The sequence below is a fragment of the Nostoc sp. EspVER01 genome (genome assembly GCF_034530635.1).
Taxonomy (GTDB): domain Bacteria; phylum Cyanobacteriota; class Cyanobacteriia; order Cyanobacteriales; family Nostocaceae; genus Nostoc.
On sequence record NZ_JAVRCS010000023.1, the window covers coordinates 1 to 57671 of the forward strand.

General features: G+C 42.1%; 50 protein-coding genes and 2 pseudogenes. 30 read left to right on the forward strand and 22 right to left on the reverse strand.

All coding sequences use genetic code 11. The features are described from left to right. Positions 1–115: 115 nt before the first annotated feature. The gene (locus RMX69_RS18980; protein ID WP_322638381.1) at positions 116–1171 is read right to left on the reverse strand and encodes a LysR substrate-binding domain-containing protein; all 1056 of its coding nucleotides are present in this window, start codon (positions 1169–1171) and stop codon (positions 116–118) included. Positions 1172–1363: 192 nt separating this feature from the next. Here RMX69_RS18980 and RMX69_RS18985 point away from each other — a divergent pair, with 192 nt between their 5' ends. The 3 genes from RMX69_RS18985 (at position 1364) to RMX69_RS18995 (ending at position 3612) form a co-directional block, all read left to right on the forward strand. Then, complete coding sequence (locus RMX69_RS18985; protein ID WP_322638382.1) at positions 1364–2074, forward strand: cadmium resistance transporter; 711 nt, start codon at positions 1364–1366, stop codon at positions 2072–2074. Positions 2075–2153: 79 nt separating this feature from the next. Beyond that, complete coding sequence (locus RMX69_RS18990) at positions 2154–2816, forward strand: hypothetical protein (RefSeq protein ID WP_289798038.1); 663 nt, start codon at positions 2154–2156, stop codon at positions 2814–2816. 238 nt (positions 2817–3054) lie between these two features. Then, a complete protein-coding gene (locus tag RMX69_RS18995; protein WP_322638384.1) occupies positions 3055–3612 on the forward strand; it encodes a DUF202 domain-containing protein in 558 nt (185 codons plus the stop codon). An 8-nt stretch (positions 3613–3620) separates the two neighbouring features. Here RMX69_RS18995 and RMX69_RS19000 read toward each other — a convergent pair whose 3' ends face one another. The 5 genes from RMX69_RS19000 to RMX69_RS19020 all read right to left on the reverse strand — a co-directional run bounded on the left by RMX69_RS19000 (position 3621) and on the right by RMX69_RS19020 (position 8300). Further along, complete coding sequence (locus RMX69_RS19000) at positions 3621–4343, reverse strand: class I SAM-dependent methyltransferase (RefSeq protein ID WP_289800052.1); 723 nt, start codon at positions 4341–4343, stop codon at positions 3621–3623. 155 nt (positions 4344–4498) lie between these two features. Further along, positions 4499–5203 carry a mobilization protein gene (locus RMX69_RS19005; protein ID WP_322638385.1) on the reverse strand — a complete coding sequence of 235 codons (705 nt, stop codon included), beginning with the start codon at positions 5201–5203 and terminating at the stop codon, positions 4499–4501. A gap of 289 nt (positions 5204–5492) precedes the next feature. Continuing rightward, the gene (locus RMX69_RS19010) at positions 5493–6209 is read right to left on the reverse strand and encodes a pirin family protein (protein WP_322638386.1); all 717 of its coding nucleotides are present in this window, start codon (positions 6207–6209) and stop codon (positions 5493–5495) included. A gap of 345 nt (positions 6210–6554) precedes the next feature. Continuing rightward, positions 6555–7133 (reverse strand): DNA starvation/stationary phase protection protein Dps, encoded by a 579-nt coding sequence (gene dps / locus RMX69_RS19015; protein ID WP_289798034.1) that lies wholly within the window; start codon positions 7131–7133, stop codon positions 6555–6557. 114 nt (positions 7134–7247) lie between these two features. After that, on the reverse strand, positions 7248–8300 hold the full coding sequence (locus RMX69_RS19020) for an aldo/keto reductase (protein ID WP_322638387.1): 1053 nt from the start codon (positions 8298–8300) through the stop codon (positions 7248–7250). 451 nt (positions 8301–8751) lie between these two features. Here RMX69_RS19020 and RMX69_RS19025 point away from each other — a divergent pair. The 6 genes and pseudogenes from RMX69_RS19025 (at position 8752) to RMX69_RS19050 (ending at position 17314) form a co-directional block, all read left to right on the forward strand. Continuing rightward, positions 8752–9357: pseudogene (locus RMX69_RS19025) on the forward strand (Uma2 family endonuclease). A gap of 132 nt (positions 9358–9489) precedes the next feature. Continuing rightward, a complete protein-coding gene (locus tag RMX69_RS19030) occupies positions 9490–9897 on the forward strand; it encodes a thiol-disulfide oxidoreductase DCC family protein (protein WP_322638388.1) in 408 nt (135 codons plus the stop codon). 295 nt (positions 9898–10192) lie between these two features. Next, positions 10193–12040, forward strand: a complete 1848-nt coding sequence (treZ, locus tag RMX69_RS19035) for a malto-oligosyltrehalose trehalohydrolase (protein ID WP_322638389.1) — start codon at positions 10193–10195, stop codon at positions 12038–12040. Positions 12041–12525: 485 nt separating this feature from the next. Continuing rightward, entirely contained in the window at positions 12526–15324 is a 2799-nt protein-coding gene (gene treY, locus RMX69_RS19040; RefSeq protein WP_322638390.1) for a malto-oligosyltrehalose synthase, read from the forward strand. A 139-nt stretch (positions 15325–15463) separates the two neighbouring features. Next, a complete protein-coding gene (locus RMX69_RS19045) occupies positions 15464–16981 on the forward strand; it encodes a trehalase family glycosidase (protein ID WP_322638391.1) in 1518 nt (505 codons plus the stop codon). 105 nt (positions 16982–17086) lie between these two features. Further along, the gene (locus RMX69_RS19050; RefSeq protein ID WP_322638435.1) at positions 17087–17314 is read left to right on the forward strand and encodes a hypothetical protein; all 228 of its coding nucleotides are present in this window, start codon (positions 17087–17089) and stop codon (positions 17312–17314) included. On the opposite strand, the gene RMX69_RS19055 is transcribed toward RMX69_RS19050, so the two are convergent. Continuing rightward, positions 17262–17588: a hypothetical protein gene (locus RMX69_RS19055; protein WP_322638392.1), complete on the reverse strand. Its 327-nt coding sequence runs from the start codon at positions 17586–17588 to the stop codon at positions 17262–17264. The genes RMX69_RS19050 and RMX69_RS19055 overlap by 53 nt on opposite strands. 392 nt (positions 17589–17980) lie before the next feature. Next, complete coding sequence (locus tag RMX69_RS19060; protein ID WP_167306193.1) at positions 17981–18133, reverse strand: hypothetical protein; 153 nt, start codon at positions 18131–18133, stop codon at positions 17981–17983. Positions 18134–18587: 454 nt separating this feature from the next. On the opposite strand from RMX69_RS19060, the gene RMX69_RS19065 reads away from it, so the two are divergent. The 4 genes from RMX69_RS19065 (at position 18588) to RMX69_RS19080 (ending at position 23162) form a co-directional block, all read left to right on the forward strand. Further along, positions 18588–20036: a nicotinate phosphoribosyltransferase gene (locus RMX69_RS19065; RefSeq protein ID WP_322638393.1), complete on the forward strand. Its 1449-nt coding sequence runs from the start codon at positions 18588–18590 to the stop codon at positions 20034–20036. 4 nt (positions 20037–20040) lie between these two features. Continuing rightward, positions 20041–20640, forward strand: coding sequence for a nicotinate-nucleotide adenylyltransferase (locus RMX69_RS19070; protein WP_322638436.1), 600 nt, complete (start codon positions 20041–20043; stop codon positions 20638–20640). Next, positions 20601–21347: an NUDIX hydrolase gene (locus tag RMX69_RS19075; protein WP_163929288.1), complete on the forward strand. Its 747-nt coding sequence runs from the start codon at positions 20601–20603 to the stop codon at positions 21345–21347. The genes RMX69_RS19070 and RMX69_RS19075 overlap by 40 nt, the downstream gene beginning before the upstream one ends. 96 nt (positions 21348–21443) lie before the next feature. Then, on the forward strand, positions 21444–23162 hold the full coding sequence (locus RMX69_RS19080) for an NAD+ synthase (RefSeq protein WP_322638394.1): 1719 nt from the start codon (positions 21444–21446) through the stop codon (positions 23160–23162). Between the two features lie 262 nt (positions 23163–23424). Here RMX69_RS19080 and RMX69_RS19085 read toward each other — a convergent pair whose 3' ends face one another. Beyond that, a complete protein-coding gene (locus RMX69_RS19085; RefSeq protein WP_289798019.1) occupies positions 23425–23859 on the reverse strand; it encodes a hypothetical protein in 435 nt (144 codons plus the stop codon). Positions 23860–24219: 360 nt separating this feature from the next. On the opposite strand from RMX69_RS19085, the gene psbQ reads away from it, so the two are divergent. From psbQ to hemJ, 4 genes are all read left to right on the forward strand, one after another. Then, complete coding sequence (gene psbQ / locus RMX69_RS19090; RefSeq protein WP_289798018.1) at positions 24220–24675, forward strand: photosystem II protein PsbQ; 456 nt, start codon at positions 24220–24222, stop codon at positions 24673–24675. Positions 24676–24762: 87 nt separating this feature from the next. After that, positions 24763–25917, forward strand: a complete 1155-nt coding sequence (locus tag RMX69_RS19095) for an NAD(P)/FAD-dependent oxidoreductase (protein WP_289798016.1) — start codon at positions 24763–24765, stop codon at positions 25915–25917. Between the two features lie 84 nt (positions 25918–26001). Further along, a complete protein-coding gene (locus RMX69_RS19100) occupies positions 26002–26853 on the forward strand; it encodes an alpha/beta fold hydrolase (protein WP_289798015.1) in 852 nt (283 codons plus the stop codon). A gap of 238 nt (positions 26854–27091) precedes the next feature. Beyond that, positions 27092–27673, forward strand: a complete 582-nt coding sequence (gene hemJ / locus RMX69_RS19105; protein ID WP_289798014.1) for a protoporphyrinogen oxidase HemJ — start codon at positions 27092–27094, stop codon at positions 27671–27673. A 93-nt stretch (positions 27674–27766) separates the two neighbouring features. On the opposite strand, the gene RMX69_RS19110 is transcribed toward hemJ, so the two are convergent. Beyond that, positions 27767–28660: a peptidoglycan-binding protein gene (locus RMX69_RS19110; RefSeq protein WP_289798012.1), complete on the reverse strand. Its 894-nt coding sequence runs from the start codon at positions 28658–28660 to the stop codon at positions 27767–27769. A gap of 109 nt (positions 28661–28769) precedes the next feature. Here RMX69_RS19110 and RMX69_RS19115 point away from each other — a divergent pair, with 109 nt between their 5' ends. Next, positions 28770–28952, forward strand: a complete 183-nt coding sequence (locus RMX69_RS19115) for a hypothetical protein (RefSeq protein WP_322638395.1) — start codon at positions 28770–28772, stop codon at positions 28950–28952. A gap of 409 nt (positions 28953–29361) precedes the next feature. Here RMX69_RS19115 and RMX69_RS19120 read toward each other — a convergent pair whose 3' ends face one another. The 6 genes from RMX69_RS19120 to RMX69_RS19145 all read right to left on the reverse strand — a co-directional run bounded on the left by RMX69_RS19120 (position 29362) and on the right by RMX69_RS19145 (position 37157). Then, positions 29362–30855, reverse strand: coding sequence for a catalase (locus RMX69_RS19120; protein ID WP_289798010.1), 1494 nt, complete (start codon positions 30853–30855; stop codon positions 29362–29364). A gap of 204 nt (positions 30856–31059) precedes the next feature. After that, complete coding sequence (locus RMX69_RS19125) at positions 31060–32433, reverse strand: alkaline phosphatase family protein (protein WP_322638396.1); 1374 nt, start codon at positions 32431–32433, stop codon at positions 31060–31062. A 99-nt stretch (positions 32434–32532) separates the two neighbouring features. Beyond that, complete coding sequence (eboE, locus tag RMX69_RS19130; protein WP_322638397.1) at positions 32533–33762, reverse strand: metabolite traffic protein EboE; 1230 nt, start codon at positions 33760–33762, stop codon at positions 32533–32535. 364 nt (positions 33763–34126) lie between these two features. Continuing rightward, entirely contained in the window at positions 34127–35059 is a 933-nt protein-coding gene (eboC, locus tag RMX69_RS19135) for a UbiA-like protein EboC (RefSeq protein ID WP_322638398.1), read from the reverse strand. 152 nt (positions 35060–35211) lie between these two features. Then, the gene (locus RMX69_RS19140) at positions 35212–36147 is read right to left on the reverse strand and encodes a TatD family hydrolase (RefSeq protein WP_289798007.1); all 936 of its coding nucleotides are present in this window, start codon (positions 36145–36147) and stop codon (positions 35212–35214) included. A 131-nt stretch (positions 36148–36278) separates the two neighbouring features. Then, positions 36279–37157 (reverse strand): EboA family metabolite traffic protein, encoded by an 879-nt coding sequence (locus RMX69_RS19145; protein ID WP_322638399.1) that lies wholly within the window; start codon positions 37155–37157, stop codon positions 36279–36281. A 475-nt stretch (positions 37158–37632) separates the two neighbouring features. On the opposite strand from RMX69_RS19145, the gene RMX69_RS19150 reads away from it, so the two are divergent. The 3 genes and pseudogenes from RMX69_RS19150 to RMX69_RS19160 form a co-directional block, all read left to right on the forward strand. Beyond that, positions 37633–38835, forward strand: coding sequence for a 3-dehydroquinate synthase (locus RMX69_RS19150; RefSeq protein ID WP_289798005.1), 1203 nt, complete (start codon positions 37633–37635; stop codon positions 38833–38835). A gap of 250 nt (positions 38836–39085) precedes the next feature. Further along, positions 39086–39328 (forward strand): type II toxin-antitoxin system Phd/YefM family antitoxin, encoded by a 243-nt coding sequence (locus tag RMX69_RS19155; protein WP_289800048.1) that lies wholly within the window; start codon positions 39086–39088, stop codon positions 39326–39328. An 83-nt stretch (positions 39329–39411) separates the two neighbouring features. Beyond that, a pseudogene (locus tag RMX69_RS19160) lies at positions 39412–39633 on the forward strand (Txe/YoeB family addiction module toxin); the annotation flags it as partial. Between the two features lies 1 nt (position 39634). Here RMX69_RS19160 and RMX69_RS19165 read toward each other — a convergent pair. Further along, positions 39635–40333, reverse strand: a complete 699-nt coding sequence (locus RMX69_RS19165; protein WP_322638401.1) for a YdcF family protein — start codon at positions 40331–40333, stop codon at positions 39635–39637. Positions 40334–40645: 312 nt separating this feature from the next. Between RMX69_RS19165 and ctpB the strand changes: the two genes are divergently transcribed. From ctpB to RMX69_RS19190, 5 genes are all read left to right on the forward strand, one after another. Beyond that, positions 40646–41986, forward strand: a complete 1341-nt coding sequence (gene ctpB, locus RMX69_RS19170; RefSeq protein WP_289798003.1) for a carboxyl-terminal processing protease CtpB — start codon at positions 40646–40648, stop codon at positions 41984–41986. A 148-nt stretch (positions 41987–42134) separates the two neighbouring features. After that, positions 42135–43103 carry a glycosyltransferase gene (locus tag RMX69_RS19175; protein ID WP_322638402.1) on the forward strand — a complete coding sequence of 323 codons (969 nt, stop codon included), beginning with the start codon at positions 42135–42137 and terminating at the stop codon, positions 43101–43103. Positions 43104–43797: 694 nt separating this feature from the next. After that, positions 43798–45684 (forward strand): EAL domain-containing protein, encoded by a 1887-nt coding sequence (locus RMX69_RS19180; protein ID WP_322638403.1) that lies wholly within the window; start codon positions 43798–43800, stop codon positions 45682–45684. A 104-nt stretch (positions 45685–45788) separates the two neighbouring features. Then, positions 45789–45992 carry a hypothetical protein gene (locus RMX69_RS19185; protein ID WP_289798000.1) on the forward strand — a complete coding sequence of 68 codons (204 nt, stop codon included), beginning with the start codon at positions 45789–45791 and terminating at the stop codon, positions 45990–45992. Between the two features lie 32 nt (positions 45993–46024). Beyond that, on the forward strand, positions 46025–46720 hold the full coding sequence (locus RMX69_RS19190) for a response regulator transcription factor (RefSeq protein WP_289797999.1): 696 nt from the start codon (positions 46025–46027) through the stop codon (positions 46718–46720). A gap of 707 nt (positions 46721–47427) precedes the next feature. Here RMX69_RS19190 and RMX69_RS19195 read toward each other — a convergent pair. Beyond that, entirely contained in the window at positions 47428–47712 is a 285-nt protein-coding gene (locus RMX69_RS19195) for an Npun_R1517 family heterocyst differentiation transcriptional regulator (protein ID WP_094350942.1), read from the reverse strand. An 866-nt stretch (positions 47713–48578) separates the two neighbouring features. Here RMX69_RS19195 and RMX69_RS19200 point away from each other — a divergent pair. The 4 genes from RMX69_RS19200 to RMX69_RS19215 all read left to right on the forward strand — a co-directional run bounded on the left by RMX69_RS19200 (position 48579) and on the right by RMX69_RS19215 (position 54312). Continuing rightward, positions 48579–48938: an NAD(P)H-quinone oxidoreductase subunit M gene (locus RMX69_RS19200; protein WP_094350943.1), complete on the forward strand. Its 360-nt coding sequence runs from the start codon at positions 48579–48581 to the stop codon at positions 48936–48938. 588 nt (positions 48939–49526) lie between these two features. Beyond that, positions 49527–51809, forward strand: a complete 2283-nt coding sequence (locus RMX69_RS19205) for a protein phosphatase 2C domain-containing protein (protein ID WP_322638404.1) — start codon at positions 49527–49529, stop codon at positions 51807–51809. Positions 51810–51942: 133 nt separating this feature from the next. Beyond that, positions 51943–53517 (forward strand): CHAT domain-containing protein, encoded by a 1575-nt coding sequence (locus RMX69_RS19210; protein WP_289797997.1) that lies wholly within the window; start codon positions 51943–51945, stop codon positions 53515–53517. 147 nt (positions 53518–53664) lie between these two features. Continuing rightward, positions 53665–54312, forward strand: coding sequence for a hypothetical protein (locus RMX69_RS19215; protein WP_289797996.1), 648 nt, complete (start codon positions 53665–53667; stop codon positions 54310–54312). A gap of 322 nt (positions 54313–54634) precedes the next feature. On the opposite strand, the gene RMX69_RS19220 is transcribed toward RMX69_RS19215, so the two are convergent. From RMX69_RS19220 to RMX69_RS19235, 4 genes are all read right to left on the reverse strand, one after another. Then, positions 54635–56017, reverse strand: a complete 1383-nt coding sequence (locus tag RMX69_RS19220) for a PrsW family glutamic-type intramembrane protease (RefSeq protein ID WP_322638405.1) — start codon at positions 56015–56017, stop codon at positions 54635–54637. Positions 56018–56140: 123 nt separating this feature from the next. Then, positions 56141–56266 (reverse strand): hypothetical protein, encoded by a 126-nt coding sequence (locus RMX69_RS19225; protein ID WP_322638406.1) that lies wholly within the window; start codon positions 56264–56266, stop codon positions 56141–56143. 186 nt (positions 56267–56452) lie between these two features. After that, a complete protein-coding gene (locus RMX69_RS19230; protein WP_289797993.1) occupies positions 56453–57055 on the reverse strand; it encodes a DJ-1/PfpI family protein in 603 nt (200 codons plus the stop codon). Positions 57056–57205: 150 nt separating this feature from the next. After that, positions 57206–57406, reverse strand: coding sequence for a hypothetical protein (locus RMX69_RS19235; RefSeq protein ID WP_322638407.1), 201 nt, complete (start codon positions 57404–57406; stop codon positions 57206–57208). Between the last annotated feature and the right edge of the window lie 265 nt (positions 57407–57671).

Consider the following 57671-nt stretch of genomic DNA (forward strand, 5'->3'; position numbering starts at 1 on the left):
TAATGAGTAAAAACTTCTTACTTCTTACTTCTTACTCATTACTTCTCCCCGGCACTTGCGTAGGCTTTAAGAGGTGTGGTGAGAAATCCGGGTTGTGCCCAATCCCCAATCTCCTTTAAATAACTGATAAATGTTGATGTGAACCATCCAACACAGACGATATCAACATTTGTTCAAAGACTTTGGAAAGAGCAGTTTGAAAACGCTGACGATGCTTGATTTTGAAAAAAGGTCGAACTATTTCTGCGTAGGCGTAGTCTGCACTTCGGCTGCGCCCTTCTCTACGAGAGGCTGCGCCAACGGCTACGCTCAGGACAGGCTCAGTGACCGACGTAGGCATCGTACCGTTGCCTTCTCGGTTATCAATAACTCTAATTGCCCGCAGAGTCCCTAACTGGATTTCTTTTTTTACCATCAACTCAGAAATTCCAGTTGCACCTACGCCATTTTCAATCGCGGCTTTTGCCATCTCACCACTGGTGAACACTAAAATTACATTCAGGTCGCTGAGGTTGATGCCCCAATTTTGCAACGCTTCCTCAAATCTTTGTTGTGTACCAGATTCCCGCACCCGCATCACCCACGGAGTCTGAGTTAGTTGGCTTAAATCAATTTCTCCCCACTCAAACCAAGGGTGTTTTTGACCAACTACAATTTGCAAGCGATCGCTCCCCACTATTTCATAGTCTAAAGTATTCTGAAGTGCTGGCTTCACATCTCCTTCCACCAAACCTAAATCAAACTGTCCCATCGCTGTACCGACACAAATCGTTTCTGCATTGGCAAGAGTACAGTCAATCTGGATACCAGGATATTGGCTCTTAAACTCACTAATTTTACTTGGTAGCCAATAGTTACCAATAGTCAGACTCGACCCTAATTTCAATTCACCCCGTTGCAGATTGTTCAATTCTCGCAATCCCCTTTCTGTTAAGGAAACTTGATCGAGAATTTTCTGCGCTTCCACTTGCAGTAATTTACCCGCCTCAGCAATCTCGATATGGCGACCAATCCGATGGAATAGTTTCACACCGTATTCTTGCTCTAAGTTGTGAATCGCTGCACTGACGGCAGGTTGTGTAATATAAAGCTCCTCTGCTGCGCGAGTAAAGTGTAAGTTGTGCGCCACAGCCAAAAATATTTTTAGCTGCTCAAGCGTCATTCCTGCCATTTATCGTATCCCTAAGACTTGATGTCAAAATTTTAATCACTTTCATTTATCATTTTGACAAATAAAAGCATTTGATTCTATCGGTTAGTTTGACTAAAGTGTAAATCAAAGCTTCGGCACGGACTTAAACGGCCAAGTAGAGAGCAGAGGGAAATGCCAAATGCCCAAGCATGAAAATAAGGACATCCATAAATGAGCGATTTAGCAACTGCGATTATCACAGGGATTACCGCATTCACTGCTACCAACATCGATGATATTGTCATTCTGACGTTACTTTTTTCGCAAATAAGTAAAACGTTCCGCAATCGTCACATCCTTGCTGGTCAGTATCTCGGCTTTGCGGCATTGATCTTTGCTAGCCTTCCCGGTTTCTTTGGTGGACTGTTTATACCAGAGGACTGGATTAGACTACTTGGTTTAATGCCAATAATCATTGGTATGAGCAGTTTACTAAAACGCGAAGAGGATTCACCAGAGGAAGCTGAAGAAGAAACCGAGCCGTCTTGTCCCTCTATCGTTAAGAGTTTTCTCTCGGGGCAAACTTGCAATGTCGCTGCGATCGCCTTTGCTAATGGCAGTGATAATATCAGCGTCTATGTGCCTCTGTTTGCCAACTCAGAATTAGACAGTCTGCTGGTGATTATAAGTGTATTCTTTACCCTAGTGGGTGTATGGTGTTATACCGCTTACAAGTTAACCTACTTGCCTGCGATCGCAACCTTTTTAACTGAAAATGGTAATACTTTTGTCCCTTGTATATTGATTGGTTTGGGTATATTTATTGTTACGGAAAATGTCATTTGGACTCTTCTATCTGTAGTTTCTAGTTATATATTCTCATTAATTTTAGGTTTCAATACTCAGCCATCGAGTGAAGAACAAGAAAAATTAATTGTCTAAAATGAAGTGCATGATGAATTTTGTCACCAAAATCAATTCCCAACTGCAAAATATCTTACTTATCAACAGGAATCAAAACATGAAAATCTGGAAATCTCTGCTAATTGTCTTAATGATTGTCGCTAATTTCGCTTTTGCTCAACCTTCTTTTGCTGATAGACCAAAATTTAGCAAAAACCCTGACTATATCGAAGTCATTAAAGCTCTTAACGAACTCTCTCAGACCAAAGATACCCAAACTCAAGTTGAAAGTCTTACACCAGAAGAAATTAAAAAGAGAACCGAGGAATTAACACTGCAAAAATATGCTTTAGAGACGGGAATTAACTGGGGTCAATGTAATAACCAAACAGGTAATACCATAGCAGTTTACGGCAAAAGACCAAATGATGAAGACAATGAAGATGCCGTATACGAAAATGGTTTGTATTTTCTCGCTAATGGTCAGTCTACTAAAAAGAACTGGGATTGTGATGGCATCTATCTAGCGAATGATGCCAAAGTAGAAAATTTTACTTCTAGCCCTAATGGGCAAGGTCAAGAATTGACAGGCCCGGTTGCTCTCAAGATACTTGATGGAACTCAGTTGGTGATTAAGAAGAATCCAGATACTGCTGCGATTGAATTGAATGTTCCGACTGTGAAAGTTCTTAACAGCAAAGAGGCTAACTGGTTTATCCCAGATATATCACAGGCTCTCATAGATACACGAGTTCCTAATGCGCCTAGCAATCAGTCTTGAAATAGAAGTCCATAGTCTATTTTTGAATGAGTTTTCTAAATTTAAATAGGGTAACAGCCAAAATCAGAGGATAAACAGGATAAGCACTGATGAAAAACCTCTCCGATCTTGGCTGTTTTTTTAACGACACCTTATTACTTACACTTGCTCTATATCATCAATTACGAATTACGAATTATTCTGTCAGGCTTGTTTTATTTACATATCTGCATTAAAATAAATTTTGAATTTGAAAAAAATGTACAATCACAACAAGTATATTTCAGTAGCGCAACTATTGCGCTGGGTGCAAGTAATCTGGAAAGAGATTTCCTACTACCTCCGCATTTTTTTGATCAGAGCCGCTTTGGGGATAAGGGTATTATTGATGCAGTTAAAATTGAAACCTACAGAAGAAGATAAAGATAAAAAAAAGCCAGGACGACTGAATCCGTCCAGAATCCGAGATCACTTGGCAAATGAGCGTACCTACCTTGCTTGGATGCGGACAGGGATCGCTCTTTTAGGCTTTGGTGTTGTTATTGTACGTTTGCGTGCCTTCCATGTACCTTTAGTACCGCGTCCTGGCAACGGCTGGAAGTTAGGTTTAGTGTTCTCGCTGGTGGGTTTAATTACAGTGTGGCTTTCAACGTCACACTATTTTGCTGTTCGTCGTGATATTGAAGAAGATACTTATGAACCAACAGACCGTTGGGTGTTGCTGTTCAGTCTCGCTGTGATGATTCTTGGAACTGGGGTAATCTATTTTGTTTTTACAACTTCTTTAGATCCATTAAGTCCACTTATCCCTGAGTAATAGTATTTTTAAAATCGCACCTTATACAACTCGAATAATTCCCCTGATTTCTGCGTCATTATTTTAGCACCAGCCGCCTTAATCGTTTTTTCCCACTTAGCCAAAGGCTCTAAAAACACTTCAGCTCCCAAATAGGTTTCTAGAACTGCCCAATCTTCTGCTAAAGGCTGTTCTGGGTTGAGAACGTCAAACACAAAATGTCCACCTGGCTTTAACACCCGCTTGACTTCTGCTAGCACAGCATTCCAGTATTCGAGTGGAAAATAGCAGCTGAATCCTGTGGCGATCGCTAAGTCAAATTGCTCTGGTGGATAGTTTAACTGATGGGCTGCTCCCAACTCAACCCCTTTGAACAGCTTAGAATTCAACTGTGGCCCACGAGAATTTAGGGTATCGCGTGCCACATTACTAATTTCTTGCCCATGAAAAAATGCTTGCCAATCCCGCCAAGGATAGATTAAAAAGCTGATCCCACAGCCAATATCTATACAGTGTTGGTTTTTTTGAGGTTTAGCAATTTCCCAAAAAGGGGAAGCAATTCTCCCTGAGAAACTTCCAGCAATCCACTCGGCAAATATTGGCATCGCCTGTACTTCTGCTGGAAGTTCAAAGGTTTCACGTTGATATTCTCGGTTAAAGCGATAGGCGATTTGGGCTAATCTTTCGTCCCAGTTGCTTGATTTGGGTGAACTAAAGAGATTTTGAAACTGAGAATCGGACTTTTTAGACATTTAGATTTTTGCTACTCTTTCTAAGAATTGTAGTCAAATTCGCCAAGCGATCGCCAACGTCAGGCGGGTACGCCATCGCACCCCCATCCAATCTCCTGCTAAGATTTGTCATTGGTCATTGGTACTAATGACAAATGACCAATGACAAATGACTACTACTCAACTTTTTCATACCAGATACCTACTTTCTCAAAAGCACCATAAGCAAGCTTCAAAAAATTCACTATTCTCTGTTTCCCAATGATCCCAAATTCTTTATACTCTCTAGCCTCTGCAAAAGTCAGGCGATTTTGGTCAATGATGTTTCTTTCTCTGTATGCTAACTTCGGAAAATCTATAACTTTTATCTGATATTTATTTACTATGTTCTGATAGTTTGAGTCTGACTCTAGATGCTCCCAATCATCACACAGCCCTAAATTCCTCACCAGAATATGAGGGATTTTATCACCGTAAGTATTCACTGATTGAGCAAACAGGTTGATGCTGTCGTATCCTCCTGTCGATACAAACCATTTGCAAAACAGAACTCCCTGCGAACTTCCTAGTTCAAGTAATTGATTAGATTCAATCCACCCTTGTACTGCTCTATGGGATTGTGCGGCTAAATTCACAATTACTGGTTTCTCTATCGCCCACTCAAATATTCTATCTGCCTTATTTGCCTGTCGTTCATTCTCACTAAACACAGCATATTTACATATCTCCTTATATACCCCTGCTACATCTGGATTCGATCTATCTGTCTCCACGGGTACAAATGGGATTCTCTTATCCAAACAATACTGAATCATTGTCCTGGCAAAGAGAGATTTTCCTACCCCGCCTTTTTCACCATCCACAAAATGAATCGTCGGCATTACAGCCACCTCTAATAGTTATTAAAGTCTGATATATCTTTCCCAAACTAAGAACTTTTTGGCCATTGCCCCCAAATATTTTGGTGGTTTTATGAGAAAGTATAACCGTGATTTGGATATAGTTTTCCAACAGTCTCATTTTACACAGGCAAAGTCCGCACTTCGGCAGGCTCAGTGACCATCTGCGCGGACTAAGACAAAACAAGGGGCTTAAGCCCCTTGTTATAACCTGCTTCCGCAGGTTTTGTTTATTTAGACGCGGTTTTTAAGAGCCCTTTTAGCTGCAATATTAGCCTAAATCGAAAAGCAAGATTTCGCCGCCGATGTTGGTGCTAATTTCTAGCTGTTCTTCGCCGTTGATTTGTACACCATCACCGGCTCTGAGTTCTTCACCATTTAAGTTGACTATGCCTCGCGCTACTTGTAACCAGGCATAGCGATCGCTTTTGACTTGATGATTAACAACATCACCTGACTCTAAAACAGATGTGTATAAATCAACATCTTGGTAAATTGTCACAGCACCATCGCGCCCATCTCTAGCAGCAATTAAGCGGAGTTTGCCGCGCTTTTCTTCTAGAGGAAAAGCTTTTTGTTCATATCTCGGTGCTAACCCTTCTCGTTCGGGAAGAATCCAGATTTGTAGCAGGTGTAGTGGTTCAGTTGGTGAAGGATTAAATTCACTATGGCTGATTCCAGTTCCAGCACTCATAATTTGGGCATCACCAGGGCGAATTACTGAACCAGTACCCAAGCTGTCTTTATGCTCTACAGCACCTTCTAAGACATAGGTGAGGATTTCCATGTCACGATGGCTGTGGGTAGGGAATCCAGCACCGGGGGCGATGCGATCGTCGTTAATTACCCGCAGAGAGCGAAATCCCATGCGGTTGGGATCGTAAAAACTACCGAAGGAAAATGTGTGATAACTATCGAGCCAGCCCATTTTCGCATGACCACGAGAATTGCGATCGTGAATTAAGTGGGTAATTGTATTTTGAGACATAAATTTACCTCTTTGTTAATGAGTATTTAGTTAGAAAGCACTCAAGTTTGGATTTTAGATTTTAGATAGCAGAGGTTTTTTGGATTGCAGGAAAAATCTAAAATTGGCAGAGTTTGAAATCAAAATGGAATTAGCATACTTTTTCAGTAACCTAATAACTTCTTCAAGTTTAAGTATTGATTTTTATGGAGAACTTGTAGAAGATATTTGGAATTTTTTGACTTCGTTTTGAACTATTTCAATAGTAAAGTATATACATATAAATGAAAAGTACGCACTTAAAAGTGGCGTACTTACTAAAAAGATACTATTAGATTTAAGAAAGACGACTTTTCTCAAAAGTGCTTATTTTACAGCAGCAGGGGTCTTTTGAGTTTTAGTAGTACCTGCTTTGCCATTGCCATTCTCTGCTTTAATTTCTGCTACTTGCAGATGAGCTTCTAAGAACCAGAGTCGTTTGTCAATGGTGCGAGAAACTTCGGTGTAAAGATCGGCGGTATCAGCATCGCCTAATTCATCAGTTTTAGCGATCGCTTCTCTAATATGTTTAGCATAGATTCCAAAGCGGTCTGACAACGCTGTTACATGGTCTTTACCATCCAAAATATCTAAGGGATATTCTGGCAAAATGGAATTACTAGCTGCGGCGCGGGCTGTTCCGAAAGCGTATCCGCCTAAAGCTGTGACGCGTTCAGCTACCATATCGACGTACTCTTCCAATTCTCCAGCTAGTTCATCAAATAATTCGTGTAACTGGTAGAAGTCAGTACCTTTAACATTCCAGTGTGCTTGCTTTGTTTGGGTTTTTAGATCCAAAGTAGCTGCTAAGGTTTGGTTGAGAAGTACCACGATTTGCACTCGCGCTTCAGCGGGAATGTCAATACGAGTGGGGTACAAACGTGATGTAATGGTGTTGTCGCTCATAGTTCTACGTTAATGCCTTTTGCATCTAACTTTACAGATTTTGGTTGGCTGTGCGAAACTCTCTGACGACAGATTATATTAATGGCTGAATGTGTTACTGTTTATGACTATTGGTCAGATACGATGGTTTTCTATGGTATTGAATGTACCACCGAAAAGGCGATCGCGAATTACATCATTCTGCAAAAAGTCATGGGGAAAACCCACTTCAATTTGACTCACTTCATCTAAGCGTTGCAGATGTTCTGGTGAGAGGCTGACTTTTATTGAAGCTAAGTTATCTTGAAACTGCGTTAACTTACGTGCGCCGACAATCGGAATAATCACACCACTTTGAGCGCGTAACCAAGCTAATGCTACCTGTGAAGGTGTATGGCCAATTTCTGCCGCAACTTGACTAACGACTTGGGCGATTGCTAAATTCCGTTCTGAAATACTTCCTAACGCTGCATTTGCGAATCGTCCTTGTTCATCACCTGCTTGAAGAGGCTGATTATACTTACCTGTCAGCACACCACCACCCAAAGGCGACCACGGGGTTACTGCTAAATCAAAGGCTTTTGCCATCGGTAGCAAGTCCCGTTCTGGTGTCCGCTGAATTAAACTATACTCAATTTGCAGGGCGACAAACTGCGTCCATCCTTGGAACTGGGCGATGGTATTTGCTTGAGAAACGATCCAAGCGGGTGTATCAGAAATGCCGATATAAAGTACTTTACCTTGACGCACTACATCATCAAGCGATCGCAATACTTCTTCAATCGGTGTTGTAAAATCCCAAGCGTGCAACCAGAATAAATCAATGTAATCGGTATTCAGCCGTTTCAAACTACCTTCCAAAGACTGAATTAAATTCTTGCGATGGTTTCCACTGGCATTAGGGTCGCCCTTTTTGTCATTCATCCGCAAGGGAAAGGAATATTTTGTCGCAACTACAAAGCGTTCTCGTTCTTGTGCGATCAACTCACCGACAATTTTTTCACTGCTACCATCGGTATAACCGTTGGCGGTGTCAATGAAATTTCCCCCTGCTTCTGCATACGTGTCAAAGATTTTCCGACTTTCGTCAACAGATGCACCCCAACCCCAATCTTCACCAAAGGTCATGGTTCCCAAGGAGAGTTCAGAGACTCTTAACCCGCTTTTGCCCAAGAGTTTATATCTCATGAATATTTTCTCATTAATGAAAAAACTAAGCAAATACCATTCCAAAGGCATGATAACTGGAAACTGGGTGTGATGTTTGACTTAATACATCGACCTGTTATGTTAATACATCGACCTGCTATGCCAATACATCGACCTGCTATGTTAATACATCGACCTGCTATGCCAATACATCAACCTGTTATGTTAATACATCGACCTGCTATGCCAATGCATCAACCTGTTATGTTAATACATCGACCTGCTATGCCAATACATCGACCTGCTATGTTAATACATCGACCTGCTATGTTAATACATCGACCTGCTATGTTAATGCAGCCTCGTTTTACTTCGCACTGGTTTAGTTAGACAAGAGCGATGCCTACGCAATTAATTCGCCACCTCATGGTAGTTTTGCTTGATAATACCTTCGTTACAATAAGCCTACATCAAGTCAAAACAAGACATAATGACCTATACCTCGCCCAAGCTACTCACCTTTGAGGAATTTCTCGCCCAATATGGTGACAATACACGCTACGAATTAATCGACGGGCAATTAAGAGACATGGAACCTACAGGGCCACACAAAGCTATTGCAGGTAGTATTGCAGGTAGAATCTATGTCTAAATTTTTAATTCTAATTTTAACTGGCTAGTTCCAAAAACTTGTCTGATAAAACCACCTGCTGCTGAAGCGACAGCACTGCGTCCTGATGTAATTGTTTTAGATAAAGCCGAACTTAGTAAAGAACCGCTTTGGCAAAAAGAACCGATTATTTGTAACGGCAGTACTATTAAGCTTGTTGCTGAGGTTGTGAGTACTAATTGGCAAGACGATTATGCCAGAAAGGTGGAAGAATACGCTTTTCTTAACATCCCAGAATATTGGATTGTGGATTTTCGGGGCTTGGGTGGTTTGCAATTTATCGGCAATCCTAAACAACCAACCTTTACCGTTTGTCAGTTAGTTAACGGTGTGTACCAGCAACAACAATATCGTTTAGGAGATACTATTTCTTCTGATGTCTTGCCAAATTTACAACTTAAGCTAGATGACATTATGTATATTTGAAAAATAAAATTTTGCGCCCAGATCCCCGACTTCTTAAAGAAGTCGGGGATCTAAATCCAGCGATTCACTACAGTTTTCTAAGCTAGAATACCAAAGTTGTATTTATACACATCTAACAACTCAATTATTTTTATGAATTACTACGTAATCTACGACGGGAATTGTAATCTCTGCGTTACCTTAGTGCGATCGCTAGAAACCTTAGACCAAGGAAAGTTATTTCGCTACGCTCCCATGCAAGATGAGCAGACACTTTTACAGTGGGGAATTACAACCCAAGATTGCGAACAGGGGATGATTTTAATTGATGGCAATGAACCTCAAAGACGTTGGCAAGGTAGTAATGCAGCAGAAGAAATTGGGCGGTTATTGCCAGCAGGAAGTATATTTGTAGACGCTTATCGAGCATTACCGGGGATGAAATGGGCAGGCGATCGCTTTTACGAACAAATCCGCGATAACCGCTACACAATCTTTGGTAAACGTTCTAATACATATCAATCATCGTACTGTGTAGATGGTAGCTGCCAGTCAACTTAAGTTCAATAAGCCGTTAGAAACCGCAGCGACACGAAGCTTTACCCCCTTCCCTCTTCCCCTTACCGCGTAGTCGAAACACTACTCCCTGCCTCTTTGGTCATTAGACAGAGTTTATTTTAGTTAAAAATCCGCCTCCAGATGCTAGCAAAAAGTCTGGTAGACGAACCATTATGCTATCTGGCGTGTTTGTAAACATTGTGCAATTAATGACATTTGCGATCACCTCCGGAAAGGGCGGGTACGCCATCGCGCCACAATTCGGCACAACAAACTGGAACTGATGGGAGGATACTGCGTGAAAATAGGTGCTAACTACTTGGGTGACGGAGAGTGTGAATTTACAGTTTGGTCTCCGCTATTAGATAGCGTCACAGTAAAAATTTTGACGCCAGAAGAGCAGTTAATTCCGCTCAAGCCTCAGTCTGAGGGATACTGGCACACGAAAGTCAACGATGTGTATCCGGGGACGCTTTATCGGTATGTCTTGAATGGCCAAGACAACTTTGCCGATCCGGCATCGCAGTATCAACCGGAAGGGGTACATGGGCCGTCGCAAATTGTCGATCCTTCTTTTGAGTGGACTGATGAAGGGTGGACTGGAATTCCTGTAGAGTCAATGATTTTCTATGAAGTTCATGTTGGGACATTCACCCCGGAAGGAACTTTCACCGCCATCATTCCCCGTTTACCAGAACTGCGGGAACTGGGAATTAACGCCATTGAAATCATGCCCATCTCCCAGTTTCCGGGAGACACTCATGTTGAAGCTGCTCTTGCATATCGCAACTGGGGGTATGATGGCGTTTATCCTTATGCTGTCCAAAATTCCTACGGTAGTCCAGCCGAACTCAAGCAACTGGTAAATGCTTGCCATCAAAATAATATCGCCGTTGTGCTGGATGTGGTGTATAACCACTTTGGGCCAGAAGGCAACTATATGAGTCAGTTCGCGCCCTACTTTACTAAAACCTATAAAACGCCGTGGGGCGAAGCGCTGAATTTCGATGACGCCCATAGTCAGGGTGTGCGAAATTATTTTATCGAAAATGCACTTTACTGGTTGGGCGAATTCCATATTGATGCATTGCGGTTGGATGCCATTCAAGCAATTTATGACTTGGGAGCGAAGCATTTTTTATGGGAATTGGCGGAAGCAGTTCATCATTTCTCACAACAAGGGCAAAAATGGAAACGTCATCTAATTGCTGAAAGTGACTTGAATAATCCGCAAATAATTCGTCCAGCAGAATTGGGTGGATATAGTCTTGATGCTCAGTGGAGTGATGATTTTCACCATTCATTGCACACACTGTTGACAGGCGATCGCCAAGGATATTATCAAGATTTTGGGAAATGTGCTGATTTAGCAAAAGCTTATAGCGATACTTTTGTCTACGATTGGAAATACTCGCCCGATCGCAAACGATTTCATGGCGTATCTTGCCGCGATCGCCCTTTGTCACAGTTTACAGTCTGCATTCAGAATCACGATCAAATCGGCAATCAAATGAAAGGAGAACGCCTCACTCAGCGGATCTCTTTTGAAGGATTAAAGTTAGCTGCTGGCGCTATGCTGCTATCGCCCAACTTACCCCTGTTATTTATGGGAGAAGAATACGGCGAAACTGCACCCTTCATTTACTTTGTCAGTCACTCCGATCCCGATTTGATTCAAGCAGTTCGAGCCGGGCGCAAACAAGAGTTTGAAGCATTTCACTATGCAGATGATCCCCCAGATCCAGAATCGACAGAAACTTTTCTCAAGTCTAAACTTAATTGGGAATTACGCAATCAAGGAAAGCACAAAGTTCTCTGGGATTGGTATCGTCAGTTAATTAATTTACGGAAGACACATCCAGCCCTTTTAAATCAAGACCGCAATTTCATCCAAGCGAGTAGCGATGAAGAGAAAGAAGTGGTGATCGTGCGGCGTTGGTGCGAATCGAGTGAACTAATATTTGTGATGAATTTCAATTCGTCGCCGGTGACAGTGGCTCTGCCGTTTGAGCAAAATGCTAATAAATTGTTAGACTCTGCTGATACCTCATGGTCTGGGCATGGTTCTGAAGCTGCTGAACATCTGTCTGTGGGTCAAGAAGTGAAATTGCAACCTACTAGTCTAGTACTCTATGAAAAAGCATAAGAGGGAGAGTTAGAACTTAAAGTTTCAGCTTCATAACCTCAAGTTTCAAGCTAAAAGCCTCAACGTTCGAGTAAAAAGCCTTAAGGTTTGAGCAAAAAGGCTTAACGTTTGAGCAAAAAGACTTAAAGTTCAAGCAAAAAGACTTAAAGTTCAAGCAAAAAGGCTTAAAGTTCAAGCTAAAAGACTTAACGTTTGAGCTAAAAGACTTAAAGTTCGAGCTAAAAGACTTAACGTTCGAGCTAAAAGACTTAACGTTCGAGTTAAAAGGTTGTTTAAAAAATGGTTGGCTGTGATTTTAGGTACTTATCGATCCCCCCTAACCCCCCTTAAGAAGGGGGGAACCGGAATCAAAGTCCCCCTTTTTAAGGGGGATTTAGGGGGATCTAGAACGTTTCACTACCGTGAAGAGGACTTTTAAAAAGCTCAACGTTCAAGCTCAAAACCTCAAACTCCCTCATTTCCCTTACTCTCCACTCTAAAAAAATATGCGAATTCCCACCGCCACTTATCGAATTCAGTTTACACCTCAGTTTGGCTTTGACAACGCTAAAGCGATCGCAGCTTATCTAGCAGATTTAGGTATTTCCGATTTATATGCTTCCCCTATTTTCAAAGCACGATCCGGGAGTACACATGGCTACGATATAGTAGATGCCACTCAACTTAACCCAGAACTGGGAACCAATGAATCCTTTGATGCATTAGTTGATGAAATCCAATCCCTTGGTATGGGCTGGTTACAAGATATTGTGCCCAACCACATGGCCTATAGTAGCGAAAACGATTACTTGATGGACATATTGGAACACGGCCCAGATTCCAGTTATACCGACTACTTCGACATTTCTTGGAATACACCCTTTGGCGATCGCCAAGAGCGAATTCTCGCGCCACTACTGGGAGATTTCTATGGTGCATCCCTAGAAAACGGACACATTCAACTGCAATACGAACAGAACGGTTTAACTGTCAACTATTACAGCTTGAAATTGCCACTCCGCTTAGAATCTTACACAAAATTTATCACCTATAATTTAGGAAAACTCACCCGTACATTGGGACGCAATCATCCCGATTTTATTAAGCTATTGGGGATTCTCTACATTCTCAAAAATGTCCCTTCAGAAGTTGCAGGTAAACAGCGACAAGACCAGATTGCATTTATCAAAGGATTAGTTTGGGAACTCTACACCACAAACGATGCCATCCGCGAGTTCATTGACGAAAATATCGAAACTTTCAACGGAGAACCCGGTAATTCCGAAAGCTTTAACCTCCTAGATGAATTACTAAAAGACCAGTTTTACCGTCTCGCTTTCTGGAAGGTTGGCGCAGAAGAAATGAACTACCGCCGTTTCTTTACTGTCAACGAACTGATTTCTGTGAAAGTTGAAGAAGTGCGGGTTTTTAATAATACTCATAGCCTAATTCAAAAACTGGTTGAGGAAGGTAAGTTTACAGGTTTACGCATCGATCATATTGATGGACTTTATAACCCAATCCAGTATCTCGAAAGGCTGCGAGAAAAAATGGGTGATGTTTATATCACTGTTGAAAAGATTTTAGAAATTACTGAAGATTTGCCAAAAGATTGGAAAATTGAAGGAACATCTGGATATGACTTTCTCAACTATGTAAATGGCGTATTTTGCCAAACTGAAAATGAATCATCCTTCGAGAAGATTTACCAGAACTTTATTGGTTCACGAGTAGATTATGCCTCAGTAGTCAAGGATAAAAAACACCTGATCCTAGAAAAGAATTTAGCAGGTGACATTGACAGTTTGGCTCTTTTATTAAAAAATATCTCCAGCAAATATCGCTATGGCAATGATTTTACCCTGAATGGATTAAAAAGAGCGATCGCTGAAGTTTTGACGCTGTTCCCGATTTACCGTACCTACATTACGCCCGATGGAATTGGAGATAGCGATCGCGCTACCATTCAAGAAGTCATTAGCCAAGCCAAAGAACAAACGCCCCTATTGCAGCACGAACTGACCTTTATTGAAAAGTTAATGCTGCTAGAATTTGATAACTCTCTGACTCAAACAGAACGCGAACAGTGGATATATTTTGTCTTGCGAATGCAGCAATACAGCGGCCCGCTAATGGCAAAAGGCGTCGAAGACACGACATTATATGTATACAATCGTTTGCTGTCGTTGAATGAAGTTGGGGGTAATCCCGGTCATTTTGGGATTCCAGTAACTAAATTTCATGCCTTTAACAAGCAGCACCAAGCAACCTGGCCCCACACAATGAACACCACCGCCACCCACGACACCAAACGCGGCGAAGATGTGCGGGCCAGATTGAATGTCCTCTCAGAAATCCCCGATGAGTGGGATCAGCAGGTAAATACTTGGAGTGCCATTAATCGCGGACATCGTAGCCATCGCCAGGGATTCGCTATACCCGATCGCAACGATGAGTATTTTCTCTATCAAACCCTAGTAGGGGCGTTCCCTTTTGGCGAACACGAACATGCATCCTTCGTGGAACGAGTGAAGGACTATATAATAAAGGCAATACGAGAAGCGAAGGTGCATACAGCCTGGTTACGACCTGATAGCGAGTATGAAGAAGCTTGTACCTCCTTTATTGAGAAAGTACTCGATCCTGCTATATCCGGGGAATTTCTAGAAGCCTTTCGTCCATTTCAACAGCGAATTGCCGACTATGGAATCTTTAATTCCCTTTCCCAAACTCTACTGAAAATTACCGCACCCGGCGTACCCGATTTGTACCAGGGAACGGAACTTTGGGAATTGAGTTTAGTCGATCCAGATAATCGCCGTCCCGTGGATTTTGAACAGCGACGTACTTACTTAAGCGCCATCCGCGAACAGGTAAAAACAGACATACTCGGATTAATTCAGGAGTTACTAAACGACAAAACAGACGGTAGAATCAAACTGTTTTTAACGGCTCAATTACTCCAAGCCAGAACAAACTATGTCTCATTATTCCAGGACGGCGATTATTTACCGTTAGAAGTTCAGGGAACCTACGCCAATCATATTATCGCCTTTGCACGGCGGGAGGGGAATCAAACAGCGATCGCGATCGCACCCCGCTTTTTAACCAGCCTCATCCAACCAGGAGACAATCCCTTGGGCGAGTCAGTTTGGCAAGATACACACCTGCAACTACCCCCCGGAACTTCCCCCACCTGGAAAAACATCCTAACTCAGCAACCCTTACAAGCAACACAAACCCTATCCATCGCAACAGCCCTCACCCATTTCCCAGTTGCCCTATTAGTTAGCAGCGCCGAGTAAAAACAAAAATCAATCCCACGCAGAGAGAACCCTGTAAAACCTTAGCGTTCCTCTGCGCTTCCCTTCGCGACGGCAGTCGCTCATGGGGGAAACCCCCAAGACCGCGCTACCTCTCCTTTGCGTTTAAAAAATTCTAAATATGACCACTCCCCCAGCACTAACCACCGCGCAGATTGAAGCTGTGCGCCTCCACATCAAAAAAACGTGGAAAACCTTAACGCGATCGCACGAACACTTATTACAATCTGCAAAGGATACCAAACTAGACCACAAAAAAGACACTCCTTGGCTCGTCTACATTTCACCCTCAGAAGATTGTCCCAACATTCAGACTGTGTTAGAGCGATCGCTATCTCCAAAAGATATGCAACAGCTAGAAATTCGCACTTTGCCATCAGAAGTAGAAGCAATTAAACAGCATGGGTTACTATACCTACCAGGCCCTTATGTCGTACCAGGTGGTCGCTTCAACGAAATGTATGGCTGGGACAGCTACTTTATATTACTAGGACTTTTGCACGATGGAGAATTGGAGCTAGCACAAAGTCAAGTCGATCAATTACTCTACCAAGTGCAACATTACGGCACTATCCTCAACGCCAACCGGACTTACATGCTGTCGCGATCGCAGCCTCCTGTACTTAGTATGATGGTTTTGGCGTTATTCCAGCACACCAAAGATGAAGAGTGGTTGAAAGCAACCGTACCGCTGCTAGAGCAATTTTACTATTACTGGGTAGTACCGCCACACCTAAATGCTGCAACCGGCTTATCCAGATTTTATGCCTTTGGGGAAGGCCCCGCGCCAGAAGTTTTGTTTTCCGAGCGAGATGAAGAGGGAAAAAGCCACTACGATCGCGTTAAGGAATATTACCAAACCTTTGAGGTTGAGGATTACGATGTCAATCTTTATTACGATCGCGAAAAAGACGAACTGACCAATTTATTTTACAAGGGCGATCGCACCATGCGCGAGTCCGGTTTTGATATCACTAACCGATTTGGCCCTTTCAGTGCTGATATCCTCCACTACGCTCCTGTATGCCTCAACAGTTTCCTGTATCAGGTGGAACGAGATTTAGCACAAATTAACCATATTTTCGGGAACGAAGAACTAAGACAACAATGGAGCGATCGTGCAGATATCCGCCGCGATCGCATCGATGAATTTCTCTGGGATGAAGAACAAGGATTATATTTCGACTATCATTTCCAGAGTGGAAAACGCCGTCGCTACGAATTTGCTACCACGTTCTATCCTCTCTGGCTGGGAATTGCTTCTCCAACTCAAGCCAAACGCGTCGTCAAAAATCTCTCTTTGTTTGAAGCCCCAGGCGGAATTTTTACCAGTACTCATGTCACCGGCAACCAGTGGGATGCCCCCTTTGGCTGGGCCCCATTGACATTAGTTGCTGTCCTGGGACTTCACCGCTATGGGTATCATGCAGAAGGCGATCGCATTGCCAACAAGTTTCTCGCTATGGTAGTTAAAGAATTCGAGCGTCACAATACCCTAGTTGAGAAATATGATGTTGAACGCTGTTCTGCCAACGTTTCCGACGAAATCACCTTTGGATATAGTTCTAACGAAGTTGGTTTCGGCTGGACAAATGGAGCGATTCTGGAACTCTTAGCAATGGGCGATCAAAAAGTTTAAATAAAAAGGCGTGAGTTTTTTTCTCACGCCTCGATCTGATCTATTGATGAATTTATTAGCCATTACGGTGAGTGCGATCGCTATGAACTAATTTATGGTGAATTAATTGAGATGGAACCAACCGGGCTACACGAGCAAGTATCTGCATTGATTGGGCGAAAGCTGAATATAGAAATTGATCGTCAGGATCTAAGCTACTTTATTCCCCATCGCTGTCTAATCAAACTCTTAGCAACAGAAATAGCTTTTCGTCCCAGCTTGGCTATAACTGTGGAAGCTCTTAATTGTAGCAGCTTACATAATAAATATCTGCATAACCGCCGCGATAAGTAGTCCAAGTAATCGAACAGGTTTTTGTTGACGAATAAGCCTCAAGAAGTAAATCAGTAACTTCTTTATACAAAGCGTTATCCTTCCATAAACATGCCCAACCACCAACTGTTGGTAATGCAGGGTTCATTTGAATACATACACCCCTTTGTGCTTCATAAGGATTTAAATGATATTCCCGAATTGTACCAGATGCACTGTCAGCCAAAGCTGATGTATTACCCAGCATAACTAAAGCACAAGGTAAACCCAAATACTTGAAAAGTTGTGCCTTCATGAACTTTCACTCCTTTGCTATATGATTAAATGTCTAGAATAGACAAAACAAACATGTAATCTTAAACCCAAAGTAGTTTTGGTTACTCTTTTCTAATACCAAGCACAAATATAGCGTTGCGGCTTGAATTTTGAACGCCTAATGAGACTAAAACTCTGATTGATATATGATTTTTGCAAGATATCTATTCATCAGGAGCCAGAATGCAGAATGAATTGGATAGTGGCGTATTGCAATACGCCACTACTTTTGAATAAAAGGGTTTAAGTACGGAGCTAAATCTACAATTTCCTAGTTTTCTATTATATGGTTTGCCTGAATTCTCCAGTAATTACCCCCGCCTGAATTCTGAATTTTAACTCCTGTATTATTTATTAACGCCGTATCAGCACCTAATTATTATCATCTTTACGCTTATCGTAAGGTTCACCTGTAAAAGGTTGTACGCCTGTCGCAGGATAAGCGTCATCATTAGGCCCAAAAATCCGCATTGCAGCTTCAGAAATATACTTGGTTATGTTCGCAATGATGTTGGAAATAGCCATAATATTGGACTCCTTATTTTCGAGTCGCTTTAATTGTGCTACCTATACTCTAATACTGATATTCAAGCCTTGCTCATATTCTCAATATATTGAGAATATATGCAATGTTTATTCAGATAACTTTGCAATACTTTAGCTTGTCGAAAAGTCAAACTTTTCTCTTCGATTCTAATCGTAACATAGTTGTTTCTTTCAACCCATTTGGGAAAATAGCGAAGCAAAACAAACTTTCTCTGACAGGATATTGTTTTCCTTGATTACCCACCCGCTCTAATTAACATTATTGCGCACTATCACTATTAAAGAATATTAAGTATTTGATGAAGTTAGTATTAAGCTACCGATAAATCTACTGTTCTCCGGCAATCTCAGACAATATACTTGCAGGGAGTTGACATTATTTATGGTAAATATTACCATAAATAAAAGAAGCATCTTGTAAGGAAGCTCTTGCATGACAACTTTGCCAGATTTGGACTATGTATATAAACAGCAAAGCCAGCAGAACGAGGAACTAAACCTTTCTGCCGATGACTACAGCTTGCTGACCGACCTTTACCAGTTAACAATGGCAGCTTGTTACACAGGCGAAGGTATAGAACAACGACGGGCAAGCTTTGAATTGTCTGTCAGACGATTGCCAGAGGGTTTTGGTTATTTGATTGCAATGGGGCTAACGCAAGCATTGGAATATTTAGCCAAAATCCGCTTTAGTTCCGCGCAAATTGCGGCATTACAAGCAACCGGAATTTTTGCTCATGCTGGCGATCGCTTTTGGTCACTTTTAGCTGAGGGAAAGTTCACGGGTGATGTTTGGGCAGTACCAGAAGGGACGGCTGTGTTTGCCAATCAACCACTGTTGCGGGTGGAAGCACCTCTTTGGCAAGCCCAACTAGTGGAAACTTACCTTTTAAATACGATTAATTACCAGACTTTGATTGCCACAAAAGCAGCCCGGTTGCGGGATGTCGCGGGGGAAAAAGCAACACTTTTAGAATTTGGTACAAGAAGGGCATTTAGTCCCCAAGGGTCTTTGTGGGCGGCAAGGGCGGCGTTGGCGGGTGGGTTAGATTCCACTTCCAATGTGTTAGCGGCGCTACAACTGGGACAAAATCCAAGTGGTACGATGGCACACGCCTTAGTGATGGCGTTGTCAGCAATAGAAGGCACTGAAGAACAAGCTTTTAGTGCATTTCATCGGTATTTTCCGGGTGCGCCATTACTAATTGATACTTACGATACCATTGCTGCTGCCCAGCGCTTAGCCGAAAAAGTAAATTCCGGGGAAATGCAATTAACAGGAGTGAGATTGGACTCAGGAGATTTAGTTACCTTATCAAAACAGGTGCGATCGCTCCTTCCCGGTGTGCCAATTTTTGCTAGTGGCGACTTGGATGAGTGGGAAATTGCCAGATTGAGGGCAGCTGGGGCGCAAATTGATGGTTACGGGCTGGGAACGCGACTAGTTACAGGTTCGCCCGTAAACGGAGTCTATAAACTTGTAGACATTGATGGCATCCCAGTGATGAAGCAGTCTAGTGGTAAAGTTACTTATCCAGGGCGCAAGCAGATTTTTCGCTCGTTTACGGGAGGTAAGGTAAAAGCAGACAGATTGGGACTCTTAGGTGAAATTCCTCAAGAAGAAGAACCTTTGTTGCAGTTAGTAGTGCAAGAAGGTCAACGGGTGCAGTCGTTAGAGTCTTTGGCAACAATTCGTCAACGTACCGCAGCCTCAGTTGCTAGTTTGCCACAAGAAACACGACGTTTGGATCGTCCTGTAGGGGTGCAGGTGGAAATTTCTACCGCACTGCAACAGTTGACAGAGGAAACTAAGAAACGAACCGCATACCCCTTCGGGGAAGCAAGCTACGCGCAGCGTCTCGTAGAGAAGGACGCAAAGTAAGATGATGAAAATTGCTTTGTTTGGAACGAGTGCCGATCCACCAACTGCGGGACATCAAAAAATTCTGAGTTGGTTGTCTGAGCGTTATGATTGGGTAGCAGTTTGGGCAGCGGATAATCCGTTTAAGTCTCATCAAACACCCTTAGAACATCGGGCGGCAATGTTGCGACTGTTGATTGCGGATATAGACGCGCCACGGCATAATATTGCTTTGGAACAAGAATTGAGTAGCTTCAGAACGCTGGAAACAGTGGAAAAAGCCAAGCTTGCTTGGGGTGAAGACGCTGAATTAACGATGATCATTGGTTCAGATTTACTGAGTCAGCTACCACGTTGGTATCGCATTGAAGATTTGTTACAGCAAGTGCAACTACTGATTGTACCGCGACCCGGATATGCAATAGATGAATCTAGTTCAGAGGTAGTGCAAAAGCTGGGAGGGAAAATTGCGATCGCTAGTCTGACCGGTCTAGATGTTTCCTCAACAGCGTACCGCGAACATGGAGATCCCCAAGCCCTCACAGCCCCTGTAGTTGCCTATATTAATCGAGAGCATTTGTACGAATGCCAGGACGTTCACCAAAAAAGATACCAACTCCGTTAAACCAACAACCTTTGGCCGATTTCAAGGTTGGTGTTGATAATGTAATTTTTTCTGTAGATACTGTACAAAATCGGCTGTTAGTTCTACTCGTAATGCGACAGCAAGAACCATTTTTAAATCATTGGAGTCTTCCCGGTACTTTGGTACGTCCAGGAGAGTCTTTAGAAGATGCCGCTTATCGCATTATGGCAGAGAAAATTAAGGTCAACAATCTCTATTTAGAACAACTGTATACATTTGGCGGGCCGAATCGCGATCCACGGGAAGCAACTGATAGTTATGGTGTGCGTTATTTATCAGTTAGTTACTTTGCTCTAGTGCGATTTGAAGAAGCCGAATTGATTGCCGATCGCATGACTGGCATCGCTTGGTATCCGGTAAAACAAGTGCCGCAATTAGCTTTTGACCATAACGAAATTCTGGCTTATGGACATAGGCGGTTACGAAATAAATTAGAGTATAGCCCAGTGGCTTTTGAAGTCTTGCCAGAAATGTTCACCTTGAATGATTTATATCAGTTATACGCCACAGTTTTAGGTGATAACTTTTCCGATTATTCTAATTTTCGAGCGCGTCTACTCAAGTTAGGTTTTTTATGCGATACCGGAATTAAGGTATCACGAGGTGCTGGTCGTCCAGCTAGTTTGTATAAGTTTGACGCCGAAGCTTTTGCTCCCTTAAAAGATAAACCCTTGGTGTTTATTTAATGCACTGTTACGTTGAGTTTAAGGTTCAAAGTCAAAGCAATTAATTTAACTCTTTACCTTAAACTCCTAACTCCTAACTCCTAACTCCTAACTAAAATGAAGATTGCGATCGCTCAAATTAATCCGACAATCGGTGATTTGCTTTTAAATGCCCAAAAAATCCTGGAGGCGTCACAACGAGCAGCATCTAGCGGTGCGCGTTTGTTGTTGACACCAGAACTTTCTTTGTGCGGCTATCCACCAAGAGATTTATTACTAAATCCTAGCTTTGTGGAAGCAATGGGCATCACTTTACAAAACTTGGCTCAGGATTTACCACCAAATTTAGCTGTGTTAGTAGGAACTGTTGAACCGAATATCCAAGCACATATTAGTGGTGGTAAAAGTTTATTTAACAGCATAGCTTTGTTAGAAAATGGCCAGGTTAAGCAAGTTTTTCACAAGCGACTTTTGCCTACTTACGATGTCTTTGATGAACGTCGCTATTTTGAAGAAGGCTTGCAAGCTAATTATTTCACTCTCGATGATATCCATATTGGCGTAACTATTTGCGAAGATTTATGGAACGATGAGGAATTTTGGGGCAAACGTAGTTATACAGTGAATCCGATTGCTGACTTAGCAATTTTGGGTGTAGATTTGATTGTAAATTTGTCTGCTTCCCCCTACACGGCTGGCAAGCAGCAGTTCCGCGAAACTATGCTCAAGTATAGTGCAGTACGTTTTCAACAACCGTTTATTTATGCTAATCAGGTTGGGGGAAATGACGATCTAGTTTTTGATGGGCGTAGTTTTGCCTTAAATCGTCAAGGTGAAATTATGTGTCGCGCTCGTGGTTTTGACACTGATTTATTAGTAGTAGAATTTGATGAAACACAGCGTGATTTGCAGTTGGGTTCTGTAGCACCTGTGTATGAATCGGAAGATGAAGAAATTTGGCAAGCGTTAGTTTTGGGAGTACGAGATTACGCCCGCAAGTGTCGTTTTTCTAAAGTAGTGTTGGGTTTAAGTGGCGGGATTGACTCGGCAATAGTAGCTGCGATCGCAACTGCTGCACTTGGTAAAGAAAATGTCCTCGGTGTTCTCATGCCTTCCCCTTATAGTTCGGAGCATTCCATTAGTGATGCTGTGGCATTAGCCGAAAATTTGGGGATTAAGACTAATCTTTTACCAATTGGCGAGTTAATGCAAGGCTTCGATCGAACTTTAAGTGATTTGTTTGCGGGTACTGAGTTTGGACTGGCTGAAGAGAATATCCAATCTCGGATTCGCGGTAATTTATTAATGGCGATCGCTAATAAATTTGGCTATCTGCTTTTATCTACTGGTAACAAGTCAGAAATGGCAGTTGGTTACTGTACTCTCTACGGCGATATGAATGGCGGGTTAGCAGTGATTGCAGATGTTCCTAAAACCCGTGTGTATTCACTTTGCCATTGGTTAAATCGCACTAATGAAATCATCCCGCAAAACGTCTTGACTAAAGCACCCAGCGCCGAACTCAAACCAGGACAAGTGGATCAAGACTCTCTACCGCCTTACGAAATTTTGGACGATATTTTGCAACGCCTGATTCACAACCACCAATCAGCAGCGCAAATTGTTGCAGCCGGTCACGATTCAGTAATTGTAGATAGAGTAATCCAAATGGTGGCACGGGCTGAATTTAAACGGCGACAAGCACCCCCCGGATTGAAAATCACCGATCGCGCCTTCGGAACTGGTTGGCGAATGCCAATTGCTAGTAACTGGGTTGGTGTCAAAAAGGCTTACCCGGCTAAAACTAAAGCTACGCCTAACCTTAGTTTGTTGTGATGGACAAGATGCTCATCCGCAAATCAAGTAATTAGCCCTGTTTTGCCACTCTTGGAAAACAATAATCTCAGCAAGATTCTGAAGCTTTGATTCAATCAAGCTTTGAGCCTTTGTTTTCTAACAGTAACTAAAATTTATAACCACAAACTTAAAACTAAAGCTCCGAAAGGCTTTCAGCGATAGGCTTCTCCCAAACTGACAAAACAGGGTTATAACGGATGGCTTTTTAAGGGGGGTTAGGGGGGATCGAGGTTTCAGATTTTCAATGCGTAAGTCCTGGTTTATTAAAAACTTCTAAAATCTGTCTGCAAATCTGTTTGAGCTTATCCTCGATTTCATCAGAAGGCGAAGATGCGCCGACAACACTCCAGTTTTCTACCGTAGAAAGTCGCCACGCTTCGCCGCGATGATCGAATCCAGCCACCTCGACACCGATCGCACGGCGGGAATTATTGATGGGATCTTGATAAAATCGGATTTGAATTAAAATACTACGACTTCGCCAAGATTTGCTAATACCAGGAAAGTGAAAGCCAATATCTATAGAATCTGGATCGACTAATTCCCTAGTTTCCGGGTCATTTTTCCAGGGTTTTAGATCAGATTTGGCATCAGGAAACTCGAATTTGAACAAATTAACTACCGTGGCAATGTTGCTGGCGAGTTCAAGGTTCGTTGCCTGTTCAGCTGCGTTCACTAAAAAACACTCCTATATCGCATCGGCATCTTCGGGGATGTGAAGACAGAAAAACCGCCAGAAGGCTTATACGGACTGGTGTTTCAGCTTATCAAGACCTTGGAGATTTAGCAACTCTAAATCATACTTCCCTAACAATTTTCGCTACTAACAGAAGCCAAAAATCGCTTCTTGTTGGGACTGCCTAACACCTATTAAGTAATTGTACTTAAAAATTCCTCAAAAGCAGACGGAACTCTGCTCTTTGGAGAAAATATCAAGATTTTCTGCAAAATCCTTGGCTGACAAGAACGATTGACTGCGCTAGCGATCTAAAATGACACTGTGAATTGGTAAACCAAAAGCAATTAAGTTCAATATATGGTGCGTCAACGCTCGATTTTTTCATTTTTCCTAGTACTATTGGCCACATTCCTGATTAGTTGTGGCGGCCCTGGTGTTGCGGTGGCACCTCCGACTTACACAGCAGTACAACTTGAAAAAATTCAGGCTTATGTTCCTGAAATTCAGGCTGTACGCGATCGCTCAGAAGAATTGACAACTCTGATTAAAAAAGGTGATTGGATCAATGTGCGTAACTTTATACATGGCCCGATAACAGAAGCAAAGCTGAATCTGACTTATGTCACTCCCAACCTTCTACCCAAAGACCAACCCACAGCACGTCAAATAACGCGAGATTTTTTTAAAGACCTGGTTAAACTCGATAAAGCTACTAGTGCTGGCAATCCTTTAGTTGCCTTGAACCAATCCCAGGCTGCTTTCGCAGACATTGACAAATTCCTCGACCTGCTTCCGAAAACAGAAAAGAGTTAGGAGTTAAGAGTTAAGAGTTAGGAGTTAGGAGTTAAGAATTTTTAACTTCTCACTTCTAACTTCTAACTCCTCACTAAAGCAAAAGTCATGAATGTAGTTATTATCGGTTGTGGTGTAGTAGGAGCTGCGATCGCTTACGAACTGAGTCTAGTAAAAGGGCTGAAAATCACAGTTTGCGATCGCCAACCACCAGCACAAGCTTCCACGGGCGCTGCACTTGGCGTTTTGATGGGCGTAATCAGCCAAAAAATCAAGGGCAAAGCTTGGCAGATGCGACAAACTAGCATCCAACGCTATGAAACTTTGATTCCTGAACTAGAAGCTTTAACAGGTCGCAAAATCCCTTTTAATCGTCAGGGAATTCTCATGCTTTTGTCTGATTCTTCCCTAGAGGGAATGTCAGCATGGGAAAAACTAGTAGAAATTCGCCACTCTCAAGGGTGGGATTTAAAAATTTGGGATACTGCTAAACTCCAGAATATCTGTCCTCAAGTTGACCAAGAAAAAATTACTAACGCTATCTATTCTCCCCAAGATCGCCAGATCGATCCAACTGCCCTCACGTTAGCTTTAGTTGAGGCTGCCCAACAAAATGGTGTAACTTTCAAATTTGGCGTGACTGTTTTGGATGCCCCAACCTCAACACCTGAATTTTGCAATCAACTTGAGACTACAGAAGGAAAAATAACCGCAGATTGGTTTGTAATTGCAGCAGGATTAGGTTCAACACCGCTAACAGCAAAATTAAATCAGATAATTGATATCCGCCCCGTACTTGGGCAAGCGTTGCAAATGCGTGTGGGGCATCCATTAGGTAATCCCGATTTCCAGCCAGCGATAACGGGTAATGATGTCCATATTGTTCCTGTGGGCGGGGGAGATTATTGGATAGGCGCAACAGTGGAATTTCCTAGCAATGGCGATGAGATACCGCCAAATCAAGAACTGCTGGAATCTATTAGAGAACAAGCGATCGCATTTTGTCCAGAACTAGCCACAGCAAGCATTCTTCGCACTTGGTCAGGGTTACGTCCCCGCCCTGAAGGACGCCCAGCCCCAGTTATTGGTAAGTTGCCAGGGTTTAGTAACATTCTCCTAGCTACCGGACACTATCGCAACGGCGTTTTACTAGCACCCGCTACAGCTTATGCGATTCGTGAGATGATTATTTCTCAGGGAATGGGGAGTGGGGAATCGGGAAGAAGCAAGGGAGCAGGGGGCAGGGGGCAAGGGGGAGAATAAAAAATTAAAATTACCTCTCTTTCCCCTCTGCTCCCTGCTCCCTGCCCCTCTGCCTCTTCCCAATGCCCAATATAGGAAAATAGCGTGTCAATAACAGAACATAAAATTAATGTAGATTCACTGGAATGGTTTTATCGGGAATCTTTACCAATCGGCAGAAGTGACTTAGCGCCTGTGTTGTTGCTACACGGCTTAGTTTCACAAAGTTATAGTTGGCGTCATATTATACCTGCATTGGCGAATCAGGGGACAAGAGCGATCGCTCCCGATTGGATTGGTTACGGCTTTTCTGCTAAACCAGAAAAACGAGATTTTGCTTACACTCCCGATGCTTTTATCACAGCTTTAGAAGGATTTATTAAAGCGCTAGAACTTGAACATTTTTCTTTAGTTGTCCAAGGTTTTTTAGGTTCCGTAGGACTACAATATGCCTTGCGTCATCCAGAACAAATTGCTAATTTAGCTATCTTAAATACACCAATTTCAACTGCTGCTAAATTACCTTGGAAAATTAAACAAATGGGTTTACCTTTAGCAGGTGAAGTCATGACCCAAGACCCCTTATTAGTCGATCGGACACTAGAAGGCGGAAGCCGTTATCGCATAGAAGATAAGGATTTAGATGTTTATCGAAAACCATTTTTGAAAAGTTCTTCGTCTGGTCGAAGTCTCTTAGCAAGTATTCGCAATTTACAGCTTGATTCAGCTATGACAGAAATACAAACTGGCTTTAAAGAATGGCAACAACCAATTCTGATTCAATGGGGTATGATTGACCCTTGGCTACCTCTAGACATTGCCGAAACCTTTACCAATTCCGTACCAAATACTGAATTAATAAAACTTAATAACGTCGGACATTATCCTCAAGAACACTACCACGAGGCGATTTTGGAAGACCTTTTACCCTTTGTGCGTCGTAAAGATGCTCATTGACAATATAGCTCTGGCAAAAATCGATATTATAAAAATGAATGTCAGGATTCAGGGTCAGAATCAATTAGTAGAGGGCGCAAAATCGTCACTGTAGTCCACTAAATGGAAGATTGAGTGGCAGAATTAAAATGTTGTTTCTTGTTAAAACTCATCCTTTAACGGGTGGAATATTCTGAATTCAGAATTCTGGCTCCTGACTACTTTTTATTACCATTACAAGTAAAGGAGATTATGATTCATGGCTTATTCATGGTTTAAAGCTTTTCATATTGTCGGATTTGTAGTTTGGTTCGCTGGTTTGTTCTACTTAGTACGTCTTTTTATCTATCACGTTGAAGCGAACGTTGAACCTGAACCAGCACAAACAATACTGAAAAATCAGTATCAAATTATGGAAAAGCGCCTTTACTATATCATCACTAACCCAGGAATGTATGTGACGATCGCAATGGCCATCGGTTTAGTAAGCACTGAACCAGATATTTTAAAAGAGGGATGGTTGCATATCAAACTGCTGTTTGTGGCTATTTTAATTGGCTATCATCATTACTGCGCTCGGCTGATGAAGAAATTAGCAGTAGATGAATGTCGCTGGAGTGGTCAGCAATTACGTGCTCTAAATGAAGCGCCTACAGTTATGTTAGTAGCGATCGTGTTGCTGGCTGTGTTTAAAAATAATCTACCTACAGATATAGCTGCTTGGGCTATTTTCGCCATGATTATTTTGATGGCAGTCACTATTCAACTTTACGCCAAAAAACGCAGGCAAGATAAAGAGAAATTGACGGCACAAATAGGGCAACCACAAGAACAAAGTTAGACAAAGTAAGGTAGCACAACTGTGCTACCTTACTAAACCTAGCATCACAACAATAAATGCTACCAATTAACCATTAACTCATCCTGGAAACTTTTACAGTAAATCATCCCCAGGAATTACGGTAGTGTAGAAAACATATTTGCGATTAGCGACATAACGTCGGTCTTGTTTAATAATTGCCATAAACTCTCTATGTCCCTCACGGCTACGTCCCACTAAACAACCTGCACTAGCAAGACGAATATCATTCTGGGGAAAATCAAAGCCGTAATGTTGATTCACATAAAAATTATCACCTGTATCAAGTTTGTCACCAGTCCGTTTAAAATCTTTATTGAAATCTCTACAAACAGTTATATCTCCAACTTGCACTAACGCTTCGTGAGGCTCGGCTGTGCCATGAGTACCAACAGCCCAAGCTTTGTATTGTCCAAACTGAATCCTCGCTGCTCCTTTGGAATTCATGGGTTTATAAGTGTAGTACTTCCCTGGTTCTGTAGTAGCTTCCCAGTGATCTACGATTTTGGGAACACCATTTACTACTTCAATGACAATCCGCCGATCGTTAAATTGATTGGGTGTATCACTGTTGAGAGTCCAGTCTCCATTGATACCCTCTACATAAACAATGTTATATTCTTTGGGATTGGTAAATACCTGATAACCTTTGGCTAGCATATATTTCACAATCTTACTAGCGATGTCATTGCCTAGTTTTAAGGGGGGTTTAGGAAGATCGTCTATTTTGGTTTCAATTAGTTTCTTGGCTGTGACTGCTCCTAAAAAGCCACTCTCTTCAGTCTTTATTAATTCTTGAAACTTTTTGAGAGATATCACAGAAACAGGGCCAAATTTCCCATCGGCTGGGGGTTCTAGCAAACCTAAGCCAATTAACAATATCTGAATCTGACGAGCCAAGTCTGCGTCATCAGCGATCGCCTCAAATCCCCATTTCTCATCTTTTCCCAAGAAATCTTGTAGTTTCATTATGCACCTGCTTTCATTTATTGAGTTCTAAGTATAAACATCATTTTAAAAATTGATGTCGTCTAAAACTATACTCTAAGCTGAAATATGATGTCATCTGGAGTCTGCCATGTCTACGATGACGCACATTGCCTCAATGCAATACTTCATACAGGCTACATTATTAATTAGCTCAATTGGGTTCTATATCGAAGCTCTGGCGATCGCACAACAACGGTTGGGGGCAAATCATCCCAATACAATAACCATTCGTAAGAATCTGGAAGGCTTGCAGCGGAATCGTCACCCTTGATTCAGGAGAATAGTTGCTTTTGTCTCCCGTTGGTTTCAGTAATTTAGGTAATCTGCACCGACTGCATTACCCGTCTGGGATTCAAATCCTAGTCTAATAAGTAGGCAACATAATTAATTACACAATATCATTGCAAATACAGTGAAGCAAAATAATGCGATCGCAACGCCTAGAACTACTTCTCTAAGATATGCTTTGGGAATGGTGCGATCGTAATAACTGTAAATTTTTTTTTGTTTATCTGCTAAATGAGTATTTGAACTCCGTTAACGAGGCTTTTAGCTCCATTAATGAGTATTTTATGTTGCTGTTAACTTCATGTTTAATTACCTCGATTGATTGTGTAAGTTAATCAAATGAATTTACTTTAAGGCGGGCAAGATGCCCACCCCACAAAATTGGATAAGGCTTACCAGTTACCTACAGATTGAGCAGTAGCACCGAGCATTGATGGATCAATTGAAATGCCTAACCCTTCAGCTACACGACGACCATAAGAAACATCTGCCCGGAAGAAGTGGCAAAGTTGGCGCATTTGGATATCTTCTCTAGCTTGAGACAGACTACCGACAATATTTTTAGCAAGACGCTCTTGCTGTTCAGGAGTTAGTAACCGATAGAGATCACCTGCTTGGGTATAATCGTCGTTTCCTTCACGATGATTGTAACGATCGACTGTGACATCACCCAAATGGTTAGGTGGCTCTGCATAAGCTGGATTTTCTTTGGGCGTACCCTCAGCACTATTCGGTTCATAGTTAGGAACGCTACCGTAGTTGTTCCCCGGTGCCATAAAGCCATCTCGCTGATAATGCATCACTGGACATTTGGGCTGGTTAACGGGTAGTTGCTGATAGTTACCACCCAAGCGATAGCGTTGAGCATCTGGGTAAGAAAAAATTCGAGCTTGCAGCATTTTGTCTGGAGAGAAGCTAACGCCCGGAACCACTGCACTAGGGCTAAAAGCGGCTTGCTCTACTTCGGCGAAATAATTCTCTGGGTTACGATTTAACTCTAATATCCCGACTTCAATTAAAGGATATTCTGAGTGCTTCCAAACTTTGGTTAAGTCAAAAGGATTGTCAGGATGTTTTTGGGCTTGCTCCTCGGTCATCACCTGAATACACATCCGCCATTTGGGATAATCTTTGTTAGCGATCGCTTCAAACAGATCGTGAGTAGCATGATCGGGATCTTCGCCCTTAATCTTAGCTGATTCTTCCTCAGTTAAGGTTTGATGCCCTTGCAGCGTCTTAAAGTGAAATTTACACCAAACGCGATCGCCTTCAGCATTAATTAAACTGAAGGTGTGGCTACCAAAACCGTCCATGTGTCGATGGGTTTTGGGAATTCCCCGATCTGAAAAGAGGATCGTCACCTGGTGAAGCGATTCTGGACTGAGTGACCAAAAATCCCATTTTGCATTCTGGTCTTTGCAATTGGTTTGGGGATTGCGCTTTTGGGTATGGATAAAATCAGGAAACTTGAGGGGGTCGCGGATGAAGAAAATAGGGGTATTGTTACCTACAAGATCCCAGTTACCCTCCTCAGTATAAAACTTGAGGGAAAAACCTCTAGGGTCGCGCTCGGCATCTGCTGAACCCTTTTCTCCGCCAACTGTCGAAAAGCGCAAGAGAACTTCCGTTTTCTTGCCAATTTCAGAAAAAAGTTTGGCTTTACTGTAGCGGGTAATGTCATTGGTAATAGTCAAAGTACCATGAGCAGCCGCACCTTTAGCGTGAACAACTCTTTCAGGAATACGTTCTCTGTTGAAATGAGCCAGCTTTTCTATGAGGTGGAAATCCTGCATTAATACAGGGCCACGCGCTCCAGCTGTGAGTGAGTTCTGATTATCGCTAACTGGAATACCGTCAGCAGTTGTCAAGTTTTGGGGTTCAGTCATGGGTTAAGAAGCTCTCCATGTAAGTTAACTCAGATTGCCCACAGTACATTTTAGTCAGTAGATGGATACCTACTGATAGAACAATCTAATTCATAGTCATAACGAGTTTATATAAAAATCATACTCGATATGATTATGAATTACCATAAATTTTTTTGTATTTTGGTAAGATGCAGAGGCGATATATCTTTTCTATACTGCCTTTCAGGTATTTAAATGTTTGAGAATCAACGAGCAAACATCTGTCGCCTCAATTTGATGTTCATCAACTAGGTGAGTTTGATGAGTGATAAATAGAGGCCCTTCATCTGGAGAAGTGGTGATATTACCGTGAGAGCCACGCACCAGGGAAGCATCCAAAGGAATTACATCCATTAAGTAGCGAAAACCTAGTTGTTTCTTAAGTAACTTGAGAGCAATTTTTCCTTGAGGAAATTTTATTTGCGGATCGAGGAAAAGCTCTACAGGATCGTAACCAGGTTTGCGGTGGATATCTACAGTTCTAGCAAAATCAGGGGCTTTGGCATCATCTAGCCAATAATAATAGGTAAACCAAGCGTCAGATTGAGCGATCGCTACCAACTCACCCGATCTAGGATGATCGAGATGGTAGGCTTGTTTACCCTCTTCATCCAATACTTGCGCTACGCCTTCAGTCGCTTCTAAAAGCGATCGCACTTTCGGGATATACGCCGGATCATTCACATATACATGAGCAATTTGATGATCGGCAACAGCAAAGGCAATGCTAGCACCAAAATCGAGTAGTTCTCGCCCCAATTCCTCCCGCACAGCAATTAAACCATTTTCCCGTAATACGCGGTTTAAATCCACAGCTTTAGAAACTGGCGTAATGCCATACTCAGAAAGAATAATTACCTGAGTATTGCGTGCTTCAAAATATTTAATTAAATCCCCACAAACAGCATCAATTTCTCGTAAATCTGCTTGAATCTCTGTTTGATTGTTACCAAATTTTTGCAGACAGTAATCTAAATGTGGTAGATAAACTAGTGATAATGTCGGGCTGTAACGTTCCTCAATCCATTTTGCGGAATTGGCAATCCATTGACTAGAACTAATGGAAGTTTTAGGCCCCCAGAAATCGAACAGAGGGAAGTTTCCTAAATCAGATTGAATTTGCGATCGCACATCACTAGGATGTGTATAAATATCAGGTAATTTTCTCCCATCTGCGGGATACATCGGACGCGGCGTAATCGCATAATCTGCTGTAGAGTACATATTGTACCACCAAAAAAGGTTGGCACAAGTGAAATTTGGATCGATTGATTTAGCGATTTCCCAAACTTTGGGAGCTTGTACTAGCTTATTAGATTGTCGCCAAAACTTCACTTCACATTCATCGCGGAAGTACCAACCATTAGCGACAATACCATGTTCATTAGGCAACTTTCCGGTTAAATAAGTAGCTTGAACTGAACAAGTTACAGCAGGTAACACTTTTTTGATAGGAAGCACTTGCCCTTTAGCCGCCCAAGAAGATAAAAACGGCGTGTTTTCTCCTAGTAAACTGGGCGTTAATCCCACGACATTTAGAACAACTGTTTTCCGCATAGACTTAATCCTCTCTTATACCAATTTGAAAAAATAACTAGAAATGCACCATAATGCATCTCTACAGATTTAAACTCAAAAATCTAGTTTCAATCTTAATTAATTACGAATTACGAATTCTTTTAATACCCACTCATACTCACGCTGAATAGAAGTCGCTAAATCTATCTTCATTTCTGATGGCAATACATCCCAAGTATAAGTTTCAATTTCTAAATGTGAGCAAGCATTATTTGTCTGAAGTAGGTTTAAAACAGTCGCGATGTCATCTTGGGTAGACTGCAAAATTTGATAATCATGAATAAAAATTGGCACATGAAAGTGAGTGCGCCATTCTTCAGCTAGAGATTGTTCTAAATGTGGTAATGCAGCTATTAAGTCAGGATAGTGATGAAGTGTACCATCGCTGCGACGTTCTATTACTTGGTGAAGATAAGTAGATTCTGCAAAGGGGCGTAAGCGTTCAACTATTAAGCTACGCTTTTCAAGATCAGCAGGTATTTTTACTTGAATTGCTGCACTGATTTGAATTTTGCCAATCTTAATTCCTGCCGATTGCAAACGTGCAAATACAGATTGCGGTTCCTCATATTCAACTGAAAAATGGCAGGTGTCATAGCAAACCCGAACGTGTTCTAGCAATTTAGTTTCTGCTAAATGCTGCTCAATATTTAAGTTTTCTGATAAATAATTACCGCCAATGGGCAATAAGCAATTTTGATAAAAATCAATTACTTCTGAGGTATTTTCAATTAATCCATCAGGCTCAGGTTCTAAATCAAGATGTAGTATCTTACCTGTTGTTTCGTGGATGCGAATCATTTCTGCAACAACTGATGCTATGTTCAAACAACTCTTTTTCAGAACCGTTTCAAAAGTTGTTTGGTCTTTTACCCACCAAGGCTTATAGGATAATGGTAGTGTAGAAATTCCACCATCAAGTCCTTGGGGTAATAGACTAGCTAAAATATGTGCCAAGTTTAATGTATAATTAACGCGTTCTTGTGTAGACCAATCTGGTGCATAAACTTGATCTTTTACCACCTGTCGATGAAATCCGCCATACGGGAATCCGTTTAAGGTGAAAACATATAAATCTTGTTGAGTCAGCCAAGCTTGAAATTGAGCTAAATTATTACTTTCTAAAAGTTGTTTTGCAGCTACATCTGATAACCTTAAGCCAATACCAAAAGGTTCTGTAGGTGATAAACGTGACTTGAGTTCGGGAATATAGTTTTCTAAATTGGCGAAAACCTCTAGCCAACTTTCACCAGGATGAATATTGCTGCAATAAGTTAAGTGAAAATTATTGTTTTTTGTAATTTTCATTTTCTCGCTTTATCCCTTGTATATGTAATCTGTTTTCTTTGGCTTAAACTATTTCACAAAATACTTGCCATATATTCATGGATAAGGTCGCAGATTTATCATTGGTGTCAACTTAAGCCAAAAATAGCGTACTGATTAGGTGTTGTTCACCCGCCAGGGAATATAATTAAGAGACTAATTGCTCAAGTCTACTCAAGTAGACTAAAAATTTTCGCGCTCTTTAGTCCTCTTCAGAGGACTTTAGCTATGAGACAGGGATTTACAATCCCTGGCGGACGTGAGGTTTCGCGTTAAGTTGACACCAATGCACATTTATACGCCCCTACAGCCGATTAATGGTATTACTGGGTGTGTACATTAAACTTCAAGTAACAGCAAATACTTTTGCTAACTTCATTGAAATTGGTAGCAAGATTAGAACTAATAAACCGTAATACAACCCAGCAAAACCAGATGCAACGGTTGCATCTAAAACTATTAGAGATAAAACGCCTATTTTCACGGCATTGCGGATGTTTTCGGCTATCGGTTCCCGCGCAGCTTTGATAAAGTTAGGTAAGATTCTGATAGCTAATAAAATAGCAAACGGTAGTGCTGCGATCGCAGTGTACCCTTCTAATAATCCTAAAGCTAAAACTGCCGTCAAAACTATTGCAATTAGCAGTAATGCGAGTACTCCTGTAATCTTCTTACCTCCATGAACTTCACCCTGACTAATTGCGGTGATCGCAGCAATGTAAAGAACAGGAATTAGCGCTAAATACCAACGTTCCCAAACTATTGCAGGTACTGCACTTACACCTAATAATAAGTTACTGCCACGACACAAACCCATATTTAAAGGGCCAAAAAAAGGATGATGTTTGGCAAGTGAATCATATAAAAGGGATGAAAGAGCAATAAATATAGCGATCGCAGTACTCAACCAGGATACTTGAAAAGCAGCTATAATCCCGATGGCAAATAGTGTACTCCCCAATAAAGTAGCATTTTGACGAGATACGCGTCCACTAGGAATTGCTCTATTTGGTCGCTCTTTTGCATCTAAGTCTGCATCGAAAACATCATTAAAAACTATACCGCCGCCATATAAGCCAGTGGTAGCCAATAACAACCAAGCTAATGGAATTAGTATGGAAAAACTTGCTTCTCCATTCATTAATTGAACAAAAATAATCCCAGAACCAGAAGCAGCAAAACCTAGAAGAATATCCGCCCAAGCAGTAACAATATTAGCAGGACGCATCAATTCCAGATAACCCCGCCAGCTTTGAAAGTTTAAGCTTGCAACATTCACTTATCTGCCTCCGTGCCTATTAATTTCTCAAAACAAACCCGCATATTACAGATGAATAACCGAGAGACTCCATGAGTTACATTGACAACGCAAAGATGAAAATCTATCTTGCAATGCCCAATCCCCAATTCCCAATGCCCCCTTATAATTTTCTACTCAATCAACACAAAATCTGAAACTGATTTGATTCCTGGTTCTTGTCCCCGTAGCACAGAATTACCACTGAACAACTGACGCTGATCAACAGATTGGGGATTGAGCCAGTCTGAAGCTTTCATCTGCCCAGTTTGACTGTAAGCAGCAAGGGCATTTTCATAACAAACTGCTCGTACATGTTCTTCAGGAATGCCCCGATCTAACATCAACTGAGCCGTTTTCGGGACTGCCAAAGGATCGCTGATACCCCAATCAGCACTACTATCTACAATGATGCGACGAACGTTATCACGTCCCGCTACGCTATCGCATCCATACTTACGGACAACTTCTACCATCCTGGCGTTACCCATCTTCGTCTGTGGGTAAATCGTGAAAGCTGCCCAAAAACCTCGTCCTAATACTTCTTCAACGGTTTCTTCGTTATTGTGATCGATAACTACTTGTGAAGGATCTAAACCATATTCAATACAGCGATCCATACTCTTACTAGCACCTTCCTTTTTATTGCGGTGAGGAGTATGAATTAGTACTAACATATCGAGTTCTTTAGCTAATGCCAACTGTTGACAAAAGTACTTATCTTCTGCTTCTGTCATATCGTCATAGCCAATTTCACCAATGGCAACAACACCTTCTTTACAGGCATAAAGTGGTAGCAGTTCCATAACTTCAGCTGCTAGCGCTTCATTGTTAGCTTCTTTGGGATTTAGGCCGATTGTGCAGTAGTGTTGGATGCCAAACTGACTAGCACGAAACCGTTCCCAACCCACAAGACTACTGAAATAGTCTTTAAAGGAGCCAGCATTCGTTCGGGGTTGTCCTAACCAAAAGGCTGGTTCAATAACGGCGACAATTCCATATTCCCGCATTACTAAGTAATCGTAAGTAGTACGGGAACACATGTGAATGTGAGGATCGATAAACATCATGGTTTTAATGGTTGGGCATTGGGATTAGGGGAAAGGTGACAGGTGACAGGGAATAGGGAATAATCTGTAACCTATTCCCTTCTTCATTTGTGAACTGACAAGCGTTAGCATAGCTCGCACTTCGACAAAGCTCAGTGACCACCGCAGGAATCGCGGCTAAAACTGCTCCAAGTCAGATTACCTTGTTGAATGGATGACTGTAAATCTGGGTAATGAGAAAGTAATGCTTGCGCTTGGGGTAAAGGAGACTCAGCACAAGCTAAGGCTGCTGCTTCTTGATCGTGTATATCCCCATTAGCCAATACTTTTTCCAAATCTGTGATGATGGCGCTATCCGCAAACCGCCCTACAGGTCGCCAAAGTTCTGGCGTAACTGAGCGTTTAGCTGCCCAACGTTCATGGGCATAGTCTGCCAACATCCTCGCCAATTCTGGGTTAGCACGCCGATCTAAACCCCAAATTAGATGCAACGGACTGCCGACAAACACAGCCTTCAGCACCATCTGATTCCAAGCAGCATTATCTAAGTAATTTGCTGGATAAGGGTTACGTAGTGCTATGGCTTGGAATACATTACTCATATTGCTGCGGATTCCCTCAGCAGTACGGTGGCGATGTAACTCTGGATGTGGTATAAGCGGCAAACTTTGATAAAGGGCAACTAACTCCCCCATATCGGCAGTGGAGAAGACTCGATCGAGCGATCGCACATAGCCCTCAGCATTATCGTGGGGCAAAGCTAAAAGCAAGAGTGTCCGACCTGCTTGATCTACACTCCAATTACCAGGATACCAGCCGGGAATCAGATCCTCTGCTGCTTCCAAGTCTTGAAATGTTAGCTGCAAATCCTGTTTACCTAGATAACGCGGCACAGCACTAAAAGCCGTAAAAAACACTCGTTCAGCAGCGCCGCTAGCAATCTGTGCCTGCTTCTGTTCCAACCAAGTAAAAGCTTTCTCTGAAACAGACTTTAACAGCCAGTGATGCAGTAATTTGTTTACTTTACTCATGATAAATTCAGGATAAGTTGCCCAACTTCTTTGTGACAACCAAGTATAAAATATAGCATTAAACTTGATATTTTGGGTTTGAAGCAGTGAGATAATATCTTACTGTGATCGTAACTTCATTGAATCTATAAAAATCTCATGATTTTAAATAAGATACTGTAAAGATACCATTTTGATTAGATAAATCATAAAATTATCTTACGGAAAAAAATTAGAATTTTATGTAATAATGATCTCTATTACTAACCTCAGATATCAAACACAGACATTAATATAAATTGTAAATTCATGTTAATTTGAACTTTATCTGTTAGGCAAAGACACTTCAAAAGTATGATTAGTTTATTGAATAGATTTACCTAGTAATTCATTTCAAAATCGAATTAGATAATGGATTAGTTTTGTCTATATTGCTGTTAACTTTAATTGCAATATTGTATATATTGACAGGTACTTAGAAAGTAATAATATTCAAATGGCTATTCAACAAAAAAGCGCTCTTAATCTACAACCAATTAACCAATGTGTCCGTGTTACCTTCAATTATGATGTTCACTTCACTAGAGGTCTGTTTCAGTTAGATAATCCTTTACTTGCACAAGCGATCGCCGCAGATGGGGAGACAACCCCAAAACAAGTACTAGCGGTGGTAGATGCAGGATTTTTACAATATCAAGATGGGCTATTAAAAAAATTATCAGCTTATGCCCAATGTTATGAAGATATATTAACACTGAGTGGTGAACCGATAGTAGTTCCAGGTGGAGAAGCAGTCAAGAACGATTCTAGATTTATAGAGCAAATTCATCAGCGGATCAATGCAGCTGGATTGTGCCGTCACTCCTACGTTTTAGCAATTGGAGGTGGAGCCGTCCTAGACATGGCAGGATACGCAGCAACAACGGCTCACCGAGGAATTCGGCTCTTACGAGTACCAACAACAGTATTAGGGCAAAATGATTCGGGTGTAGGAGTCAAAAACGGAATCAATGCCTTTGGTAAGAAAAACTTTTTGGGTACATTCATGCCACCTTATGCTGTCTTGAATGACTTTGATTTTCTTACTAGCCTCGACGATCGAGATTGGCGATCGGGTATTGCAGAAGCGGTAAAAGTAGCGCTGATTAAAGATGCAGATTTCTTCGATTTCATTATGACTAATGCCGATAAATTGGCTAATCGAGACATGGACATAATGGAAAGGTTAATCTATCGTTGCTCTCAGTTGCACTTAGAGCATATTGCTGGTAGCGGCGATCCCTTTGAAATGGGTTCATCGCGTCCTTTGGATTTTGGACATTGGGCTGCTCACAAACTAGAGCATTTAACTAATTACAGCCTACGTCACGGTGAAGCTGTTGCGATCGGCATCGCTTTAGATACAACCTATTCATATTTAACAGGGCAACTCTTGCAATCAGAGTGGCAAAGGGTTCTAACTACACTCAAAAAATTAGGCTTTACTTTGTACGTATCGGCATTAACAGAGCAATTAGATCAACTAGACCATCCGCATTGTCTGTTTAGGGGGCTTACAGAATTCCGCGAACATTTGGGAGGAAAATTGACAATTACCCTTCTACAAGGAATCGGAGAGGGAATAGAAGTTAACCAGGCGGATTTGTCTTTGTATAGAGATGCTATTTTTATGCTGCAAGATTGGGAACTTTTGCATTAATTTTCCCTTGGATGCAATCAGCAGAAGCGATGTTTAGCAACAAGCCCAGAGGTGGAGAGTAAGATTTTCTTCACCTTTGCCCAATAGCGATTATTTTATGCAAATATACTGCTTAATTTTTAAAGCGATCGCAACTTCGTGCTTCTAAATTGCAAAATACTTTTTAGTTCCTCTTCTTCGTCGTTGATAACGTGGTAAATTTCTCAACTTTTCTACTAAATTAAAATTATCGTGAGTTAAAAAAGTTATGATGTCTTCGCTTCCCGTCAACGACGCTCAAAAGAATTTGCAAGAGATCATCGACCAAGTTGCAGAGCAGGGGAAACCTGTGATCATTCGAGGCGATCGCGGTAATGCGATTCTGCTTGCAGAAAAAGATTGGTCTGCAATTCAAGAGACTCTTTACTTATTATCTGTCCCTGGAATGCGAGAATCTATAAAAGAAGGACTAGCAACCCCGATCCAAGAATGTGATGAGGAGTTGGATTGGTGAGTCAGCAAGCTTCTGAGGAGCCACTTGCAAACCCCGAAGCCGCGAGTTGGAGGTTGATTTACACAAGATAAGCGCAAAAAGACGCGAAGAAATTAGCTTCTAGTAACTTAAAGGAAAAGGCCGAAGAATTACTCGCAGTCCTTAAAGAAAATCCTTTTGAAAATCCTCCACCTTATGAAAAGCTGGTTGGTGACTTATTAGGTGCTTATTCTCGGAGGATAAATATACAGCATCGGTTGGTATATCAGGTCATCGAATCCGAGCAAGTAGCCAAAATAATTCGTATGTGGACGCATTACGAGTAAGTTATCTCCTCAACCCCCCTTGGTGTTCACAATGAAAACCTCGATGCTCCCAAGCTTGCATATCTACATCAGTAAGTTTTGTGACATTTGAGCATTGCGGTTGAATAATTTGACTTAAAATCGCCCACAATAAGCTGCGCGTTATATCTAATCCAGTTTTAGTCCAAGATTCCCGATTACCAGGAACACCCAATTCTTGAACAATTTCTGGCTCTACCCAAATACCATGAGCGCCCAAAAGAATCTGTGCCATCCATTTAGCTCTGGGTAAATGACTGGGCGAGGTAATCAACATGACTTTATGCACTCCCCAACGGCGCAGAATTGGAATACCATAATAAAAATTTTCAAAGGTAGAATTCGCGCAGTTTTCTAACCAAACGTTTTGTAACTCTGCTAATTCCGCCTCAAAAATTAACCGTATACAGGGATCTGGGGAACCATGAGAAATTAAAATTGGGGTTTGTGGGTATTGTTTTGCTAGTTGGGCAACATAAGTTTCTCGACGAATACTGCCACCTAGCACAAAGAAGGCATCTATCGGCTGCGAAGAAGCAAAAACTAAGGTTATAGTAGTGAAAATCAGCCAAACACCCAGGACAACATACAATCCACCACTGAGTTTTTGTAACAATTGCCACAGATTAGCAGATTTTTTTTTAATAGAAATTAATGATTTGTTGGTAAATTTGCGTTTCATGACTTAAGTAAGAAAAACTGATTTTATTGCTGTATAACAGTACTGCAATTCAGTGAGCAAAGTGCTATCTTATAAAAGTAATCTAGAATGCAAACATGACGCTAATTAAAGTGTCACATGCTCAGTATAGCCTTCCGGAGTAGACTAACAAACTGAGAAATGATTGTTAATAACTAATGCGGCATTTTTGGCATCATTTAATGATAAAAATGATGAAGGAAGATTGTTGATTCTGGGGTATAAAAACTTAAAAATTTCTGGAAAGCCTGATTGCTAAACTGTCAACAACACAATTATTCCAGCTAAGTATACATGAACCAATCTGCGAAAAGTTACTCACCGCTCCAAGTAGCCTTGATTGGTGGAGCGATCGCCACAACTGCTACCATATCCGTGTTCGGCCCAGCTTGGACTCGTGGTGTCCGTGCTGCTCTAGCCCTCCAAGACAGCCCAAAAGTGATAGTTGACCAAGTTTGGCAACTGGTAAATCATGAATATGTTGATGGCAAATTTAATCAACAAGATTGGCAAGCAACCAGGCAAAGCTTGTTGAGCAAAGACTACTCTTCTAAGGAAGAAGCATACACTGCCATCCGCGAAGCTTTACAAAAATTGGGAGATCCTTACACTCGGTTCATGGACCCCCAACAATTTGAAGCTCTAACTAGCCAAACATCTGGGGAAGTTTCTGGTATCGGCATTCGGATGGAAGTGAACGACAAAACTCAGCGCCTCACTGTTGTCGAAGCCATAGAAAATTCTCCGGCACTGAGAGCTGGGATCAAAGCAGGCGATGAAATTTTGGCAATTGATGGCAAACCCACTCTCAAAATGAAAGTGGATGACGCTTCTAAGCTAATCCGTGGTAAAGCAGGTACTCCCATCAAACTACGGCTGGGACGTACAGGCCAAAATGCCTTTGATTTGAAGCTGACAAGGGCAAGTATTGAAGTCCCAACGGTACGCTATACCCTCAAGCAAGAAGGGAATCGCCGTGTTGGCTATATTCGTTTGCGAGAATTTAGCGCCCATGCCGCAGAACAAATGCAACGAGCCATCCGCGATTTGAACACTAAGAAAGTTGATTCTTATGTCTTGGATTTGCGGGGAAATCCTGGCGGTTTGTTGCAGGCGAGCATTGAAATTGCTCGGATGTGGTATAATGACGGCGGAATTGTCAAGACAGTAGACCGTGTGGGTGGCACTGAGGAAACTAAAGCTAATCGCACTGCTTTGACAAATCGTCCTTTGGCGGTCTTAGTGGATGGGAATTCAGCTAGTGCTAGCGAAATCCTCACAGGCGCACTCAAGGATAATAAGCGGGCGGTAGTCGTAGGTGGTCAAACTTTTGGCAAAGCCCTAGTGCAGTCAGTTCATGAACTCGCAGATGGTTCCGGCTTGGCTGTCACCATAGCTCATTACTACACCCCGGCGGGAACAGATATTAACCATAAAGGGATTGCCCCAGATATCAAGCTAGACTTGACAGAAGCACAAGAGCGTCAATTGGCCTCTAATCCAGATTTAATCGGAACTAAGAGCGATCCCCAATATGCTCGAGCGATCGCAATTCTATCAAATAACAACTTTGCCCAGCCGCCAGCAAATCAACCGACTCGACCCATGAGCCGCGCTGATAACCTGAAATTTTAAATTGACACGAATGATTTGTTGCCAGGTGTTTATATAGTAGTATTCCCAAATCCAGATTTTTGGAGTTATGAAAACTGCTTGATATGCCGTTCCAGGATTTTGGTTTGGGAATACTAGCTACTAATCCCATCTCCAAAATCTCAGATTTATGAATCATCAGCCAGTTGATGCAACCACCGCCACCAGATTTTTACCAATGGTGTCGGTGGTTGTTCCTATTTATAACGGTGAGGCAGATTTACCAGAGTTAATCAATTGTCTGTTGTCTCAAACTTACCCAAAAGACCGGGTAGAATACTTATTGGTAGACAACAACAGTAGCGATCGCACTCTCACCATCCTGAAAACATCTGCCGAAAATTGCCCAATTACAATTCGCCCCTTGAGCGAAACCCAAATTCAAAGCTCTTACGCTGCTCGTAATACTGGGATTCGCGCCGCTACGAGTGAAATTATCGTTTTTACCGATGCAGATTGTCGCCCACAACCGCAATGGTTAGATACACTAATTCAGCCTTTTGTCAACGCAGAAGTGGTAATTGTTGCTGGTGAAATTTTGGCACTACCAGGCACAACTCTGCTAGAACAACACGCAGACCGTCAAGAAACTTTATCGCAAAAGCATACTCTGAACCATTCCTTTCGTCCCTATGGTCAAACAGCTAATTTGGCGATTCGACGCATTGCCTTTGAAAAAGTGGGTTTATTTCGTCCCTATCTGACTACTGGTGGTGATGCTGATATTTGTTGGCGGATTTTGGGGGAAAACATCGGGCGTTTAGAATTTGCCCCAAATGCGATCGTTCAGCACCGCCACCGCGCTACACTTCAAGAACTACAGAGTCAATGGCAGCGTTATGGACGCTCAAATCGCTATCTGCACGAACTGTACGGTGTAGATTTAATGCGAGAGATGACACCCAAAGAATACGGTTATCGTTTGGCACGTTGGTTATTGAAGGAAGTACCAAGAGATATTAAAAAGGCGTTGGCGCAGCAAGCCACCCTTGTAGATTTATTAAGTACTCCCATTGGTTTGTTCACAGCTAGGGCGCGTACTGCTGGACAAAGAGACGCCAAGCTACCAGAGAATGCCAAGATAATTGCTCGACTGTAACGAAGAAAAAGAGCGTTGCTGATTTAGATGTGTAAATCTTGGTATAGAGACGTTGCAATTGCTAGCCTCTACAAAGGTTTTGAAATTACGCAAAATCATTTTCATACCTGAATTCAGTAACGCCTAAGCAAAAACGTTCTTGTCAGTCCAGAAGCATTGACTGAGACCTTTATTCTTTCCTTAGCTCACAAAAGCGAATGTATCTTAAGAAGTATTTTCAAAAATAGGTAAAGCAAATATGCTGTTATTAATCTTTTAACTTTAGTACCTTGTATTTAATAAAATAAAAATTCCAGTAGGTAGGGCTTGTTACCACTTAGCACTTTAGTCGTTATTAGACAAGCTTGTGGCACTAAATAGGGCTAAAAGTTGATTGAAGCTACACAAATTTGATTGCTTCCTCATTATTGAGAGGTTCAGTTAGTAAATCAAAAACCAAGTTCTGTCATATCTATTTATAGAGTGTCCGCTCTTGCAAGTAACCTTTTCTCCTTACCTGCTCAATAGCGTCTGAAGTCTTGAAGAAAGCATGGGGTTTGCTTACCCTGCTCTTTTCATTCACAGCTACGCTTCATAGTTTTGTGAGTTGAGCAACATGATAGTGGATGGATTTAATCAACATATAGATAAATTACGCTCACAGATACAGAGACTATTAAAATGCTATGGAACTAAGCTGAACTCACCACAGGAGATGATAACAGAGGCTTTCGAGGAACTTAACACCGCAATGGAAGAACTATTGACAGCTTCCGAGGAGTTAAAGGTAACACGAGCGGCAGTAGAGAAAGAGCGCCAGCGTTACCAAGATTTATTCGAGTTTGCTCCAGATGGTTACTTGGTAACTGATATCAACGGGACAATCCAAGAGGCTAACCATGTAGCAGCAACTTTGCTTGGTGTCCAACAAAAGTATTTAGTAGGTAAACCATTAATTCTTTTTATTGCTCAACAAGACCACCAGTCCTTTAACTCTCAAATAAACAATTTGCAGGAGGTACTGAACTGGGAAATTCACCTACAGCCACGGAGAGGAAAGCCTTTCCCTGCTAATGTGAGAGCGTCTGTAGTATACGACCTTGGGGAGAAGCAACTTGGCTGGCGTTGGCTGCTGTGCAACATCAGTGAACGCAAACAAGCTGAAGAAATGTTGTACCGAGCTTACAGTGAGTTAGAAATAAGGGTGGCGGAACGGACAGCGGAACTGGTAAAAGCAAATCAGAAATTGCTAAATGAAATTACAGAACGTAAAAAAGTCGAGTCACAACTACTGCACCTTGCTTTTCACGATACACTGACGGGTCTGGCAAACCGCGTTGCATTTATGAACCGCCTAAAACATGCGGTAAATTATTCAAAACGGCATTCAGATTATCTATATGCTGTGCTATTTATCGACCTAGATCGGTTTAAGGTGATCAATGACAGTCTTGGACACCTAAATGGAGACCAATTGCTGCTTGCTATTGCAAGTAGACTAGAAATATGTGTACGCTCCATAGATACAGCGGCACGGCTTGGGGGAGACGAATTTACAATCCTGCTTGAGGGAATCCAGGATGTGTCAGACGCCATCAAAGTAGCTGAACGGATTCAGAAGGAACTGGCATTACCCTTTGAACTTGACGGACAAGAAGTCTTCATCACGGCAAGTATTGGTATAGCCTTGAGTTCGACAGTAAACTATCAACACCCAGAAGAACTGTTGAGGGATGCAGATACAGCAATGTATCGAGCCAAGATGCTAGGCAGAGCGCGTTATGAGTTATTCAACTCAGATATGTATGCTGATGCTCTAGCGAGATTGCAGTTAGAAACTGATTTGCGCCGAGCAATTGAACGCGAAGAATTTCGGGTTTATTACCAACCGATTGTTTCGCTCACTAGTGGCTCTATTATAGGTTTTGAGGCTCTATTGCGCTGGCAGCATCCAGAGCGTGGTCTGCTTAATCCAGCAGATTTTATTCCCCTAGCAGAGGAAACAGGACTAATTTTCTCCATTGGCAAATGGGCATTGCATGAAGCTTGCCGCCAGATGCAAGTTTGGCGGGTATACCATTGTTCTAAATTACTAGATAAAATTAGTGTTAATCTCTCCGTCAAGCAATTTTCTCAGCCGGATTTGATAGAGCAGATTGGGCAAATTTTGCACTCAACTGGCCTTGATGCTGGCACTTTAATGCTAGAGATTACTGAAAACGCAATTGTGGAAAATGGCAATAAGGTAACTGCCGCAATCTTGCAACTTCGAGAGATGGGCATTGAGTTATCAATTGATGACTTTGGTACGGGCTATTCCTCATTAGGTGGTCTTTATAACTTTCCGATTAGTGTGTTGAAAATTGACCGTTCTTTCATTAGCTTGATGCGTATTAATAGTAAGAATTTAGAAATTATTGAAATAATTGTCGCCTTGGCACACAAGCTAGGTGTGGATGTGCTTGCCGAAGGTGTAGAGACAAAAGAGCAACTATTACTTCTAAGAAAGTTAAACTGTCAATATGGCCAGGGACATTTTTTCTCAGTTCCGTTAAATAGCTCGGCAGCAGAGGCATTAATTATGGAAAATCCTCAATGGTAAGGGTTATCAAAAAAATTCGTAATTGATAATGACGCTCTTTGTTATGCTCATAGCAATCATGAATCATAGCTAATGGAGACTGCCTTACTGTATGGTCGCTTAGTTTGAGTCAAGACGAGCCAACTCTCCTTAGCGGTAGCCAACATGAAACCATCAACTGTTGGGATATCGCTATAGGAGAATGTCGGCAAACTTTGCGAATGGTTAATCCAGCAGCAGGGTTGACGGAGGCAGAAATGTCAACTTTAAAACCTTTAGAGGCGGTAGAGGTGAATTCAAGTTGCTCAATGCCTACCAACTTTCGCTAAATTGGAAAAAGGAAAACTCAAGGGAATTTTAAATGTCAGCACAATTGTTACTGGTGGATGATGAACCAGGGATACGGGAAGCCGTGAAAGACTATTTGCAAGAGAGCGGTTTCAGCGTTCAAGTCGCCAGTAACGCCCTTGAAGGTTGGGAATGGATGCAGATGAATACACCTGACTTAGTGATTTCCGATGTGATGATGCCTCAAGTGGATGGCTATCAGTTCCTGAAGCAACTACGGGAAGATCCCCGTTTCCAAGCACTACCGGTAGTATTTTTAACTGCTAAAGGTATGACAGGCGATCGCATTCAAGGTTATCACGCTGGTGTTGATGCCTATCTACCCAAACCCTTCGATCCAGACGAGTTAGTGGCTATAGTCGAAAATTTGCTAGCCCGCCGCGCTGCTAAGGCTGCGAGTACGGGAGATGACGCTGAAACCCCCGATCTTGCTGAACTAGCCAATCAGATTGCCCAAATAAAGGCATTGTTAACTCAAAGAAGTGCCATTTCCCAATCGCCAGCCCCTTTTAAAATTGATTTGACTCCCAGAGAACAAAGTGTTTTAAATTTGGTCGCTGAAGGGTTGATGAACAAAGAAATCGCCCGTCGCTTAGAAACCAGCGTCCGTAATGTAGAAAAATACGTCAGCCGTTTGTTTAGTAAAACCGGTACCAATAGCCGTACAGAGTTAGTTCGTTTTGCTCTCGAACACGGTCTTGCTAAATAGGGATGAGAATTCTTGTACTGCCCTTCCCTCCGGGACGCTACGCGAACGACTCGCTCAGGAACCGCGTTCGTGTCGTAGCATATCGTAGAGAAGCCGTTGGCGTGGTCACTGAGCTTGTCCTGAGCGTAGCCGAAGGGCGTAGTCGAAGTGCAGCCTCTATAAGAGTTGTATTGGGTATGGAGAAAATAACAAGGTAGACAAGGAAGAAGGAAGAGACTTGTCCCCTTGTCTCCCTTGCCTCTGGGTAATTGATAATAGCTAACTGGCTGCTAAACCATGATCTATTACCAGTAATAGATAAAACATAAGTATTTCAGCAAATCAGGCACTTAGCTTCAGCAAAAAGCTAAAAGAAAGGTTATTTATTTTACTTTTGTCTTTTAGATTTTCATTTGATTTGCGCCTGTTATCCGATTCCCCATCTGTAAAGACACAGGGTTTTATTATTCTGCAATGTTTTGATAAAAACTCGGTAAAATGCACCCGGCTGAATTTGCTTTCAGATTCTACCAGTACCCTTTGCTACAAAGTTTTTAATAGCGGAAACTGTTCCTGGGACTTTGTGCTGCTAAATAAGACTTTCACAAGGTAGAAATCAAAATATTTTATGAAATCTACTGACTGCTTAGTTTTTATGGCAACGGGGGTATGGGATCAACATTTGATTTGATGCCCAATTCACGTTTTTCATTACTTAAATTACACCTTTAGGTTGGAGAATTTTCCGCCACATTACGCAAGCGCATTAGCTGACGCCGCATTTGAGGCGAGGCTTTAAACTCAGATACTTCCTGGGCTTTAACGGACGCTTGGAGCGTTTCTAGAAAGTCATCAGAACCTTCGGTTAAAGCATCAAGTAGCACCTGTAAGAGTTGCTCGCGATCGCTCAATAGACTCTTTTCCTCAATCAACCGGAATTTGAGATGTATTTCACACTCATAAACACCTACTTCGAGATTATTTATCTGGCGTGGTAATGCTTTGGAGTTCATAACTATTGAGATTCCTTTACTTGGTTGTCATGAGGGTAAGGAGGTAGATGTCCAGCAAAATTCTTTATATCTCTTTTGAATCCAAAGTGCTTGAATTAAGAATTTTTCTTCATCAATCACCTTTGTATTCCATTTCACTCTCCTGTGGTGTATTTTCAACCTAGATTTTCAGTGTCTAGATTTTGAGGTTTCTGTGCCAGATGTAGCTTATGGTAAGCCATAACTATTATTCAGTTTTTAAGATTCTACACAATAAAGTTTCTGTAAGAAGTTGTTCAACCTTTTTAAAGGTTTTTACATCAACTTTATGTGAACGTCAATAACAGTTTGACTTGTTACTCTAATTTTGGTATTTATACGTAAGTAACACTGCTTAGGTTTCTTGAGTTTCTTAAAGCCAGCAGTCGATGCAGCGCTATTGCGTGAAATTACTTGATGTACGTTTTTTGCAATAGAAAATTCAGGATAAATTGCTGGGCATAATTATTAATGTCAAAACTTTTGTTCTCTATAAAAAAAGCACACAGAGCGAATCATTTCTGCTGAGTGCCCTGCCCTACCGTCTTTTGGGCTTGATTGAGTCCAAAAATCTTAGCAGTAAGTCAGATTCGTAGACTAAATAAAAATACTCTACCAATTAATTTTTACAGAAAAATAATTCGACTACTGTCAGTACTAGCAGTTAAATATATCTTCAACTCATAACAGTAGTAGCAAGCTCATCAGTAAAGGTGATATTTTTACTTATGACCATTCAATGTACCCTTTTAAAACAGCATTCAAAGCTTTTAAATTGGGAGCATTCAAGCTCGGATATAAGGTCTACAATAATTTCAGTGTAATCCACGCAAATCTTACACCTTTTTATGGATAACCCGATGCTGCTCAAGTCCACAACCCGGCACATCCGCATTTTTGCAGGTGAAATTGACCGGGATGGCGATCTAGTTCCTAGTCAACAAGTCTTAACCTTAGATGTTGACCCAGATAACGAATTTAATTGGAATGAAGATGCACTGCAAAAAATTTATCGAAAATTTGATGAACTAGTAGAAGCATCTAGTGGCGCAGACCTCACGGACTATAACTTGCGCCGTGTGGGGTCAGACTTAGAGCATTATCTGCGATCGCTTCTGCAACTCGGGGAAGTCAGCTACAATCTTTCTGCCCGTGTTACTAATTACAGCATGGGAGTCCCTCAAGTTGCCATTGACGACAAACAATAAGCCAATGAGTTGGTAGCGGGCTGCCCAAACCCTTCTGTACAAAGAGTGCTGAGTTAAAAGTGTTTCGGCTGAGAGTGAAAAAACTCATAAGTCTACTTCTTAACTCAGCACTGGCTAACCCCGCCGCTGCCACTAACAGCAGTCCTCAAGAGATTCTTCGAGTCACTGCATTTATCAGGTACTTTTGCCAAAATTAATATTTGCGATTCTTAATTCTTAAATTAAAGTTAATTCTTGCTATCCTACTTATAAACTAAATAAATACCAATATTCTCTGCCTGTTAATGATGGGGTAATTTCGCAAAAACAAATCGCGCAGTTATGCTTGGGTTATGCTGTGGTGACAGGGTTGGAGTTAGTTGCTTTGGCGATGGAGAGTCACAGGGCAATAGAAGCTATGATTAGGCTGTAGGGTTGAGTTAGGAGCGTATTTTTTGGATTCGGATAAGTATTAGCACCTGCTGATATCCGCCAGCTAAAATCATCATCTAAAGTCTGGGTATGTCAAGTTTAAGAAAGATGAGCGGTCTAGATTGTCCCTACTAATGCTATTAAAGAAATTGCCAATCGCTGATCGGTGCGAAAAATATGGAAAATGACGCGGCAACGCTCTACTGTCCAAACGAAAATTGTCAGGCTGCCAACCCCCTGACTCACAAGTTTTGCCAGCGATGTTCGACGCCTCTACCCAAAAATTATCTCTGGGCTGTGGTAGATAGCCCAAGCGTGGGTAGCCCTGGAGAAATATTAGCCGATCGCTATTTAATCCTTGATAAATTTCTTCTTTTAGATACGAAGCCTGGTTTATTAGCGCTAACGCCTGAGTTAGATAATTTGCAGCCTCTAAAAGCGTACCTGAGACTGATTCCCTACCGTCTACACGTACCGCAGGTATATGGAGTGCTTTTTGTGGCTGACGGGTCTTCCCACCGAGAAATATTACTCTTAGAAAAACCGCCACTATTAGTAGATGACACTACTCAACAAGTACATTTAGGCAGCGAGTTAACCACCGCTTGGCGTGATGCAACATCAATGCGCCAACTAAATTGGTTATGGCAAATAGCTCATCTGTGGCAACCTCTTGTAAGTGAAGGTGTGGCCTCTAGCTTACTTGACTCTGATGTATTACGGGTAGAAGGATCGTTAGTCCGGTTGTTGGAATTGCGTTTTGACAGCGCCATATCACCAGAATTGCCCCAATTAGGTGAATTTTGGCAGCAGTTGGTCAGCACTGCCAAACCAGCGATCGCAGAATTTGTCAATCGCGTTAGCCTAGCTTTAATTCAGGGAGAGATTAATTCCACCGATCAATTAATCGGTGTTTTAGATCGGGGACTGGCTGGGTTAGGGCGATCGCAAACACCCACGATCCAAATTATCACCAAAACCGACACCGGGCCCAGTCGTCAACGTAACGAAGATGCCTGTAGTCCCCCCAGTGGAACTCCAGTGAGCAAACCACCCCAGCCAACAGCCTTAGCAATTGTCTGTGATGGCATCGGTGGACACGAGGGTGGCAATGTCGCCTCAAATTTAGCCATTGAAACCATCCAACAGCAGGTACAGCAACTAACAAAGGTTCCTTACGACCACATAGACCCGGAAATGCTGCTGAATGACCTAGATAAGGCAGTGGCAATGGCCAATGACAAAATCAGTCAGCGCAATGACAGTGAAAATCGCCAAGGGCGTCAACGCATGGGCACGACTTTAGTCATGGCATTGCCTGTTGCTCATGAAATGTACATTACCCACGTCGGTGATAGTCGTGCCTACTGGATTACACGCCACGGCTGTTATCAAGTTACCCTTGATGATGATGTCGCCTCCCGCGAAGTGCGACTAGGTTATGCCATTTACCGCGAAGCAGTGCAACAGAGTGCCGCTGGCTCTCTCGTCCAAGCTTTGGGGATGGGTTCTAGCACTTCATTGCATCCCACATCGGGACGGTTTATGCTCGATGAAGATGCTGTTTTTCTGCTCACATCCGATGGTTTGAGTGACTTTGATCGGGTAGAGGAGTACTGGGAAACAGAAATCTTGCCGATTTTAGTTGGGGAAGCAAATATAGCAACTGTTGCCGATCGATTAGTCGAAATTGCTAATACTAAAAATGGACATGATAATGTCACCGTCGCTTTAGTTCACTATCAAGTCCAATATTGGGAACCAGAAATCACCATCCAAGCAATAATTCCCCAGAGTTATTCTGCCAAAACTGTTGATTTAGCATCCAGAGGAACAGATGCGACAGTTTTAGGCAGTCCAAACCACAAGACTCAGGTAATTCCAGATACTGAATCGGCTATTACTCGTCAATTCCCCCTACAGTGGATAGTTCCATTAATATTTGTGCTAGCAGCAGGTTTTTTAGGATTGTTCGTCAGGCAACTGCGAGGAACCTCTCCAATTTTTTCCAATCCCTTACAAACTCAAAATCCGATCCTCGAAGCAACACCTACACAGCGATCGCTTGATAACCTTTCTCCTGGTTCGGTAATTAAAACCAACAAGGCAATATCCTTTGGAAACAATCAATTTATTCCCCCTGAGACTTATTTAGTTCTTGAGAAAAAATTAAATCCCCAATCGGTTCCTGGGAATTTTCTAGTGCCTATGCGAGTCTGTGCTGATAAAACCACGCCAGGTTCAGCTAATAGTAATAAATCAGCAGTAACTACCTCAGTTGCACCAAATCCAAAAGCTTTGCCAGCAAAACTATCGCTAGACTCCTCCAAAGTAAACCCTTCGAGCTTCTCTGTTTTACAACCAGACGCACCAAATCCATGTAAAGCTGTTATTACACAACCGCCAGCGACTCAATCACTTCCACCCGTCATCAGCCCAACTCAATCAAATACTCGATAAACTTGTAAAAACCTGGAATAATAACAGGTAACAATTAGAGTAAGAAATTTACAAGGTCAAAAAAATAGAAAATTTTCACCTTGAAGAATTTTTATTTGAAATTATTTTTTTTAGCTTTTAGTTTAATGAATCCATGCCATCCCTGAATTTGGCGATCGCCCGTCTCGTAAATACTGGCACTGACAACTTCGCCATTTGGGTGGTCAAGGCTCCGTATCCCAGTGGCTATGTTTTACGTGACTGTGTATGGCCTGTTGAACTTACTCAAGTCTGGCAAGAATGGCAGCAGATGTTTGCTGGTCATGGTCGCCTAGATATTTCCCCTAACTCAACATCTCAAAAGAGCAACCCATTCCCCATAGATTGGATTTCACCCCCTTCAGGTCAACCTACTGGCCCCTACAGCAGTCGTCTGATGCAATACTTGGGAATGAATTTATGGCGCTGGGTATTTGACGGGCAAATTCTTGGTAGTCTAGAACGCAGTCGTGGTATTGCTATGGGTCAGCATACACGTTTGCGCTTTCGACTAGAAATTCGCGACCCGGATCTGATCGCTTTCCCTTGGGAAATTATGCAGCGTGAGCCTGGTCAATCGGCTATGTCTCTCTCGCAAGATTTGTTATTTAGTCGCACCAGCACCGAAGTTGAGCCTTTACCGCATTTGCGAACTGACCAGGCTTTAAGTATCTTGCTGGTTTTAGGTCATGATGACAAGCTGCAACTAGAACAAGAAGCCGCTATATTACAGCAAGCTCTTGCAGATACGCCTGGTAATTCCCAAAGATATGCACCTTGCGTAGTAAATCAACTCATTCAACCAACTCCACAACAGTTGATTGATGAATTAGAAACCAAAGAATACAATGTTTTCTTTTACGCTGGACATGGTTTGCCAGACCCAGACGGAGGATTACTGTTTTTGCGACCAGATATGCCTCTGAATGGGATAGAATTGGCGCAAGTGTTGACCCGTACAGGTGTGAAATTAGCGGTTTTTAACGCCTGTTGGGGCGCACAACCAGCTGCAATCAATCATCAAGCTATCCCCGCCAGTAGTTTAGCAGAAGTATTGATTCGTCATGGTGTGCCTGCGGTTTTGGGGATGCGCGATGAAATCGCTGACCATGAAAGCCACAGTTTTATTCAAGCCTTTACCGAAGCTTTGCGATCGCACAAGCCAATTGACGAAGCCGTAGCACAGGCTAGGCAAGAGTTGTTAACACTGTATAAATTTAATCAACCTGCTTGGACTTTGCCTGTTCTCTACCTGCATCCAGATTTTAATGGCGAACTGATTAAAAATCTGGATGAAGGTATTACCGAACTACCAGATACAGCCATTCCTGAGGTCGGTTCATCGCTTCCGACTGCAAGTTTACGATCGCTGACTCCAAAAGGTAAAACCTGGCTACTGCGTTATGGAGTTACCCGCATCGGCCGCACGAAAGATAATGATATTGTCATCCCCGAACCATCTGTATCCAAACGCCACGCCGAAATCTTCTGCCGCAACACTCTTACAGATGCTACACTAATGCGAACTTATTACTTGCAAGATTTTTCCACCTACGGGACAACCTGGTTTTTAGGCCCTAATGGCTGGCAACAAATCCTCCGAGAGGAAGTCCCTTTGAAATCGGGGATGCAGTTAAAGTTTGGAAGTGCTAGAGGTGAAACCTGGGAGTTTGTGATTGAAAACTCCTAGCGGAGCTATTGCATAAATGAATTTGAGTCTTTAGCATTAGCTTTTAAAATCTGTTTTTTTTAGAGAAAAAATCAACAGTTTTTGCGGAAATCTCCTCTTAGAACTTGTAGCTGTCAATACCACCAAATAATCATGAGGGAAGAAAATATGGCTCACAAAATTAACGGCTCAGACACTTTCCCATCTTTGCCATCTCAAGTAGATTTAGAGTTATTAGAAGCTTTACTAGAACCAGAGGATGCTAACTATCCCTGGAATCCAAGTGATGAAGAATCAGAAGCTTATTTTCAAGAACTAGAACAACAGTTCGGAATCGAAGATTTGGAGGGCGTTGAACTAATGAGGCGCTCGCAAGATTTTTACGGACATCTAGATACACTTTGGTCTAGTATTACTCCTACATCCGAGCACAATGATAACCGACAACAGGCAGTAGTGCTTAACCTTCAAGAGACATTACGGATGAATTTTTCTGCCTGTGTCCCCCAAATATTGCTCAACACCATCGCCACCAAAGCTGCTGAGATATTTGCTGCTCGCCAATTAATCAGTGAGCAACTGGTTGAGTGCGTTCAGACAGTGCTACCAGCTTGGGGAACAGAGGATCTGATCGTTTTGGCTCGTCCTTTTGCTTACGCTATGCGAAGTAGCGAATCGCAAAATGCGGCATCTGCACTCAGTAATCTTCAAAATAGCGATTGGACAGCTTTATCAGAAGTAGATAAAGCAAAGGTTAGTTTAGCGATCGCTTCTTATGCTTTTACTGAACTTAACAAGTCTCAGTCTGAAGTATGAATGGGGAGTAGGGAGTAGGGAGTAGGGTATAGGAAAAGTTTTCATTATGCATTGTGTTCGCGTAACCCGCGCTTTGCTGTTTACTTTATTTTGAGGTGTCTTTTGCAAAGATGTTGGTTTGCCTTACGCAAAGGAAGAGTCTAAAATTAATACTTTGTCCAAAAAGTTTAATGATTTTTATTTTTGTAAGTATATTTACTCCATAATAGATTAACAATACGCTGATTTTCAAATTAGGCCATCTATCCCAAGAGGTAAATACTCAAGCATTGGTCATTTGTCAAGAATTATTCTCCCCTGCTCCTCTGCTCCTCTGCTCTCTCTATTTTGGGCCAAGAAATCGGGTAGCAAAATTTTGCGATCGCGTCGGTGACAGCGCCCGTGCCTTGAGAATTGCTGCCATCAGAAAAGCGTAAGATAACACTCCAACAACTACCAACAGCAAGGCATTGATTGACCCTGTAGCATTCCAGAGAGCGTGGAGCGCAGAGGCGCTCAGATAACCAATAGAGAGAATTTGCCAACTTCTACTAGGTTTGAGGACAGCCAACCCGATAAAATAACCCAAGTAGCCACTATAAGCCATGTGTCCGGCTACAGAGCCTAAAATTCGCGGAATTAGCAGTTGTAAACCTGCCAGTTGACCAGCAGCCCCTATACCCACCTGTTGTGTGACATTTTGAGTGATATCAGGCACATACTGACCAAGGGTTTCCAAGAGAGTGAAGCCAACGGCAGAAGCCGTACCCAGGAGAATACCATCTAGAGGTTCCCAGATGCCGATGCGTTCTCGCCAAGGTGAAGACAACATTCTACCGATGGCAAAAGCTGCTAGTACAGGTAATGCCTTGAGTAATTCCTCCATCAACCCAGCGCCAAAAAACATCCGCACCAATAGCTCTGTGAAGGTGATAGATTCTTGGGGTGTGGGCAAGCTTCCAGGCAGGATGCCACGAAATACGAAAATAAATAGATCCAACAGCGGACTAAGCAAAATCAGGATTGTACCCAATGACGTAGCCATTAGCACCCACCAAGGCTTTTGTTTACCGCAAAGTTGGTAAACAAAATAGTAGGCTGCGAAGGCAATGTAACTTGCTACGATCACTTGATTAGCTTGGGGCCGACCGACTGTAGCGAACATCAGCACCACAAAAATTACGGTCAGTATTCCCGGTATGAGGTAAGCTTTACTAGTTAAATCTTTACCAGTGGAAATAATCGGAAAAAGCTGGGTGAAGCTAACAGAATCTGGCTGCTTTAATTGCGTGTGGTTGTGGTAGTTCGTCGCCGAAGGCAGTGGTATAACTTGGTTTACTGTTGTCGCCGGCGTCAGTGAGGTATACTCGTATTCAAAAATGTATTGTGGCCCATCAGCACCTAGAGAAATGCGATCGCCTGGGTGCAATTCCTGACATTCATATAAGCGTTGTCCATTCAAATAAGTGCCATTAGCACTATTCAAGTCACAAAGCACCCAGCTAAATTTGCTATCCGGGGATAGAGAGAGGGGACGAACCACTGCATGACGACGAGATACCATTCGGTACATCATGGCATCCAAGACAACTTGGCAGCTGGGGTCGCGTCCAATTACCATCTCTTTACTGGGGGGCAGCGAGTAGCGAGATTCTGCTCCCAAAGCTGCCCCATTACCAGACACTAGCCGCAGAAATGCATTATGTCTTGCGTTTTTGCCTGTCATCGATAAGAAGTGCGTTTCTAAACTAATTCTTCACATAATTTGGCAGCAGGACTAACCTTAGCCACATTAGCAGCAGCATTGCTAAATCCACTATAGCTTCACTTACTGCTAAGAAATTTAAAATTATTGGTGCAAAATTTCAAATTGTTTCACCTCATGTAAAGAAGTATTCCATCTGCTGAGAGTTTGCCCTAAAACTGGCTTGTTAGGCGGATCAATCAGGTTGTCTCGATGCTGTACTTTTGACATCGTAGCTGCAAATTCAACCCACTGCAATTTATTAAAAAATAGTATTTTTTACTGCATTTAGTTCCATTTCAAAAATATATAATTTTTAGTCGTCTATTGTCTGTTGTTTTGCCAAAGCTCTTTTGGAGTAAGGAGTAGGGGAAGAAACTGTTATGAAGTGAACCAAAATATTTCTGGTATCTTGTCTCAAACAACTGTAGTCAGTTCTGGGTGTTCAATCTTAGTTCCAAGTACTTTGAGGAATTCTGCTAGCCAATGTGGGTGAGCAGGCCAAGCTGGTGCTGTCACCAAGTTCCCATCAACTATTGCCCGATCGACAGGGATATTAACATAGATTCCTCCAGCACTTTTGATATCTGGGCTACAAGCAGGGTAGCCAGTACATCTCTTGCCTTGCAGTACATCAGCAGCCGCTAATACCTGCAAGCCGTGGCAGATGGCAGCAATCGGTTTATTCGCTTGGGCAAAGTGACGGGTGATTTCTAGCACCTGCTGATTGAGGCGAAGATATTCTGGTGCCCTTCCTCCAGGAATGACTAAGGCATCGTAGTTTGTGGCTTCTACTTCTGCAAACGTTGCATTTAAAGTAAAATTATGTCCGGGTTTTTCGCTGTAAGTCTGGTCTCCTTCAAAGTCATGAACTGCTGTTCGCACCTTATCGCCAGCTTTTTTGTCGGGGCAAACTGCATGGACAGTGTGTCCCACTACTTGCAATGTCTGGAAAGGAACCATCACTTCATAGTCTTCTACATAGTCGCCAACAAGCATCAAAAGTTTCTTTGCAGTCATATATTTGTTACCCTTACCTATTAGTCATCAATAGTTGTTTATAGAATAGATATTAATTTAGAGTCAGCTTTTTTGGCGTTAGTTGATATACGAGTTTTTGATATATCACATCAATCACTGTGCTGTCATGTATCATTTCAGAGTGGCAAGTTAACAAAATGTAATGCATCTTAAAAAAACATAGTTAACGCCGTTAATATCATAGCCTCGACAATTCAGTAGCGCTGCCTTGACTGGGCCTGACTGCAAAGCAGGCCGGATACCAAGTTTGTCTGCATAGACGGGATTCGCGATCGATGTCGCAATTGCTGCCGCAATCTGAGCGCCAGACGAGTCACCTACTAACATCATACAGTTCGTATTTTGTTGAAGATAGGCGATCGCAAATCAGTACTGCCAATTATAAACAAATCTAAATATCTGCCTCAGTTTTAGATAAAACTTTTATATTCGTAGGTATCTTCATTTGGATGAGATGAATTATTGATTTCGGATTATGGAGGGTCTAACAAAAGTTCTGGAATCAGGTCACGCTCGAAATTGATATTTTATATTGATTCAGGCAACAATTAACTATAGGAATCCGCTTTGATTATTGAATTTATCTGTGTAGGTA

Coding starts and splice junctions, on each gene's coding strand:
- RMX69_RS19120 (WP_289798010.1), bottom strand. CDS start 30,855: ATGACTGAACCCCAAAACTTGACAACTGCTGACGGTATTCCAGTTAGC.
- RMX69_RS19200 (WP_094350943.1), top strand. CDS start 48,579: ATGGATAACCCGATGCTGCTCAAGTCCACAACCCGGCACATCCGCATT.
- RMX69_RS19205 (WP_322638404.1), top strand. CDS start 49,527: ATGGAAAATGACGCGGCAACGCTCTACTGTCCAAACGAAAATTGTCAG.
- RMX69_RS19115 (WP_322638395.1), top strand. CDS start 28,770: ATGTCTACGATGACGCACATTGCCTCAATGCAATACTTCATACAGGCT.
- RMX69_RS19110 (WP_289798012.1), bottom strand. CDS start 28,660: ATGAAACTACAAGATTTCTTGGGAAAAGATGAGAAATGGGGATTTGAG.
- RMX69_RS19045 (WP_322638391.1), top strand. CDS start 15,464: ATGACCACTCCCCCAGCACTAACCACCGCGCAGATTGAAGCTGTGCGC.
- RMX69_RS18980 (WP_322638381.1), bottom strand. CDS start 1,171: ATGGCAGGAATGACGCTTGAGCAGCTAAAAATATTTTTGGCTGTGGCG.
- RMX69_RS19020 (WP_322638387.1), bottom strand. CDS start 8,300: ATGAGATATAAACTCTTGGGCAAAAGCGGGTTAAGAGTCTCTGAACTC.
- RMX69_RS19195 (WP_094350942.1), bottom strand. CDS start 47,712: ATGAACTCCAAAGCATTACCACGCCAGATAAATAATCTCGAAGTAGGT.
- RMX69_RS18995 (WP_322638384.1), top strand. CDS start 3,055: ATGTACAATCACAACAAGTATATTTCAGTAGCGCAACTATTGCGCTGG.
- hemJ (WP_289798014.1), top strand. CDS start 27,092: ATGGCTTATTCATGGTTTAAAGCTTTTCATATTGTCGGATTTGTAGTT.
- RMX69_RS19150 (WP_289798005.1), top strand. CDS start 37,633: ATGGCTATTCAACAAAAAAGCGCTCTTAATCTACAACCAATTAACCAA.
- psbQ (WP_289798018.1), top strand. CDS start 24,220: ATGGTGCGTCAACGCTCGATTTTTTCATTTTTCCTAGTACTATTGGCC.
- RMX69_RS19220 (WP_322638405.1), bottom strand. CDS start 56,017: ATGACAGGCAAAAACGCAAGACATAATGCATTTCTGCGGCTAGTGTCT.
- RMX69_RS19070 (WP_322638436.1), top strand. CDS start 20,041: ATGAAAATTGCTTTGTTTGGAACGAGTGCCGATCCACCAACTGCGGGA.
- RMX69_RS19000 (WP_289800052.1), bottom strand. CDS start 4,343: ATGTCTAAAAAGTCCGATTCTCAGTTTCAAAATCTCTTTAGTTCACCC.
- RMX69_RS19005 (WP_322638385.1), bottom strand. CDS start 5,203: ATGCCGACGATTCATTTTGTGGATGGTGAAAAAGGCGGGGTAGGAAAA.
- RMX69_RS18990 (WP_289798038.1), top strand. CDS start 2,154: ATGAAAATCTGGAAATCTCTGCTAATTGTCTTAATGATTGTCGCTAAT.
- RMX69_RS19190 (WP_289797999.1), top strand. CDS start 46,025: ATGTCAGCACAATTGTTACTGGTGGATGATGAACCAGGGATACGGGAA.
- RMX69_RS19140 (WP_289798007.1), bottom strand. CDS start 36,147: ATGATGTTTATCGATCCTCACATTCACATGTGTTCCCGTACTACTTAC.
- RMX69_RS19145 (WP_322638399.1), bottom strand. CDS start 37,157: ATGAGTAAAGTAAACAAATTACTGCATCACTGGCTGTTAAAGTCTGTT.
- treY (WP_322638390.1), top strand. CDS start 12,526: ATGCGAATTCCCACCGCCACTTATCGAATTCAGTTTACACCTCAGTTT.
- RMX69_RS19060 (WP_167306193.1), bottom strand. CDS start 18,133: ATGGCTATTTCCAACATCATTGCGAACATAACCAAGTATATTTCTGAA.
- RMX69_RS19165 (WP_322638401.1), bottom strand. CDS start 40,333: ATGAAACGCAAATTTACCAACAAATCATTAATTTCTATTAAAAAAAAA.
- RMX69_RS19225 (WP_322638406.1), bottom strand. CDS start 56,266: ATGTCAAAAGTACAGCATCGAGACAACCTGATTGATCCGCCTAACAAG.
- RMX69_RS19180 (WP_322638403.1), top strand. CDS start 43,798: ATGATAACAGAGGCTTTCGAGGAACTTAACACCGCAATGGAAGAACTA.
- RMX69_RS19125 (WP_322638396.1), bottom strand. CDS start 32,433: ATGCGGAAAACAGTTGTTCTAAATGTCGTGGGATTAACGCCCAGTTTA.
- RMX69_RS19215 (WP_289797996.1), top strand. CDS start 53,665: ATGGCTCACAAAATTAACGGCTCAGACACTTTCCCATCTTTGCCATCT.
- RMX69_RS19080 (WP_322638394.1), top strand. CDS start 21,444: ATGAAGATTGCGATCGCTCAAATTAATCCGACAATCGGTGATTTGCTT.
- RMX69_RS19095 (WP_289798016.1), top strand. CDS start 24,763: ATGAATGTAGTTATTATCGGTTGTGGTGTAGTAGGAGCTGCGATCGCT.
- RMX69_RS19230 (WP_289797993.1), bottom strand. CDS start 57,055: ATGACTGCAAAGAAACTTTTGATGCTTGTTGGCGACTATGTAGAAGAC.
- RMX69_RS19235 (WP_322638407.1), bottom strand. CDS start 57,406: ATGATGTTAGTAGGTGACTCGTCTGGCGCTCAGATTGCGGCAGCAATT.
- eboE (WP_322638397.1), bottom strand. CDS start 33,762: ATGAAAATTACAAAAAACAATAATTTTCACTTAACTTATTGCAGCAAT.
- dps (WP_289798034.1), bottom strand. CDS start 7,133: ATGAGCGACAACACCATTACATCACGTTTGTACCCCACTCGTATTGAC.
- RMX69_RS19055 (WP_322638392.1), bottom strand. CDS start 17,588: ATGAAGGCACAACTTTTCAAGTATTTGGGTTTACCTTGTGCTTTAGTT.
- RMX69_RS19210 (WP_289797997.1), top strand. CDS start 51,943: ATGCCATCCCTGAATTTGGCGATCGCCCGTCTCGTAAATACTGGCACT.
- ctpB (WP_289798003.1), top strand. CDS start 40,646: ATGAACCAATCTGCGAAAAGTTACTCACCGCTCCAAGTAGCCTTGATT.
- RMX69_RS19010 (WP_322638386.1), bottom strand. CDS start 6,209: ATGTCTCAAAATACAATTACCCACTTAATTCACGATCGCAATTCTCGT.
- RMX69_RS19065 (WP_322638393.1), top strand. CDS start 18,588: ATGACAACTTTGCCAGATTTGGACTATGTATATAAACAGCAAAGCCAG.
- RMX69_RS19155 (WP_289800048.1), top strand. CDS start 39,086: ATGTCTTCGCTTCCCGTCAACGACGCTCAAAAGAATTTGCAAGAGATC.
- RMX69_RS19030 (WP_322638388.1), top strand. CDS start 9,490: ATGAATTACTACGTAATCTACGACGGGAATTGTAATCTCTGCGTTACC.
- RMX69_RS18985 (WP_322638382.1), top strand. CDS start 1,364: ATGAGCGATTTAGCAACTGCGATTATCACAGGGATTACCGCATTCACT.
- RMX69_RS19175 (WP_322638402.1), top strand. CDS start 42,135: ATGAATCATCAGCCAGTTGATGCAACCACCGCCACCAGATTTTTACCA.
- RMX69_RS19075 (WP_163929288.1), top strand. CDS start 20,601: ATGCCAGGACGTTCACCAAAAAAGATACCAACTCCGTTAAACCAACAA.